At 65.6% G+C, this 56,274-nt stretch carries 52 protein-coding genes and 1 tRNA gene (1 of these 53 only partly in view); 26 read left to right on the top strand and 27 right to left on the bottom strand.

All coding sequences use genetic code 11. The features are described 5' to 3' along the window. From AC1RUR_RS32700 to AC1RUR_RS32690, 3 genes are all read left to right on the top strand, one after another. Window positions 1–237: the final stretch of a LemA family protein gene (locus tag AC1RUR_RS32700; protein ID WP_492851763.1), read on the top strand. Its footprint begins 372 nt before the window's first position; only the last 237 of its 609 coding nucleotides appear in the window; its start codon lies beyond the left edge, outside the window; its stop codon occupies window positions 235–237. A 138-nt stretch (window positions 238–375) separates the two neighbouring features. Continuing rightward, complete coding sequence (locus tag AC1RUR_RS32695) at window positions 376–1,296, top strand: TPM domain-containing protein (protein WP_492851761.1); 921 nt, start codon at window positions 376–378, stop codon at window positions 1,294–1,296. Window positions 1,297–1,301: 5 nt separating this feature from the next. Then, entirely contained in the window at window positions 1,302–1,799 is a 498-nt protein-coding gene (locus AC1RUR_RS32690; RefSeq protein ID WP_492851759.1) for a TPM domain-containing protein, read from the top strand. Window positions 1,800–1,833: 34 nt separating this feature from the next. Here AC1RUR_RS32690 and AC1RUR_RS32685 read toward each other — a convergent pair whose 3' ends face one another. Together AC1RUR_RS32685 and AC1RUR_RS32680 are read right to left on the bottom strand one after the other, a co-directional pair. Continuing rightward, entirely contained in the window at window positions 1,834–2,853 is a 1,020-nt protein-coding gene (locus AC1RUR_RS32685) for a LacI family DNA-binding transcriptional regulator (RefSeq protein ID WP_492851757.1), read from the bottom strand. A gap of 129 nt (window positions 2,854–2,982) precedes the next feature. Continuing rightward, on the bottom strand, window positions 2,983–4,371 hold the full coding sequence (locus AC1RUR_RS32680) for a M20/M25/M40 family metallo-hydrolase (RefSeq protein WP_492851755.1): 1,389 nt from the start codon (window positions 4,369–4,371) through the stop codon (window positions 2,983–2,985). Between the two features lie 23 nt (window positions 4,372–4,394). Between AC1RUR_RS32680 and AC1RUR_RS32675 the strand changes: the two genes are divergently transcribed. The 6 genes from AC1RUR_RS32675 to AC1RUR_RS32650 all read left to right on the top strand — a co-directional run bounded on the left by AC1RUR_RS32675 (window position 4,395) and on the right by AC1RUR_RS32650 (window position 9,960). Beyond that, complete coding sequence (locus tag AC1RUR_RS32675) at window positions 4,395–5,297, top strand: amino acid ABC transporter permease (protein ID WP_492851753.1); 903 nt, start codon at window positions 4,395–4,397, stop codon at window positions 5,295–5,297. After that, window positions 5,294–6,058, top strand: a complete 765-nt coding sequence (locus AC1RUR_RS32670; protein ID WP_492851751.1) for an amino acid ABC transporter ATP-binding protein — start codon at window positions 5,294–5,296, stop codon at window positions 6,056–6,058. Before AC1RUR_RS32675 ends, AC1RUR_RS32670 begins: the two co-directional genes overlap by 4 nt. 36 nt (window positions 6,059–6,094) lie before the next feature. Next, entirely contained in the window at window positions 6,095–6,922 is an 828-nt protein-coding gene (locus AC1RUR_RS32665; RefSeq protein WP_492851749.1) for an ABC transporter substrate-binding protein, read from the top strand. Between the two features lie 242 nt (window positions 6,923–7,164). Further along, window positions 7,165–8,148, top strand: a complete 984-nt coding sequence (locus tag AC1RUR_RS32660) for a hypothetical protein (RefSeq protein ID WP_492851748.1) — start codon at window positions 7,165–7,167, stop codon at window positions 8,146–8,148. A 93-nt stretch (window positions 8,149–8,241) separates the two neighbouring features. Continuing rightward, window positions 8,242–9,777 carry a hypothetical protein gene (locus AC1RUR_RS32655; protein ID WP_492851746.1) on the top strand — a complete coding sequence of 512 codons (1,536 nt, stop codon included), beginning with the start codon at window positions 8,242–8,244 and terminating at the stop codon, window positions 9,775–9,777. 18 nt (window positions 9,778–9,795) lie between these two features. Further along, entirely contained in the window at window positions 9,796–9,960 is a 165-nt protein-coding gene (locus AC1RUR_RS32650) for a hypothetical protein (protein WP_492851744.1), read from the top strand. A gap of 37 nt (window positions 9,961–9,997) precedes the next feature. Here the strand turns inward: AC1RUR_RS32650 and AC1RUR_RS32645 are convergent, their stop codons facing one another. Next, complete coding sequence (locus AC1RUR_RS32645; protein WP_492851742.1) at window positions 9,998–11,203, bottom strand: CaiB/BaiF CoA transferase family protein; 1,206 nt, start codon at window positions 11,201–11,203, stop codon at window positions 9,998–10,000. A gap of 305 nt (window positions 11,204–11,508) precedes the next feature. Further along, the gene (gene putA / locus AC1RUR_RS32640) at window positions 11,509–14,508 is read right to left on the bottom strand and encodes a bifunctional proline dehydrogenase/L-glutamate gamma-semialdehyde dehydrogenase PutA (protein WP_492851740.1); all 3,000 of its coding nucleotides are present in this window, start codon (window positions 14,506–14,508) and stop codon (window positions 11,509–11,511) included. A gap of 114 nt (window positions 14,509–14,622) precedes the next feature. Between putA and AC1RUR_RS32635 the strand changes: the two genes are divergently transcribed. Next, window positions 14,623–15,084, top strand: a complete 462-nt coding sequence (locus AC1RUR_RS32635; protein WP_018643717.1) for an Lrp/AsnC ligand binding domain-containing protein — start codon at window positions 14,623–14,625, stop codon at window positions 15,082–15,084. A 171-nt stretch (window positions 15,085–15,255) separates the two neighbouring features. On the opposite strand, the gene AC1RUR_RS32630 is transcribed toward AC1RUR_RS32635, so the two are convergent. The 4 genes from AC1RUR_RS32630 to AC1RUR_RS32615 all read right to left on the bottom strand — a co-directional run bounded on the left by AC1RUR_RS32630 (window position 15,256) and on the right by AC1RUR_RS32615 (window position 19,346). Then, window positions 15,256–15,456, bottom strand: a complete 201-nt coding sequence (locus AC1RUR_RS32630) for a cold-shock protein (protein ID WP_008563500.1) — start codon at window positions 15,454–15,456, stop codon at window positions 15,256–15,258. 197 nt (window positions 15,457–15,653) lie between these two features. Then, on the bottom strand, window positions 15,654–15,962 hold the full coding sequence (gene sorB, locus AC1RUR_RS32625; RefSeq protein ID WP_492851737.1) for a SorB family sulfite dehydrogenase c-type cytochrome subunit: 309 nt from the start codon (window positions 15,960–15,962) through the stop codon (window positions 15,654–15,656). Window positions 15,963–15,974: 12 nt separating this feature from the next. Further along, on the bottom strand, window positions 15,975–17,174 hold the full coding sequence (sorA, locus tag AC1RUR_RS32620) for a SorA family sulfite dehydrogenase catalytic subunit (protein WP_492851735.1): 1,200 nt from the start codon (window positions 17,172–17,174) through the stop codon (window positions 15,975–15,977). A 438-nt stretch (window positions 17,175–17,612) separates the two neighbouring features. Then, window positions 17,613–19,346: an adenylate/guanylate cyclase domain-containing protein gene (locus tag AC1RUR_RS32615; protein WP_492851733.1), complete on the bottom strand. Its 1,734-nt coding sequence runs from the start codon at window positions 19,344–19,346 to the stop codon at window positions 17,613–17,615. A 347-nt stretch (window positions 19,347–19,693) separates the two neighbouring features. Between AC1RUR_RS32615 and AC1RUR_RS32610 the strand changes: the two genes are divergently transcribed. Continuing rightward, window positions 19,694–21,424, top strand: a complete 1,731-nt coding sequence (locus AC1RUR_RS32610; RefSeq protein ID WP_492851898.1) for a glycosyltransferase family 39 protein — start codon at window positions 19,694–19,696, stop codon at window positions 21,422–21,424. A gap of 12 nt (window positions 21,425–21,436) precedes the next feature. Here AC1RUR_RS32610 and AC1RUR_RS32605 read toward each other — a convergent pair whose 3' ends face one another. Next, window positions 21,437–22,465 carry a YcjF family protein gene (locus AC1RUR_RS32605; protein ID WP_492851731.1) on the bottom strand — a complete coding sequence of 343 codons (1,029 nt, stop codon included), beginning with the start codon at window positions 22,463–22,465 and terminating at the stop codon, window positions 21,437–21,439. Beyond that, window positions 22,462–23,931 carry a YcjX family GTP-binding protein gene (locus AC1RUR_RS32600; RefSeq protein WP_492851730.1) on the bottom strand — a complete coding sequence of 490 codons (1,470 nt, stop codon included), beginning with the start codon at window positions 23,929–23,931 and terminating at the stop codon, window positions 22,462–22,464. Before AC1RUR_RS32600 ends, AC1RUR_RS32605 begins: the two co-directional genes overlap by 4 nt. A gap of 178 nt (window positions 23,932–24,109) precedes the next feature. On the opposite strand from AC1RUR_RS32600, the gene trhA reads away from it, so the two are divergent. Together trhA and AC1RUR_RS32590 are read left to right on the top strand one after the other, a co-directional pair. Beyond that, window positions 24,110–24,805, top strand: coding sequence for a PAQR family membrane homeostasis protein TrhA (gene trhA, locus AC1RUR_RS32595; protein ID WP_492851728.1), 696 nt, complete (start codon window positions 24,110–24,112; stop codon window positions 24,803–24,805). Between the two features lie 67 nt (window positions 24,806–24,872). Next, complete coding sequence (locus AC1RUR_RS32590) at window positions 24,873–25,667, top strand: SDR family oxidoreductase (protein ID WP_492851726.1); 795 nt, start codon at window positions 24,873–24,875, stop codon at window positions 25,665–25,667. 126 nt (window positions 25,668–25,793) lie between these two features. Here the strand turns inward: AC1RUR_RS32590 and AC1RUR_RS32585 are convergent, their stop codons facing one another. Further along, window positions 25,794–26,255, bottom strand: a complete 462-nt coding sequence (locus AC1RUR_RS32585; RefSeq protein ID WP_492851724.1) for a MarR family winged helix-turn-helix transcriptional regulator — start codon at window positions 26,253–26,255, stop codon at window positions 25,794–25,796. Window positions 26,256–26,331: 76 nt separating this feature from the next. Between AC1RUR_RS32585 and AC1RUR_RS32580 the strand changes: the two genes are divergently transcribed. Further along, entirely contained in the window at window positions 26,332–27,108 is a 777-nt protein-coding gene (locus AC1RUR_RS32580) for an SDR family NAD(P)-dependent oxidoreductase (RefSeq protein WP_492851722.1), read from the top strand. A 178-nt stretch (window positions 27,109–27,286) separates the two neighbouring features. On the opposite strand, the gene mdlC is transcribed toward AC1RUR_RS32580, so the two are convergent. The 4 genes from mdlC to AC1RUR_RS32560 form a co-directional block, all read right to left on the bottom strand. Next, entirely contained in the window at window positions 27,287–28,909 is a 1,623-nt protein-coding gene (gene mdlC / locus AC1RUR_RS32575) for a benzoylformate decarboxylase (RefSeq protein WP_492851720.1), read from the bottom strand. 172 nt (window positions 28,910–29,081) lie between these two features. Next, the gene (locus AC1RUR_RS32570) at window positions 29,082–29,933 is read right to left on the bottom strand and encodes an HTD2 family dehydratase (protein WP_492851718.1); all 852 of its coding nucleotides are present in this window, start codon (window positions 29,931–29,933) and stop codon (window positions 29,082–29,084) included. 15 nt (window positions 29,934–29,948) lie between these two features. Further along, window positions 29,949–31,049 (bottom strand): CaiB/BaiF CoA transferase family protein, encoded by a 1,101-nt coding sequence (locus tag AC1RUR_RS32565; RefSeq protein WP_492851716.1) that lies wholly within the window; start codon window positions 31,047–31,049, stop codon window positions 29,949–29,951. A 9-nt stretch (window positions 31,050–31,058) separates the two neighbouring features. Continuing rightward, window positions 31,059–32,228, bottom strand: coding sequence for an acyl-CoA dehydrogenase family protein (locus AC1RUR_RS32560; protein ID WP_492851714.1), 1,170 nt, complete (start codon window positions 32,226–32,228; stop codon window positions 31,059–31,061). Between the two features lie 126 nt (window positions 32,229–32,354). On the opposite strand from AC1RUR_RS32560, the gene AC1RUR_RS32555 reads away from it, so the two are divergent. After that, window positions 32,355–33,275, top strand: coding sequence for a LysR family transcriptional regulator (locus AC1RUR_RS32555; RefSeq protein ID WP_492851712.1), 921 nt, complete (start codon window positions 32,355–32,357; stop codon window positions 33,273–33,275). Between the two features lie 259 nt (window positions 33,276–33,534). Here the strand turns inward: AC1RUR_RS32555 and AC1RUR_RS32550 are convergent, their stop codons facing one another. Together AC1RUR_RS32550 and AC1RUR_RS32545 are read right to left on the bottom strand one after the other, a co-directional pair. Then, entirely contained in the window at window positions 33,535–34,809 is a 1,275-nt protein-coding gene (locus AC1RUR_RS32550) for a cytochrome P450 (protein WP_492851710.1), read from the bottom strand. 111 nt (window positions 34,810–34,920) lie between these two features. Continuing rightward, window positions 34,921–36,186 (bottom strand): cytochrome P450, encoded by a 1,266-nt coding sequence (locus AC1RUR_RS32545; RefSeq protein ID WP_492851708.1) that lies wholly within the window; start codon window positions 36,184–36,186, stop codon window positions 34,921–34,923. A gap of 303 nt (window positions 36,187–36,489) precedes the next feature. On the opposite strand from AC1RUR_RS32545, the gene AC1RUR_RS32540 reads away from it, so the two are divergent. Continuing rightward, window positions 36,490–37,644, top strand: a complete 1,155-nt coding sequence (locus AC1RUR_RS32540; protein WP_492851896.1) for a YjgN family protein — start codon at window positions 36,490–36,492, stop codon at window positions 37,642–37,644. Window positions 37,645–37,647: 3 nt separating this feature from the next. Beyond that, window positions 37,648–38,757 (top strand): M48 family metallopeptidase, encoded by a 1,110-nt coding sequence (locus AC1RUR_RS32535; RefSeq protein ID WP_492851706.1) that lies wholly within the window; start codon window positions 37,648–37,650, stop codon window positions 38,755–38,757. A gap of 223 nt (window positions 38,758–38,980) precedes the next feature. Here AC1RUR_RS32535 and upp read toward each other — a convergent pair whose 3' ends face one another. The 3 genes from upp to AC1RUR_RS32520 all read right to left on the bottom strand — a co-directional run bounded on the left by upp (window position 38,981) and on the right by AC1RUR_RS32520 (window position 42,269). Continuing rightward, entirely contained in the window at window positions 38,981–39,610 is a 630-nt protein-coding gene (gene upp, locus AC1RUR_RS32530) for a uracil phosphoribosyltransferase (protein WP_492851704.1), read from the bottom strand. 156 nt (window positions 39,611–39,766) lie between these two features. After that, window positions 39,767–41,005 (bottom strand): URC4/urg3 family protein, encoded by a 1,239-nt coding sequence (locus tag AC1RUR_RS32525; protein ID WP_492851702.1) that lies wholly within the window; start codon window positions 41,003–41,005, stop codon window positions 39,767–39,769. 7 nt (window positions 41,006–41,012) lie between these two features. Then, window positions 41,013–42,269, bottom strand: coding sequence for a GTP cyclohydrolase II (locus AC1RUR_RS32520; protein WP_492851700.1), 1,257 nt, complete (start codon window positions 42,267–42,269; stop codon window positions 41,013–41,015). 386 nt (window positions 42,270–42,655) lie between these two features. Here AC1RUR_RS32520 and AC1RUR_RS32515 point away from each other — a divergent pair, with 386 nt between their 5' ends. Beyond that, on the top strand, window positions 42,656–43,783 hold the full coding sequence (locus AC1RUR_RS32515; protein ID WP_492851698.1) for a threonine synthase: 1,128 nt from the start codon (window positions 42,656–42,658) through the stop codon (window positions 43,781–43,783). A 179-nt stretch (window positions 43,784–43,962) separates the two neighbouring features. On the opposite strand, the gene AC1RUR_RS32510 is transcribed toward AC1RUR_RS32515, so the two are convergent. Continuing rightward, window positions 43,963–44,778: a DUF2927 domain-containing protein gene (locus tag AC1RUR_RS32510; protein WP_492851696.1), complete on the bottom strand. Its 816-nt coding sequence runs from the start codon at window positions 44,776–44,778 to the stop codon at window positions 43,963–43,965. 261 nt (window positions 44,779–45,039) lie between these two features. Then, complete coding sequence (locus AC1RUR_RS32505) at window positions 45,040–45,618, bottom strand: L,D-transpeptidase (protein ID WP_492851694.1); 579 nt, start codon at window positions 45,616–45,618, stop codon at window positions 45,040–45,042. Between the two features lie 260 nt (window positions 45,619–45,878). Here AC1RUR_RS32505 and AC1RUR_RS32500 point away from each other — a divergent pair, with 260 nt between their 5' ends. Both AC1RUR_RS32500 and AC1RUR_RS32495 read left to right on the top strand, forming a co-directional pair. Continuing rightward, window positions 45,879–47,426, top strand: coding sequence for an acetolactate synthase large subunit (locus AC1RUR_RS32500; RefSeq protein WP_492851692.1), 1,548 nt, complete (start codon window positions 45,879–45,881; stop codon window positions 47,424–47,426). A gap of 184 nt (window positions 47,427–47,610) precedes the next feature. After that, window positions 47,611–48,129, top strand: coding sequence for a hypothetical protein (locus AC1RUR_RS32495; RefSeq protein ID WP_492851691.1), 519 nt, complete (start codon window positions 47,611–47,613; stop codon window positions 48,127–48,129). Between the two features lie 123 nt (window positions 48,130–48,252). Here AC1RUR_RS32495 and AC1RUR_RS32490 read toward each other — a convergent pair whose 3' ends face one another. Continuing rightward, a complete protein-coding gene (locus tag AC1RUR_RS32490) occupies window positions 48,253–48,486 on the bottom strand; it encodes a DUF3551 domain-containing protein (RefSeq protein ID WP_492851689.1) in 234 nt (77 codons plus the stop codon). Between the two features lie 294 nt (window positions 48,487–48,780). On the opposite strand from AC1RUR_RS32490, the gene AC1RUR_RS32485 reads away from it, so the two are divergent. From AC1RUR_RS32485 to AC1RUR_RS32470, 4 genes are all read left to right on the top strand, one after another. After that, the gene (locus tag AC1RUR_RS32485) at window positions 48,781–49,101 is read left to right on the top strand and encodes a hypothetical protein (RefSeq protein ID WP_492851687.1); all 321 of its coding nucleotides are present in this window, start codon (window positions 48,781–48,783) and stop codon (window positions 49,099–49,101) included. A gap of 145 nt (window positions 49,102–49,246) precedes the next feature. After that, window positions 49,247–49,732 (top strand): hypothetical protein, encoded by a 486-nt coding sequence (locus AC1RUR_RS32480; protein WP_492851894.1) that lies wholly within the window; start codon window positions 49,247–49,249, stop codon window positions 49,730–49,732. Between the two features lie 145 nt (window positions 49,733–49,877). Continuing rightward, window positions 49,878–50,360 carry a transcription elongation factor GreA gene (gene greA, locus AC1RUR_RS32475; RefSeq protein WP_492851685.1) on the top strand — a complete coding sequence of 161 codons (483 nt, stop codon included), beginning with the start codon at window positions 49,878–49,880 and terminating at the stop codon, window positions 50,358–50,360. Window positions 50,361–50,496: 136 nt separating this feature from the next. Continuing rightward, window positions 50,497–51,174: a hypothetical protein gene (locus AC1RUR_RS32470; protein ID WP_492851683.1), complete on the top strand. Its 678-nt coding sequence runs from the start codon at window positions 50,497–50,499 to the stop codon at window positions 51,172–51,174. A 267-nt stretch (window positions 51,175–51,441) separates the two neighbouring features. Here the strand turns inward: AC1RUR_RS32470 and AC1RUR_RS32465 are convergent. From AC1RUR_RS32465 to AC1RUR_RS32455, 3 genes are all read right to left on the bottom strand, one after another. Further along, window positions 51,442–51,516, bottom strand: a tRNA-Val gene (locus AC1RUR_RS32465). A gap of 159 nt (window positions 51,517–51,675) precedes the next feature. Then, on the bottom strand, window positions 51,676–52,974 hold the full coding sequence (locus AC1RUR_RS32460) for a hypothetical protein (protein ID WP_492851681.1): 1,299 nt from the start codon (window positions 52,972–52,974) through the stop codon (window positions 51,676–51,678). Between the two features lie 119 nt (window positions 52,975–53,093). After that, window positions 53,094–53,699 carry a DUF1134 domain-containing protein gene (locus tag AC1RUR_RS32455; protein WP_128923791.1) on the bottom strand — a complete coding sequence of 202 codons (606 nt, stop codon included), beginning with the start codon at window positions 53,697–53,699 and terminating at the stop codon, window positions 53,094–53,096. A 139-nt stretch (window positions 53,700–53,838) separates the two neighbouring features. Between AC1RUR_RS32455 and AC1RUR_RS32450 the strand changes: the two genes are divergently transcribed. Then, a complete protein-coding gene (locus AC1RUR_RS32450) occupies window positions 53,839–54,324 on the top strand; it encodes a YHS domain-containing (seleno)protein (RefSeq protein WP_492851679.1) in 486 nt (161 codons plus the stop codon). Here AC1RUR_RS32450 and AC1RUR_RS32445 read toward each other — a convergent pair. Then, the gene (locus AC1RUR_RS32445) at window positions 54,318–55,142 is read right to left on the bottom strand and encodes a 3'(2'),5'-bisphosphate nucleotidase CysQ family protein (protein ID WP_492851677.1); all 825 of its coding nucleotides are present in this window, start codon (window positions 55,140–55,142) and stop codon (window positions 54,318–54,320) included. The two genes, AC1RUR_RS32450 and AC1RUR_RS32445, sit on opposite strands and share 7 nt — an antisense overlap. A gap of 206 nt (window positions 55,143–55,348) precedes the next feature. Between AC1RUR_RS32445 and chpT the strand changes: the two genes are divergently transcribed. After that, window positions 55,349–56,002 (top strand): histidine phosphotransferase ChpT, encoded by a 654-nt coding sequence (gene chpT, locus AC1RUR_RS32440; RefSeq protein WP_492851675.1) that lies wholly within the window; start codon window positions 55,349–55,351, stop codon window positions 56,000–56,002. Window positions 56,003–56,274: the final 272 nt, after the last annotated feature.

Genomic DNA, 56,274 nt, shown 5'->3' with positions numbered 1-56,274 from the left:
CTGTTCAAGGACCTGATGTCCCAGCTCGAAGGTACCGAGAACCGCATCACGGTGGCGCGCAACCGCTACATCAAGGCGGTGCAGGAGTACAACGTCACCGTCCGCTCGTTCCCGAGCAACCTCACGGCGATGATGTTCGGCTACAAGGAGAAGCCGAACTTCACCGTCGAGAACGAGAAGGCGATCTCGACCGCACCGAAGGTCGATTTCAATCCGGCGCCAGCGCCGTCGAAGTAGGTGCACGCGATTTTGCGCATGCGTTTCGCCCCGCACACCGCTGTCATTCCCCGCGAAGGCGGGGAATCCAGTACGCCGGCGCTTCTCGGTTCAATAACTGCTGCCTCTGGAATACTGGATCGCCCGCCTTCGCGGGCGATGACAGCGAGGTTGTGGCGGGCCTGTTCGAATGCGTCGTCGCGCTTCGTTCTCGTATTCACACTCCTCCTCGCCCTCGCTCTCCCAGCCTTCGCCGACGTCGCCGTGCCGCAGCTCACCGGCCGCGTCGTCGACCAGACCGGCATGCTCTCCAGCAGCGACATCGCCGCGCTGACGCAAAAACTGCGCGACTTCGAGACGCGCAAGGGCAGCCAGATCGCGGTGCTGATCGTGCCCACCACGCAGCCGGAGACCATCGAGCAGTTCTCGATCCGGGTCGCGGAGGCCTGGAAGATCGGGCGCAAGAAGGTCGACGACGGCGCGATCCTCGTCATTGCCAAGAACGACCGGCATTTGCGCATCGAGGTCGGCTACGGCCTCGAAGGCGCGCTGACCGACGTCACCTCGCGGCGCATCATCGACGAGATCATCACACCGAAATTCAGAACGGGCGATTTCAGTGGCGGCGTCTCCGACGGCGTCGATCGCATGATCCGGGTGATCGACGGTGAACCGCTGCCGGTGCCTTCACCGACCGTGAATTTCGGCAATCTGGACGATATTGCGCCGCTGTTCATCGTGACACTGTTCGCCTCGATCGGGGTCGGTGGCTTCTTCCGGGCCATGTTGGGGCGGCTGCTCGGCTCCTTGGCAACCGGCGGCATCATCGCGGCGCTGACCTGGCTCATTCTCGGGTCTTTCGCACTTGCCATGGCGCTCGGAGCCCTCGGCTTCGTCATCGGGTTCATCGCCGATTTGTTTTCGGCGATGGCGCCCAGCTCAGGGAGGTCGCGTCGAGGCTCGTGGTCGAGCGGGTCCTCGTCCGGTGGCTGGAGCAGCGGCTCGTCGTCCAGCGATAGCGGCAGCTTCAGCGGCGGCGGTGGCAGTTTTGGCGGCGGCGGCGCCTCGGGGAGCTGGTAGCGGTCATGAGCATCAAGCGCATTGCCAGACATCTGGTGCAGCATCATTGGCGGGCAAGGCAGATCTTTCCGCCGGCGGTGCTCACCCGCATCGAGCAGGCGATCGAGCAGGGTGAGACGACGCATTCCGGCCAAATCCGCTTCGTCGTCGAGGGCGCGCTCGACGGCCGCCCTTTGTTTCGCAACCAGCCGGCGCGCGAGCGTGCGCTCGACGTGTTCTCGCACCTGCGGATCTGGGACACCGCGCACAACAACGGCGTCCTGATCTATCTCCTGCTCGCCGATCGCGACGTCGAGATCATCGCCGACCGCGGCATCGACGCGAAGGTGGGGGCTGCGGGCTGGGAAACCATCTGCCGCGCCATGGAGGCGGAGTTCAGAGCCGGCCGGTTCGAGCACGGCGTGATCGGCGGCATTGCGGCCGTGTCGGGCGAGCTGGCAAAGCATTTCCCGCCGCAAGGCCCGCATGCGAACGAGCTGCCGGATGCGCCGGTGGTGATGTAGCCCGGCCTCGTCCCGATCAGGGCGGGTCTTGCGTTTATCCTGATACGGCGCCGGTCGACTCTCTGACGACGAGGCCCGTCGGCTGAATGGTGATGCCGGTGGGCCCCGGCGCTTCACCTGTGATCAGGCGAACCAGCATCCGCACGGCCTCATAGCCGAGCTGATCGAGCGGGTAGGCGACCGACGTCACGGCCGGCGTCAGCAGATCGGCAACGGGCCCGTCATAGAAGCTTGCGACGGACAACGCACCGGGAACGTCCAGGCCGAGCTGTCGCGCCACGCGCAACGCACCCGCGGCCACCAGATGGTTGGTGGCGAAGATCGCGGTCGGACGGTCGGCGAGCGCAAGCACGGCATGCGCACCCGCTTCGCCGCCCTCACGGTCATAGCCGCAATTGACCACGAACCGCTTGTCGAAGCGCAGGCCGCGTTCGGCGAGCCCCTGCTTGAATCCCGCAAGTCGCCGTGTGCCGAGGAAGCGTCGCGTGCTGCCGAGAAATCCGATCCGCTCGTGGCCGAGGTCGGCCAGATGACGTATGGCGAGCGCCACGCCCGCTTCGTCGTTCAGCATCACATGCGGCAGCTCCTCGTTCAGGTAGCGATTGACGAGCACGGCCGGCGCCCCGAGCTGCTGCACGGCCGCCAATTGCCGCGCCTCCTGCTTGCCCGTGGAGATCAGAAATCCGTCGACCCGGTTGCTGGAGAGAATGCGCGCGGCAAGGTTCGGATCCTCGCCTTCCTCGCCGATGCCGCCGATTAGCATCGAATATCCGAGCTCGTAGGCCGCCCGCTGCGCGCCCTGGATGATGGCGACGAAGGCCGGGCTGTTGATCTCGGGCACGATCATCGCAAGACTGCCCGAGCGCGCAAGGCGCAGGCCCCGCGCTTGTGGATTGGGGATGTAGCCCAGTTCCGCAATCGCGCGGCGAACCGTCACCTTGGTCTCGTCCCGGACGTTGAGCGTCGGGTCGTTGTTCAGGATGCGTGATATCGCGCCGGGCGAAACGCCCGTCGCCTTCGCGACGTCGGCTATCGTCACTCTCTTGCCAGTCACCAAGCCTCGCCTCTGGATCATCCCGAGCCGGACGATCGACGTCGGTCCGGCGTCGCATCCTATAGCATCGGAAAGACCGGAGCGCCGCTGCCGGCGCAGCGCAATTTTCCTCGGCTGGGGATGGACGCGCTATTCGCTGCCGGTCAGGTAGTCCCACGCCGACAATGCATGGGTCTTGATGACGGTCATGAACTCCTCCACCGACACGCATTCGTCGGCTGCGGCCATACGCGTCGGCGCCGGCCCGTATATATAAGCGGGCACCTTGTGATAGCGCCAGAACTTGCAATCGGTGGCGCCGAGCGAGGGAACCGCGACCGGGCGCACACCCGAGACGGTCTCGGCATTGCGCGCGAGGATTCCGACCATCGGATGGTCGTGTGCGCATGAATTCGAAGGGTTGCTGGCGGCTTCCTGGATGGCGACCTCCGCCTGCGGATAGTCGGCGAGAATCGTATGGATTGTCTGCATGACCCGGGCGGCGTCCAGGCCGATCGGCATTCGAATGTCCGCCTCGAAGACGCAGGATGCGGGAATCATGTTGACCTTGAGCCCACCCTGGACGGTGCCGATATTCAGCGTGGGGCGGGTCAGGACGTCGGCGGCGCCGGCGCCCATCGCGCGGTCGGCTGCTGCCCGGACTTCGGGCCGCGCGAGATAAGCTCGTAGCGACGGCGCGAGGTCGGGGACGATCGCCTCGATCTGTCCAAGCCGGTTGATCAGGCTCGCGGCGATGCGCGTCGCGCTCTCCGATTTGTGCAGATATGCGCCGTGCGCGCCGGCGGTTCGTACCGTGAAGGTCAGCCGCAACGTGCCTTTCTCGGCGAACCGGACGGTTTGCAGACCGCTGGGCTCCGCGTTGATCATGCAGTCGCCATGCCATCGCGTGTCGTTTTCGAGCAGCCAGCGGCTGCCCCAGCGTCCACCGGTCTCCTCGTCCGACACGGCGGTGAGGCCGATGCTGCCCGCCAGCGCGGCCCGGCGGACGTGAAGGTAGCTGAACGCGATCACCGATGCGGCGGTGCCGGCCTTCATGTCGCAGGCTCCGCGGCCATGCACGCAGCCATCTTCCAGCGCGCCCGACCAGGGATCGCGCGACCAGCCGCTGCCGTCACCCACCGGAAACACGTCGATGTGGCCGTTCATCACCAGCCGCCTCCCACTGCGTCCTCCATCGAATTCGGCGACGACATTGGGCAGGTCCTCGCGCGGCGCCACGATCGACGCCTCGATGCCGCGGTTCGCGAGATAGCGCGACACGACCGCCGCGGCCCGCCGCGTATCGCCCGGCGGATTGGGCGACGGCTCGCGGATGAACGCCTGGAGAAAGGCGATGTGGGAGGCGCGATCGCGCTCGATCTCGGCGATCAGGTCGTCTTTCGTGACATGGTGCATTGACATTCTTCCCGGTCTTTGTAGTTTAGTAAAACGATTTACTAAGCCGAGAAGACGAAGGCAAGCCGGTTGACCCCAGACCAGCGGCGACGAGCCGGCGGCGCGGTGGCGGGAAGCGGGCATCGCAGGACGACGAAGACAGTTTCATGGCAAGCGTATTGAGTGAAAATCCCGTCATGAGCGGGCGAGGTGGCCTCACCGAGGACATTTCGGAGTTCGAGCATGTGCGACGGAAGCATGTCGGCCGCTATGTCAGCGCGGCGCTGATCGTCGCGCTGGTGTCCTGGGTCGTCATGGCGTTCGCCCACGGCCGGATCGAATGGGCCATCGTCGGACAATATTTCGCGGTGCGCAGCATCGTTGTGGGCCTCGGCAACACCGTGCTGATGACCGCCTTGGCGATGCTGCTTGGTGTCTCGATCGGCGTGACCGTTGCCATCATGCGGCTCTCGGCCAATCCGGTGATCAACTGGGCGGCGGCCGGCTATGTCTGGTTCTTCCGCGGCACGCCCGTGCTGCTGCAACTCTTGCTGTGGTTCAACCTGGCCCTGGTGTTCCCCAATCTCGGCATTCCCGGACTCGTCGAGGTGCCGACCGTCGAGGTGATGACGCCTTTCCTCGCTTCGCTGCTCGGGCTCGGCATCAATCAGGGGGCCTATACGTCGGAGGTGGTGCGCGCCGGCCTGTTGTCCGTCGACCAGGGGCAATACGAGGCAGCCAAGGCGATCGGAATGCCCCGCCTGCAAGCGCTGCGCCGGATCATCCTGCCCCAGGCCATGCGCGTGATCGTTCCGCCGATCGGCAACGAGCTCATCGGCATGGTCAAGCTGACCTCGCTTGCGAGCGTGATCCAGTTTCCGGAAATCGTCTATAGCGCGGAAAACATCTACTACGCGAACAACCGGGTCATTGAGCTGCTGATCGTCGCGGGCATCTGGTACGTGGTCGTCGTCACGGTGCTCTCCGCTCTCCAGGGGCGGATCGAGCGGTATTTCGCGCGCGGCGCAGGCGCATCCGGCGCAATGACACGAGCTGGGGCATCGACGTGACTCCCATCGTCAAATCCGTCGGCCTGCGCAAGTCCTTCGGCGGCTTCGAAGCCCTGAAGGGCATCGATCTCGAAATCGACCGCGGCGAGGTGCTGTGTGTTGTCGGCCCGTCGGGCTCGGGCAAGAGCACCTTCCTGCGCTGCATCAACCAGCTCGAAGCCATCGATGGCGGCGCCTTGTGGGTCAATGGCGAGCTCGTCGGTTACCGGCGGACAGGACGCAAGCTGTTTGAACTCTCCGAGCGCGAGATCGCGCGGCAGCGGCTCGCGACCGGCATGGTGTTTCAGCGCTTCAACCTGTTTCCGCACAAGACGGCCCTGGAGAACGTCATGGAAGGGCCGGTCCAGGTGCTGAAGACGGAGCGCAGGCAGGCCGAGTTGGAGGCCAACGAGCTGCTCGCACGCGTCGGACTTGCGAGCAAATGCGGCGCTTACCCGATCGAGCTGTCGGGCGGCCAGCAGCAGCGCGTCGCGATCGCGCGCGCGCTCGCGATGAAGCCGGCGTTGATGTTGTTCGACGAGCCGACCTCCGCGCTCGACCCGGAGCTGGTCGGCGAAGTGCTTTCCGTCATGCGTGATCTCGCACGGAGCGGAATGACCATGATCGTCGTGACGCACGAGCTCGGTTTCGCCCGCGAAGTTGCGAAACGGGTGCTGTTCATGGACCAGGGGCTGGTGGTCGAAGCCGGATCGCCCGAACAGGTTCTCGGCAGGCCAACCCAGGCCCGTACACGCGATTTCATCTCGGCGGTGCTGAGCTAGCCGTTCGGCGCCGTCGAGGCGCACAGGGGAGTATCAATGTTGTCACGATCCCGCCTTTATCTTGCAGCTGTCGCTTGCGTGGTCGCGTTCGGCCAAACCACCGGCATCGCCTGCGCGCAGGGGACGAAGACTGTCATCAACGCGGCGACGGTACCGAAATATCCTCCTTTCGAATTCAAGGACCCGGCGTCCGGCAAGCTGATCGGATTCGATGTCGACATCGTCGATGCGATCGCCGCCAGGATGGGCATCAAGGTCAACTGGATCGATTCGAGCTTCGACCAGCTGATCAGCTCGGTCGAGACCAGGCGCGCCGACGTCATTGTGGCCGGCATGGCCGATACGCCGGAGCGCCGCGCGACCGTGAGCTTTCTCGATTACCTGCACGCCAATACAGTGTTCTTCACACTGCGGGCCAACGCCGCACGCTATCCGGATCTGGACGCGCTGTGCGGCAAACGGGTCGCCACCGCGCGCCGGACGATCTGGCCCGCGGCGATCGAGAAATGGAGCGACGAGCATTGCACCGCCGCCGGCAAGCCTGCCGTGATCGTGGTGGGCACGGACGGGTCACCGGATACGCGGCTGCAACTGAACCAGGGGCGCGCCGATGCGGCGGTCCAGGGCGCCGAGACCATCCCGTATCAGAACTCGATCGAGGGCAACCGCTACGTCATTCTCGGCAAGCCATTCCTCGTCCAGGACATGGGCCTCGGATTTGCCAAGGACGATGTGCAATTTGGACAGAGGCTCAAGCAGGCGCTCGCGGGGCTCATGGCCGACGGCAGCTATCAGGAGCTGCTGCGCAAATGGGATCTGACCGGCAGCGCGATCGAGCAAGCCATGATCAACGGCCAGCCCTGAACGCACCGGCGCTCCCCTAGTCATCCAGCTTGTTCAGATCGGGACCGTTGCTCCGCCGTTCATCTTCCCCCGGTTACAAATTGTTTCATGCCCGCCACGCCGGTTCCACTTTCCCGGCCCAATTCGGCCCCGGATGACTTCCTAAAATTTCGGTAAGCGGGTCCGAAGGTAAGGATTTCGCAAGCAATGAAAGTTACCAAAAGGTCAATCCAGACTGGAGTATTTGAGCCGTGAGCGAACCAATGGTTGAGCAGGCCGCCCAGACGACCGGTGAACAGGCTGGCGCCGTCGAAGCCGCCGCGACCGGACCGCAGGCCGTCGAGGCTGCCGCCGGCATCGACGCCCCCTCGATCGCGCCCGACCACGAGGCGCCGCCCAAGCCCGACGCGCCGAAGGCGGAGCCGCCCCGGATCGAAGTGCCGAAGTTCGAGGCGGCCAAGGTTGAGCCGAAGGCCGAGAGCAAACCCGAGCCGAAGCCCGGCAAGCTCATCGTCATGCCCCCCTCGGACCGCGCCTGGGACCGCGAGGACTTCGCCCCGCATATGAAGGCCGACGAGCCGCGTGACACCGGCGGCAAGCGCCGTGTGTCGGCGATGGCCGCGGTGGTGGCGATTGCCGCCAGCGTCGGCGCGATCAGCGGCGCGCTGGCAACCGCCGGCATGATGCACTTTGCAGCTCCCGCGCCGGCGCAGGTCGCCGACACCAGTGCGCTGGATGCCTCCGTTGCGCGCATCGATGCCGACCTCGTCGCCCTCAAGGCGAATGTCGAGCACTCCTCGAAGACCGGCCTCAGCCAGTTCAACCGGGCGAACGACCGCCTCGACAAGCTCGAGAAGGCGCAGGCCGAGCCGATCGCCAGGATCGCAAAACTGTCCGAGACCGTGGACAAGCTCCGCGCCACGCCGCCGGCCGCTCCCCCGCAGGCCGCGGCAGCGCCAGCGAAGGAGACCACCGGCTCGATCGCGCCGACCCAGGTTGCGACCGCCGCCGCTGCACCGGCTCCCGCACCCGCCGCGCCCAAGACCGAAATCGGCCGTCTGCCGACGGTCGAGGGCTGGAGGCTGCGCGACGTCGCCAATGGCGGTGCACTGATCGAGGGCCGCGACGGCCTTTACGAGGTCTATGCCGGCGATCCCATTCCCGGCCTCGGCCGCGTCGATGCGATCCGTCGTCAGGACGGCCGCTGGGTGGTCGTCACCAGCAAAGGCCTGATCGTCGCGCGCTGAGCTGCTGGCATTCGACTTTCGAAGAGGCGCTTCACCACCATGTGAAGCGCCTTTTTGCTTGAATAGGGGTCCCGGCGCGGTGTTACCTCAGGCATGAGCCGCGTGTTGCGAATTCTTCTTGCTGTCGTCGTGCTTTTGGGTGGCGCCATGCCGCTACCGGCCGCGGAGAACGCGCAGCTCACGCGCGGTACCGCGATCACCGATCCCGATGTCCTGCGCAAGCTCGACCAGAACGATGCGCTCACGGTCTCGCGGCTGCTGTGGCCGGAGCGCAACGCGAACTTTCCGCTGACGAACGATCTGCTGTTCTCCTGGATGCCGCAGCTTGCACCGATTCCGCCGGCAATCGATGCGGAGCTCGATCGCTACATCGCAGGGCACAAGGCGGCATGGCCGAGCGAGACCATCGGCGTCGGCGAAGGCTTCGACGTGCAGCTGTTCGATCGAGCCACGCTGAAATCGCCGAACACGCGTTTCGTGCTCGCCGGCATCGTCAACCGCATGGACCGCGCCTATGTGGCGGAGGACTCCTGCGGCGAGATCCGCTTGATCTATCGGCTCACCCGTTTCGACGCTGGACCGGACGGCAGCAAGACCGCGATGCGCCTGCCGATGACGTTCAATCTGGTGATGAAGGCGCGCGATGCCCGCCAGACCGGTTCGAACGGCAAGCCGGTCACCTGCGCCGAGGTCGCGCGGCGCTGGCTCGACAATGGCGACTGGCAGGGATTGATCCGCGGCGGCTTCTCCCCTGACGACGCCATGCTCGACCGCATCGAGACCAACATCCAGGTCTCCGTCGCGCCGAAATCGGCGCTGCATGATTTTCGCTCGGACTATTTGCTGAAGGTGTTCAAGTACGACGCTGCAGCGAAACGGTTCGAGGAATCGACGCTGGAGAACCAGATCGACCGTAACAGGATTCTTGCCGACAACGATCTCCGGCGCGATTTCAAGGCGTGGCTGCTTGCGCCGGAAAATCTGCGCGCGTTCGATCGCGGCACGGTGCTGATCCCCGAGAAGTTTCTGGCCAGGGCCGCGGTCGTGCCGACGCCTGCCGGCCTCGATGCCTCCGCGCTGCAGCCGGAGTTCGGCATGATGCAGGGAGAGGGCAAGGACGATCCCGTCTTCACGGACAATGACGTGGTCGGTGCGCTGAAGCAGGCTGCCGCGCGCGGGGACATGCAGAACATCCGCTCGGTTGCGGGCTTCCAGCGCCGCCTCAATGACGTCACCTGCGCCGGCTGCCACCAGACCCGCGGCATCGGCGGTTTTCATTTTCCGGGCGTGGATTGGCTTGCGGACAAGCCGTCGAATTCCACCATCGTGCCGGCCTCGCCGCATTTCCTCGGCGACCAGCTTCGCCGCCGCGACATCCTGGCCGCGTTCGCCGCAGGCAAGCGGCCTGATTTCTCACGCGGATTTGCCAGCCGGCCGCAGACTCGCGGCAGCGCGGAACTGGCCGGCACCGAATATCAGGACGGCTGGGGGGCGCATTGTTCTTTGCAAAATGCGGGATCGAGAACGGGCGACAGGAGTTTTACGTCATGGAGCTGTGCTAAAGGCTTGACCTGTCAGGCCGCCGCGGCCTCGCGCCGCATCGGCATGTGCTTCATCGAGACGCGTTAAAACCGGTTCGGATGACCCATGACGGACACGAGCAACGCCAACAAGGCGCGCAATCGCGAGATCGCGCAGAACGAGGAAGCCAAGCAGGTCACCGGCAGCATCCGCGTCAGCACATGGGCGGTCGCAATGGTCGTGATCGTCGGCGGGATATTGTTCACGCTCGGCTGGCTGGCGCTGCGGTAGTTTCTCTACGGCGGAGTGTGTAGCGCCAGCGCGCGTCCTACCCCACCGCCCCCGAGCCCCGCAGCTGCTTGATCGCCGTCTCGTCGTATCCCGCCGCGCGCAAGATCTCGTCGCTGTGCTCGCCGACGCCGGGCGGCTTGCGCGGCTGCACCTTCCTGGTGCCGTCGATCCAGATCGGGCTGGAGATGGTGAGCATGGTGTCGTTCTCGAACGGCACCAGCACCTCGTTGTCCAGCATCTGCTTGTCGTTCGGGATGTCGTCGAGAATGCCGACGATGCCGAACACGAGTCCATTGCCGTCGAGGATCTTGCGCCATTCGGCGAGATCCCTGGTGGCGAAGGTCTCGTCGAAGATCTTGATCAGCTCCACCGAGCGGGCGTGGCGGTCGGGCTTGGTGGCGAAGCGCGGATCGGTGATGAGGTCTTCGCGTCCCAGGCACTTGGCCAGTGTCGGAAACTGCTTCTCCTCGCTCAGTAGCGACAGGATCAGCCAGCGGCCGTCCCTGCATTGATAGTGGTTGGCCACCGCGTTCAGCGCGCGCTCGCGCGGGCGCCGCTCGCCGAACTTGGCGCCGCAGAGTTTCGCCTGCGCCAGCACGCTCGCCGCCCAAACGCCATTCGCCATCAAATTGGAGGCGACATGCGAGCCCTTGCCGGTCTTCTCGCGCTGATAGAGCGCGGTGACGATCGCGCTGTACAACGCCATGGCACAGGGATGGTCGCCCATGCCGGCGACCGAACGCGCCGGCGTCGTGTCGGTGTCGGCGCGGACGAGGTCCATCAGGCCGGAGCGCGCCCAATAGGCATTGCTGTCGAAGCCGGGCTTGTTGGCCTCCTCGCCCTTCTCGCCATAGCCGGTGAAGGAGGCGTAGATCAGCCGGTCGTTGAGATGGGCGAGGTGGTCATAGGTGATGCCGAGCTTGGTGCGCACCGGCGGCGGCATGTTGGTGATGAAGACGTCGGCCTCTTCCACCAGCTTGTAGAGCACCGCCTGCGCCTCCGGCTTTGAGAGGTCGAGCGCGAGGCTCTTCTTGTTGCGGGCCTCCAGCAGCCAGGCGAAATTGTGCTCGCCGGTCGGATAGCCCGGCAGATTGGGCAGGTTGCGGTAGGGATCGCCAGCGCCGGGCGGCTCGATCTTGATGACGTCGGCGCCGAAATCCGACAGCACGGTCGCGGCCGCCGGCGCTGCGATGAAGCTCGCGCAGTCCAGAACCTTGAGCCCTGCAAAAATGCCCTTGTCCATCGCGGCGTCGCTCCCTCGCTCTTGTTGTTTCCCGTGCGCTGGAATTGGCGCCGGCCAGATCATGGGAGCATTAGACCGATGTTTTGCCGGGATGCAACGGCACCGGGCGCAGGGCATCGCTGCGGCGTGTCCCGTCACCCTGAGGTGGCCGCTTCTTCAGCGGCCCTCGAAGGGCGACGGCCCGGCTGCATCCGGGCCGTTCATCCTTCGAGGCTCCCGGCGCGATGCCTGGCATCGCGCCACTCGCACCTCAGGATGACGGAACTGATATTGTGCGTGTTGTGAAGGCCGCTCCAGGGGCGGCTTCACTCTTCGCCCGCGAGCAGAGCGGCATTGCCGCCCGCCGCCGCCGTGTTGATCGTCACGGTCTGCTCGGTGGCGAAGCGCGCGAGGTAATGCGGGCCGCCGGCCTTCGGGCCGGTTCCAGACAGGCCGTTGCCGCCGAACGGCTGCACGCCGACCACGGCGCCGATCATGTTGCGGTTGACGTAGATGTTGCCGACCTGAACGCGGTCGATGATCGCCTCGATGCTGTCGTCGATGCGGGAGTGGACGCCGAGCGTCAGCCCGTAGCCGGTGCGCTCGATCGCCTGCAACACGCGTTCGAGGTTCTCGGCCCGGTAGCGCACGACATGCAGGATCGGGCCGAACACCTCCTCGGTGAGCTCGCCGGCCTCCTTGAGTTCGAAGATGTGCGGCGCGACGAAGCATCCTTCCGGCGCGGTGCCGGCAAAGTGCAGCCGCGCCTCGCTCTTCATCCGTGCGATATGCGCATCGAGACGTTGCTTGGCCTCGGCGTCGATCACCGGACCGACATGGGTCGCGACGTCGCTGGGGTCGCCGATCTTCAATTCCCGTGCCGCGCCTGCGATCATCTCGATCATGCGGTCGGCAACGTCCTCCTGCACGAACAATAGCCGCAGTGCCGAGCAGCGCTGGCCGGCGGAACGGAATGCCGAGGTCACGACATCGTCGGCGACCTGCTCGGGCAGCGCGGTGGCGTCCGCAATCATGGCGTTGATGCCGCCGGTCTCCGCGATCAGCGGCACGATCGGCCCGTCCTTGGCGGCGAGCGTGCGGTTGATGCTGCGCGCGACCTCGGTCGAGCCGGTGAAGACCACACCGGCGATATCGTTATGCGCGGTCAACACGGCGCCGATGCGGCCATCGCCGGTGACGAGATGCAGCGCGCTTTTCGGGATGCCGGCCTCGTGCAGCAGGGCGACGGCCTCGCGCGCGATGCGCGGGGTCTGCTCGGCGGGCTTCGCGATCACGCTGTTGCCGGCCATCAGCGCCGCCGTGACCTGGCCGAGGAAGATCGCCAGCGGGAAATTCCACGGCGAGATCGCCACGAAGACGCCGCGGCCGCGCATCGCGAGTGCGTTGCTCTCGCCGGTCGGGCCGGGCATCGCCGTCGCGCCGCCGAACAGTTTTCGGCCCTGCGCGGCATAATAGCGGCAGAAGTCCGCGGCCTCACGCAGCTCCGACAAGGCATCGTCGAGCGTCTTGCCGCCCTCGGCTTGCAGAAGCGCGATGAAATGAGCGCTGCGGTTCTCCAGCAGATGCGCGGCCTGCTCCAGCGCTGCCGCGCGTGTGCCCGCTGGCGTCCGGCTCCAGGCCGCAAAGCCGGTGCGTGCCGCAGCGACTGCTGCATTGGCCTGATCCGGCTTTGCATCAGCGATCGGCTTGGGATCGGTTGCCGCGGCCTTGACGTCGGTCAGCAGCTGCTCGAGCGCGGCGCGTGCGCCGAATTCGACGCCGCGCGAATTGCGCCGCTCCGGCGCGAACAGATCGGCCGGCAGCGGAATTTTGGGATGGGCCGCCGCTTGCGGCCGGACGATGGCATCCGCCGGACGCTGCAACAGCGCCGGGACGGGGACGCGATAGTCGGCCGCCTGCGCCACGAACGAGGAATTGGCGCCGTTCTCCAGCAGACGCCGCACCAGATAGGCGAGCAGGTCGCGATGGCTGCCGACCGGTGCATAGGTGCGGTAGGCGATATCGGCGTGATCCCTGGCAAGCTGCTCGTAGAGCGCTTCGCCCATGCCGTGCAGACGCTGGAATTCGAAGCCGCCGCTGTCCCCGGCCATCTCCAGCACGGTCGCGACCGTCAGCGCGTTGTGGGTGGCGAATTGCGGGAAGATGCGCGGCCGCAAGGCCAGCAGCTTCGCGGCGCAGGCGACGTAGTTCAGATCCGTCATCGCCTTGCGGGTGAACACGGGGTAGCCGTCGAGCCCGCGCTCCTGCGCGCGCTTGATCTCGGTGTCCCAATAGGCGCCCTTGACCAGCCGCACCATCAGCTTGCGGTCATGCGCGCGCGCCAGCGCGTCGACATAGTCGATCACCGCGCTCGCACGCTTCTGATAGGCCTGGATGGCGAGCCCAAAACCGTCCCAGCCTTTGAGCGAGACATGGGAGAGCGTCGCGGCGATCACGTCGAGCGACAGCTCCAGCCGGTCGGCCTCCTCGGCATCGACGGTGAAGTTGAGATCATGCGCCTGGGCACGCTGCGCCAGATCGAGCAGCTGCGGCACCAGCTCGGCCATGACGCGGTCGCGGCTGATCGCCTCGAAACGCGGATGCAGCGCCGAGAGCTTCACGGAGATGCCGGGCCGGTCGGGCAGGGGATGGTTGCCGGCGGCCTTGCCGATCGTCAGAATCGCGCTCGCATAGGCGTCGAAATAGCGCTTGGCGTCCGCCGCCGTGCGCGCGCCTTCGCCGAGCATGTCGAAGGAGTAGCGCGTCTTCTGGCCGGAGCGCGGCTTGCCCCGCTCCAGCGCCTGCTCGATGGTCTCACCCAGCACGAAATGATTGCCCATCAGCCGCATCGCCTGCCGCGTGGCGGTGCGCACGGCGGGCGCGCCGAGCCGCTTCACCAGACGGCCGATGGTGCCGTCGGGCGTCTCGCCGGGCTGGATCACCCGGGCCGACAGGCCGAGCGCCCAGGCCGAGGCGTTGACCAGGAAGGCCGTGGACTTGGTCTCGTGGTGGATGAAGTCGCCCTCGCCGAGCTTGTCCTCGATGAACTGGTCGGCGGTGCGGGCATCAGGCACGCGCAGCAGCGCCTCGGCCAGCACCATCAGCGCGAGGCCCTCCTTGGTCGAGAGCGCGAACTCCCGCAGCATGTCCTCGACCCCGCCGAGCCGGTCGTCGCGCTTGCGGACCGCCTCGATCAGCCGCGTCGCGGTCCGGTCGATCCGCGCCTCCTGCGGCGGAGCCAGATGCGACGTGGGCAAGAGGCGCGCGGCGATCTCGGCATCATCGGGTGCGTAGGGGGCGGCGAAGGCAGGCGGAATGTTCGGCATGGCGTGTCCTGTGGCTCAATTCCAGGATAAGGGCCGCGTTACCGTAGTTCGATAGACAAATTAGCTTCTTTGCCTTAGAAAATTAAGATAGATGCCACAGTAGCCGTATAAAATATGGAACTCGATCGAATCGACCGCAAAATCCTCTCGATTTTACAGGAGGATGGGCGAATCGCCAATGTCGAGCTCGCCGAACGCATCGGTCTGTCGCCGACGTCGATTGGCGAGCGGCTGAAGCGCTTGCAGCGCGAGGGCTTTGTCGAAGGCTACGGTGCCCGGCTCAATCCGCATCGGCTTGGCCTCGGGCTTCTGGTGTTCGTCGAGGTGCTCCTCGACAAGACCACGCCCGACAATTTCGAGCGCTTTGCGCGCGCGGTGAAACTCGCGCCTGAAGTGCTGGAGTGTCACATGGTTGCCGGCGGCTTCGACTATCTTGTGAAGGCACGCCTTGCGGACATGACGGCGTATCGGCGCTTCCTCGGCGAGACCCTGCTGTCGATGCCGGGCGTGCGCGAGACGCGGACCTACGCGGTGATGGAGGAGATCAAGCGCGACGCACCATTGCCGGTGGGCTAGGGAGTACCGTCGCGATTGTCATTGCTGTGGCGTTGAATGAGCCCCTTCGCGGGAAAAATAGGTATCCGTGTGCAGTCGCAACGCCTGTCGTCGAATGCACTGGCCGTCTTCTAAAATTTTTTTGGCCTCGCTCCCGGATCTGATCCGGGAGGCAGCGAAACGCTGGCGGGCTTATACTTTGAGGTTTTCTGCGGAGGTCTTGCCCCGGTTTGCGATCTCTTCGTATTCAACCGTCTGTCCCTCGTTGAGGGTGGACAGACCGGCCTTCTGCACTGCCGAGATATGCACGAACACATCCTTGCCACCCGACGCAGGCTGGATAAATCCATAACCCTTCGTCGGGTTGAACCACTTGACCGTACCTTTAGCCATCACGACTTCTCCGCGGGTCTTCCTCCGAGATCTCGAACCGCCAGTCCCCGCCAACCGGCCGGTTCGGTCCTAACAGGATACGCGGATTGTGGCAGGCTTGGTAGCTCAAACCACATCAGCCTTTCGCCGAATTCCGCTCAACTTCGCGGCGTTTTTGCCGGTTTTGCCCGTTTCGCGGTCAATTGGCCCGCGCGCCCTCAATACGTCGTGGCCAGATAATCGACGATCTTGCCGACATCGGCATCGTCGATCGGTGCGCCATAGACCTTGATCATCTTGGTCACCTCGGCTTGCCAGAAGCCCTTCTTGTCCTTCATCGGCGGCTGCGTGGCGATGTAGTCGGACGAGTGGCAGGCCGTGCAATTGCCCTGCACCACCTCGAGATTGGGGCCGGGCTTGAACGCCGCGACCTCGTCGGGGGTCTTGTAGTTGACCGGCGCGGCAAGTGCCGAACCCACCATTGCGGCGAGCGCGAGTGTGATGGTGAGGAGAACGGTGCGCTGCATGATCATTCTCCCTCAGGCCACGCTGACGCGGACGGTTTCGACGACGTTGCGCAAGTAACCCGCCGGGTTCCAGCGCGGCGTATCCGGCTGGGTCTCGCCACCATTGCCGGTGGCGCGGACCTTGAGCTCGTGATTGCCTGCCGCGAGCTTCACCGGCAGCTTCCATTCGCGGAACGCGTATTTGCCGAGATCCTTGCCGAGCGTCGCGCTCGTCCAGGTCTTGCCGCCGTCGGCGGAGACCTGGACCTCCTTGATACCTTTGCCGCCGTCGAAGGCGATGCCGCGCAATGTCGTGCGCCCCGCCTTCAGCTTGGCGCCGTCAGGCACGCTGGTGATGAAGGAGCGGATGGTGAAGCGGTTGATCGGGATCGTCGCCTTCGGCGCGGTGCCCGGCTCGACCGCATTGTTGGGCGTATCGGGGATGCGATAGGCCGACTTCATCCAGAAGCCGTCATAGACGCTGTCGATGACGGTGATCTCGTTGAGATGCTTGAGCCAGTAGGTGCCGTAATAGCCTGGTACGACCAGGCGCAGCGGAAAGCCGTTGAGGAACGGCAAATCCTCGCCGTTCATGCCATAGGCCAGCATCACCTCGCCGTCGGTAGCATGATCGATGTCGAGCGCCTTGACGAAGTCGGGCGTCTTGTCGTTGACCGGGCCGTCCATGCCGCCGAATGTCACCTGCTTCGCACCGGCCTGCACGCCCGCCATCTCCAGCACGGTCTTCAGCGGCACGCCGCGCCAGCGCGCACAGCCCATCGCGCCATTGGCGAGCTGGCCGCCGGCGACGCGCGGCTCGACGAGGCCGCGGCTGTTGCCCGAGCACTGGTTGACGGCGACGATCTCGGTCGCCTTCATCTTCCTGATGTCTTTCAGCGACAGTTTCAGCGGCTTGTCGACCTTGCCCTTGACTTGAAGCGTGAACGTGTCGGGGTCGAGATTGTAGGGCAGGTCGGAGAGGTGATAGCGCACGAAGAACGCATTGTTCGGCGTGATCGGGCCGTCGTTGAAGATCGCAAACGGCGTCTCGAGCTGCGGCGGCCGGCTGGTCAGCCCGATCATCGGCCGCTTCTGCGGATATTTCACCAGCGGCCGTTCGCCATTGGCGAACGGAAGCGTGACGGTGTCGAGCGCCAGCGCCTTGGTCGAATTCAGTGTGGCCGCAAGTGCGGCAAGGCCCGCTCCTTTGAGCAGGTCGCGTCGATCGAACATGTGGTCTCCTCCCGGAGCTTTTCGTTGGATCGCGGTCATCACCGCAATCCTGCGTCCATGTGTCTCAACCATTTGGATGAAGTCAATTCGTGCTTTCGCAGCAGGCCCATGCCGCTGCGTTGCAGCAGGCCGGTGTTACGTTTGTCACGAGATTGTCGACTGTAGCCGCGACGGTGGTCTGCTCCCTCACCCCGCTTGCGGCAGGGCAATCGCATATGGGAGAGATTCCCTTGTGGCCATCCTTCGAGACGCCCGCCGTTGGCGGGCCCTCAGGATGAGGACCGAGTGCGCGGCAGTCGTTTCAACGAGCACCGGTGCCGCTTAGCCTCATCCTGAGGAGACCGCAAAGCGGTCGTCTCGAAGGACGAGGCGCGCGCTCGGGTCGCGCAAAGACCATATGCGATTGCCCTGCCGCAAGCGGGGTGAGGTGAAGAAGAATCACGCCGCGACGCGCTCGCTGCGATCAACGAGCGCCGACAGCTGCTTCGTATCTGCAACTACACGCACCGCCATCGGCTCGTCGCGGCCGCGGATCGCGACCTCCTGCTGCGGTAGTGCGTCATCGGCAAGGCCCGCGCTGCGGCGGACTTCCTCGGAGACGACCGCCTCACAGGCAAACGTCTTCGTCATGTCCTGGAGGCGGGCGGCGACATTGACGGCATCGCCGAGCGCGGTGAAGACGATGTGATCGCGATAGCCGATGTCGCCGATGATGACCTCGCCGCCATGGATACCGATGCCGAAGCGGATCGGCTGGCGCAGATCGTGGCTCAGGAGCTCATTGAGTTCGTCGACATGCGTGGCGATGCCCGCGGCCGCTTTCAGCGCCTGCCGGCAGGCCTCTTGCGGATCGACCGACAAGCCGAACAGCGCCAGCATGCCGTCGCCGACGAACTGGTTCGGCTGGCCGCCATTCTCGATCACCGCCTGCGAGACCGCGCCGAGGAAGCGGTTGACGATGAAGACGGTGTCGAACGGCAGCCGCTTCTCCGCGAGCTGCGTCGAGCCGCGCATGTCCACGAACAGGCTGACGAGGTAGCGCTCCTGGCCGATCCGGGCCGGCGTCGAGCCTTGCGCATTCGCCGACACGGTGTGCGCGGTGAAGAGCTGGAAGAAGGAGAGATCCGACGTTGGTCGCAGCTGGCAGGCGAGGCGGATCGAGGGGTCGGTGGTGCCGACACGGGTGAGCACGAAGGCCTCGCGCTGCGACGGCTCGGGCAGGACGCCATGATCGCCGATGATGCGGATGCGGCAGGTCGAGCAGCGGGCGCGGCCGCCGCAGACGCTGGCATGCGGGACGTTGTGGCGCAGGCTCGCCTCCAGCACGGAGAGACCCTTTGGCACGCGCACCGTCTTGCCGTTGCCATAGGACAGCGCGATCATGCCACCGCGCCGCTCACGCAGGGCGCGCACGCCTCTTGCGAGCAGCACCACGCCGAGCAGGCCGAAATAGCCCATGACGAGGCCGCCGCTGATGCGGTCGAGCACTTTGTTTTCCGCGACCGTGCCGACCTGTTGCCTCGTATAGTTCGTCTTGCGCCAGTCCGCGTCGTCGCTGTCGGCAGCAACGCTGCGCCCGCCCTGGTAGATGCCGAGCATCGCCAGCGTCGGGATCAGGACGGCGGCTGCGAGGAGATAGGGCGCCGCGCGCGTGAAGAAGGTCTTCATGCGCAGCCAGAAATAGATGCCGACGCAGCCATGGATCCAGGCGACCACGAGCAGGATCGTCATCTGCCAGAGCCGGGCGGGCGCCAGGACGAAGAACAGATAGAGCTCCTGCGGGTAAAGCTTCTCGTGCCCGTAGAGCGTCAGGCCGAGCCGGATCCCGATCACATGTGCCATGACGAGCAGGGGGATGCTCAGGCCCAGCACGAGCTGAAGCGGCTCGACGGTCTTCCAGCGAAACTCGCGGCGCTGGTACAGCGCGAACACACCGAGCCCGGCGTGGATCAGCGCCGCCGCGTAGAACACGATCGTCACGGGCAGGAACTGCCAGAACAGCACGTGGTAGTAGACCCCGGCCTCCATGGTGTCGACCGAGATGTTGCCGAGCGCATGGTTCAGGAAATGGCTGACCACATAAGAGAACAGGATGATGCCGCAGATGAGCCGCACCTGCCGTACGCCGGTTGCGCGGATGAGTTCGGGCATATGGACGGGAGCGGTGGCCATGATTCGGTTGTATCAGTTCATCAAGGAGAACAGCCAGCCTAGCGTTTAATTCCAGGGGTGGACAGGTTCGGCGATCACTTGCCCGACAAGGTTACAAAACCGTAGGGTGGGCAAAGGCGCGCCCTTGCGCGCCGTGCCCACGACCTGTCGATGTTACGATCGGTTTGGTGGGCACGCTTCCGCCTTCGCTCTTCGAGCGACGTCGGACAAGTCGCTTTGCCCACCCTGCGGCCGCATCGCTGGGGCGGGATCGTCGCTTCGCTCGCCCGGAACGATGGTGGCCTACATTGACTCCCCCTCCCAGGTTGGCGAAAAGCGCGGCCGTGACGACAGCTCCCGACACCACCATGCCCCTCCACGGCGCCGCGCGCCGGCCCCTCGTCATGGCCGTGCTCGTCATCGCCGCGATGACGCTGCTGCGCATCGTCTACGCCTCCGCGATCGAGCTGCGCACCGACGAGGCCTATTACTGGACGTGGTCGAAGGAGGCGGCGCTGAGCTTCCTCGATCATCCCCCGGGCATCGCCTGGCTGATTCGTTTCGGCACCGCGATCTTCGGCGACACCCCGCTCGGCGTCCGCTTCGGTGGTATCGTCGCGATGCTGGTGACCCAGCTGCTGCTCGCCGACATCGTCCGCCGCCTCACCCGCGATGCGCGCGCTGTGATGATCGCGGTGCTGATGCCGGAGGCGGCGCTCTATTACGGCCTGTTGATGGCCAAGGTCGCGCCCGACGTCGCCATGATCCCGTTCGCGGTCGCGATGATGTGGTCCCTGGTGCGATTGGCGCAGAGCGGCGACGGGCGCTGGTGGCTGGCGGCCGGCCTGTTCGCCGGGCTGGCGATGCTGTCGAAATTCACCGTGATCATGTTCGCGCCGGCGGTTGCGGCGTTTCTTCTCGTGCCGGATTGGCGCTGGCGCTGGCTGCGCAGTCCTTATCCCTATCTCGCTGTGCTGGTCGCGATCGCAATGTTCTCGCCGGTGCTGATCTGGAACGTGCAGCACGATTGGGCCTCGATCCGCTTCCAGGGCGTGCGCGCCACCACCAATTACGGCATCTCACTGCGGACGGTCGGCGACTACATCGGCCTGCAGTTCGGTCTCGTCGGCTTCGTCATGCTGCCGGTGGTGCTGACGGGCCTCGTGATCACGGCATGGCGCGGCTATCGCAGGCGCGAGCCGGTCGCGATCCTGCTGTCCACGGCCGTGCTGATGCCGTTCCTCTATTTTCTGGTGAAATCGCTGACGCTCAGGGTCGGCGATACCTGGCCGATGTTCATGTGGCCGGTCGGTTTTGCGGCTGCAGCGGTGAACCTTGCGATGCTGCCGAAGGAAGGGTGGTCGGCGCGGCTGATCCGCTCAAGCCTGTTCTGGGCGAAGACGGCGGTCGTCTCGGGCATTGCCTTCGTCGTCATCGTGTTTCTCTACTACGTCGCCGCGCCCTGGAATCTCCTCGGCAAGATCGATCCGATCGGCGCCGAGGCCGGTTACGAGCAGGTCGCAGCGCGCGCGCAGGCTGCGCTGGATGAGACCGGCGCGACCTGGATCGCAACCACGGATTACCGCACCTATGCCATGATGCGCTGGCTGTTCAGGGGCCGGGTGCCCGTCATCGAGATCAACGAGCGCGGCCGCTTCCAGGACTTCCGCGACCCCGGCATCGACCGAATCAAGGGACACGCCGGCATCTATGTCGGCCGCGAGCCCGACAATCGCGCGCCGGTGTGGGATTCGATCCCCGCGAAGCGCGAGCAATTGGGCCAAGTCGAGCGCCGCTGGCGCGGCGTTCTGACGGACACCTATGTGATTGAAAAACTCACCGGCTGGACCCCGGAGCTGAACCCGCCGAAGGACTCGCCGCTGTTTTGGTGGCGGGTGCTGGCGGGGGAATTTAGCATGAGAGTGGCACGCTCCTCTTACCCTCCCCTGGAGGGGGAGGGTCGATCGCGCGCAGCGCGAGCGGGGTGGGGTGATCTCTCCACGCGGGTACTGTTGGATGGGGAGAGACCGTCACCCCACCCCGCTGTGCATTCCGCTTTGCTTCATGCACAGCGACCCTCCCCCTCCAGGGGAGGGTAAGCGCGAGCGCCGCTACGCCTCGTCCTCTTTCTTCCGCAGCAGATCCGTCGCGAGGTCCGACAGCTTCGGCGGCGGCAGCGCGGCGAACGGCAGCGGCCTTGTCACGTCGATTGCGGCAAGGCCCAGCCGCGCGGTCAACAGCCCGTTGAGGATTCCCTCACCGAGCCGCTGCGACAGCTTTGCCGCGATCCCGTGGCCGAGCATCTGCTGCACCAGGCTGTCGCTCGCGGCCATGCCGCCGGTGATGGCGAGATGGGCGATGACGTGGCGGAGCAGGCGGATCATGCCGAGCGCGCCGGGCCGGCCGCCATAGAGATACGCAAGCTGGCGGATCAGGCGCAGCGCGGCCACGAACACGAACATCACGTCGATCGCCGCGCGGGGCGACACAGCTGTGACGATCGAGACTTTTTGCGCGGCTGACGACACCAGCCGACGCGCCTCCGCATCCAGCGGCGACATCAATTCGCGCTCGGCGAGCCGGATCATGTCGGCGCCGTCGATGATCTCGCCGGTGTGGCTCTCCAGCGCAGCACGGGCGCGCGCGAGCTGGGGGTTCTGATGGGCGATCTTGAGCAGGTCCTGCACGATGACGCGGCTCTCCTTGCGGTCGTCGCTGGCCAGCACGGCGGCGGCGCGCGCATGCAGCTTCTCGATCGTCGCAAGGCGCGCCAGCCCATACGCTTCCCGCCCGATCACCACGGCAAGCGCGAGCGCGGTGACGAACGCGAAGGCAACGCCGACGAAGCCGAGCGTTTCGCTGCGCGCAAACAGATCCTCGATCAGATGCACGACGCCGAGCCCGACGCCGAGCAGCGTCAGCCCGGCGAGGCCGGACCAGAACAACGCGCCCCAGGGAAAGCCGCGCCGTGCCGGCAGTGCGGCCTCAATCGGTACCGGCAGCGCCTGCGGATCGTGCTCCGGCGTGATCTGGATCGTGCCGCGACCGAGCCGGCTGGTCTCGTCGGCTTCGGTGACGACGACGCCGGGATCGTCGAGCCGGAACGTCGCCGGCCGCCGCGGCTGGGATCGGTCGTTCATGACAGCTTGTCTCCGATCAGGAACTGCAAGGCACGGTCGAGGCGGATGTGAGGCAGCGCCGGCTCGTCCGCGCCCTCGCGTTCGAGCTTGGGCGGGCGGAAGCGCAGGAAACGGAAATCGCTTGTCTCGGCGGCCTCGGTCGAGAGGCCGCGGAACGCATCCGTGCCGTTGAACAGCGGCTCGGGATCCACAGGCAGATCGCCCGGAAAGGTCGCAACTTCCGTGTTGCCGTCGAAGAACTCGCCACCGGCGCTTTCGCCCGCGGCCGGCGTTCCCAGGATCGACGGCAATTTGTCGCGGCCATGCGCGACCTGGGCCTCGCGCGTGGCACGCACTGCGGCGAGCGCGACCACGTCGATCTCGGCGCCTGTCGTTTCCGCGCGCGCGACCGCCCGCGTCACCGCGCGGCGCAGCACGGCCTCGAGCCGGTCGTGGCTGGAATGATGCAGATGGTCCGCCTTGGTCGCCGCGAACAGGATGCGGTCGATGCGCGGGCGGAACAGGCTGGAGAGGATCGTGCTGCGGCCGATGTTGAAGCAGTCGAGAATGCCGGTGAGGGCTGCTTCGAGATCGTGCAGCGCCTCGGGTCCGGAGTTGAACGCGGCGAGTGCATCGGCCAGCACGATCTGGCGATCGAGCCGGGCGAAATGATCGCGGAAGAACGGCCGCACCACGACGTCCTTGTAGGCCTCGTAGCGGCGCACCATCATCGCCCACAGCGATCCCTCCGGCGCCTGCCCGCCGACGGGCATGTCGAGCGGCGCAAAGGTCAGCGCCGGCGAGCCTGCGAGATTGCCGGGCATCAGGAAGCGGCCGGGTGGCAGCAGGCTCATCGCAAAGCGCTCGTTGCGGCAGGCGCGCAAATATTCGGTGAACAGCTTTGCGGCGGTGAGCGTTGCCTGCTCGTCCTCGCGTGCCTCTGGCTTGAGCGTCGCAAGATGCGCGTGCCATTCGGTTGCAAGATGCGCGCGTGGCGCTTCGCGCGACAGCGCCAGGCTCTCCGCCGACCATTGCTCAAAGCTCTTTTGCAGCAGCGGCAGGTCGAGCAGCCATTCGCCGGGATAGTCGACGATGTCGAGCGTCAGGGTGCGATCGGCGCCGTTGTGGCGCTGGTAGTCGATGACGAGGCGCAGCTCGCTGATGTCGACGGTCGAACTCGGCCAGTGCCGTTCCTCGACCAGCGCGCGCAGATGGGTCTCATAGGCGAAGCGCGGCACGGCATCGTCGGGCTGCGGCGCAAGATTTGCGCGCGCAATCCGGCCCGAGGCATAGGCTTCGAACACCGGAAAGCGGCCGCCGCGCGTCAGCCCGTGGATCAGCGCGGTGATGAACACCGTCTTGCCGGCCCGCGACAGGCCGGTGACCCCGAGCCGCACCGTTGGGTTGAAGAAGTGCTCGCCATAGTCGAGCAGCGCCCGGGCCGACAGGCGCGCCTCTTCGACCATATCCTGGAAACTGAATGCCATATGAACGTTAGGGGATCTCGGGCGGACGGAATGTGCGGCTGTTCACAAAGGTGGCAATTGCGTGAGGAAAATCAAGCTTCATACTTCCACCGCCTTTGTCGTTAAATCAGCCGTTTGAACGACGCGCCGATCCCGAAAGACCCATAGAAAAGGGCATTGACTCATCTTGCGGATTGCCATGACCGTCTTCCAACTGAAACAACTTGCATCCACCTCCGTCCACGCCGCAGCCGACGTGATCGGCTGGAACTACGACCGCGCCGAACTGATCGCCGACGCGATCATCCATGCGGTCGGTGTGTTTTCCGGGACCGTCGCCGCGACCGTGCTGGTGGTGCTTGCGGTGCTTTACGCCAACGCGATCGACATCGTCGGGGTCTCGATCTATGTCGCCGGCCTGCTCTCGATGCTGGTGCTGTCGGCGACCTATAATCTCTGGCCGGTCTCGCCGGTCAAATGGCTGCTGCGGCGCTTCGACCATTCGGCGATCTATCTCCTGATCGCCGCGACCTACACGCCGTTCATCCTGGAAGTGAAAGACAGCGTCTTCGCGCTGGTGCTGCTCATCTGCGTCTGGTGCGTGGCGATATCGGGCATCGTGCTGAAGCTTCGCTATCCCGGCCGGTTCGACCGCGTCGCGGTCGGCATCTACCTCGCGATGGGCTGGAGCGGGGTCATGCTCTATGATTCCGTGGTCAAGGCGCTGCCCGCGCTGGTGCTGGGCTTCATCCTCGCGGGCGGGCTGCTCTACAGCTTCGGCGTGATCTTCCATGCCTGGCGCCGGCTGCGTTTCCAGAATGCGATCTGGCACGGCTTTGTCTTGGCCGGTGCGGCGTGCCATTATACCGCGGTGCTCGACCTCGTGTTGAGCTGAGCAGGAACCGCGAAGCGGAATAAGCCGAGCGGTATAAGAGCGGTCTGAGAGCAAGAGGAGACGTCGCATGCAGGTGACCGGCAAGGTCGTGGTCGTCACGGGCGGCGCCAACGGCATCGGCAAGGCGCTGTGCGAGGCGTTTCACAAGGCGGGCGCCGCCAAGGTCGTCGTTGCCGACATGGACGCCGCCAACGCCAGGGCGGTCGCCGCGATGGTCGATGGCGCGGCGTTCAAATGCGATGTCGCGCAGGAAAAGGACATCTCCCACGTCATCGAGGAGACCGAGCGGCAGTTCGGCCCGATCGCATTGTTCTGCTCCAATGCCGGCATCGGCGGCGGCTTCGATCCGATGTCGGTCAATGCCGGCGGCGCGTCCGACGAGCCGTGGCAGCGCAGTTGGGCGATCCACGTCATGGCCCATGTCTATGCGGCCCGGCATCTGGTCCCCCGCATGAAGGCGCGCGGCGGCGGCTATTTCCTCAACACGATCTCGGCCGCGGGCCTGTTGTCGCAGGTCGGCAGTCCCGCATACTCCACCACCAAGCACGCCGCGGTCGGCTTTGCCGAGAACCTCGCGATCTCGCACAAGGCCGACAACATCAAGGTCTCGATCCTCTGCCCGCAGGGCGTCGACACCAACATGCTGCGCTCGATCCCCAAGGGTCCGCAATCCGGCGACGGCGATCTTGCACCCGAGCAGGTCGCCAGTGACGTGCTCGCCGGCCTCGATCAGGAAACGTTCCTGATCCTGCCGCACCCCCAGGTGCTCGGATACATGCGCAGGAAGACCGAGAACTACGACCGCTGGATCGGCGGCATGGCCAAGATCCAGGCGAAGATGCGGGAGGAGTTCGGGAAGTAGGTGCCACACCCACCGCCGTCATTCCCCGCGAAAGCGGGGAATCCAGTACGCCGCGGCTTCTCGATTGAACCATAGCCCTCTCGGAGTACTGGATCGCCCGGTCAAGCCGGGCGATGACACCTTCGGCTACGCCGCCGACTGCGCCTCGTCCTCACCTCGGCTCTGCCGCAACGCCCGCGCATAGAGCATCATTCCCTCGCGCACGGTGCGCTGCTCGGCCTCCGTCAACGCCGCCAGCGCGCCGCGTACTTGCTGGCGGCCGAACGCGTGTAGCGCCTCCAGCGTGCGCCGGCCCTTTGAAGTCAGCGACAGCCGCTTGCTGCGGGCGTCCAGCTCGTCGGGCGTCTCCCTGAGCTCGCCGCAGTCGATCAGCTTGCGCACCAGGCGGCTGACGCTGGATTTTTCCAGCCGCAGGAAATCGCCGAGCTCGCCTGAATTCATCGGCCCCCGGATGCCGATCTCCAGGATGGTGTGCACGGCCGACGGCGGGTAGTCCGATGCCGCCACCGTGGCGTCCATGAAGCCGAGCTCCCGCACCATCAGGCGCGAGGCGGCGCGGATGTCGTCGATCAGCGAAAGCTCCGCCACAGCTTGACTCCCGGCCTATAGTTGTACCATACAACTATAGGCGCAGAGCGGCGCGCGCAAGTGTTTGGAGCGGCCCATGAGCGGAATTCTGCCAACCGGCGAGCGGATGAAGGGCAAGGTCTGCCTGGTCACCGGCGGCGGCAGCGGCATCGGCCGCGCCACGGCCGTGCGGATGGCGTCCGAGGGCGCGGAAGCCATCATCATTGCCGGCCGGCGCGAGGCCGAGCTTGCGGCGACGGCCTCAGCGTGCCGCGAACTCGGCGCGGTTGCGATCGCGCTCACGACCGACATCACGCGCGAGGACGACGTCGCGCGCCTCGTCCGCACCGCGATCGAGCGCTGCGGCCGGCTCGACGTCGCCTTCAACAATGCCGGCTTCCAGGAGCGCCGCGCGCCGCTCGAAGAGCAGGGCACCGACATCTACGACAGCGTGTTCGATACCAATGTCCGGGCGCTGTTCCTGTGCCTGCGCCATCAATTGCCTGTCATGCAGGCGCAGGGGCGCGGCAATATCGTCGTCAACACCTCCGTCAGCGGCGTGCGCAATCCCAATCCCGGCTTCTCGCTCTATTCGGCGTCCAAGGCGGCCGCGATCTCGCTGACGCGCTCGGCGGCGATGGAGAACGCCCCGCGCGGCATCCGCATCAACGCCATCGCGCCCGGCCGCGTCGTCACCGACATGATGCTGCGCGCCGGCGTCGGCGATGTCGCAACCGTCAGCGCCGGCCTGCCGCTGCGGCGAATGGGGAGCCCGGAGGAGGTGGCGGAAGCCGTGGTGTGGCTGTCGTCGGATGCGTCATCCTACGTCGTCGGGCACGTGCTGGCGGCGGACGGGGGATTCTTGGCGTCGTAGTTAGGCAGCGCTCGCGCCAAACATTGAGTGTCGTCCCGGCGAAGGCCGGGACCCATAACCCCAGGGGGGAGTTGGGCGAAGATTGGTTGTTCGGGATTAGCACTGCGCACAATCGACAGATCACGCGGTATAGGTCCCGGCCTTCGCCAGGACGACGTTGTGGATGCGCTATGCGCCCCTAATGCTTCTGTCCGTACAGCACCGGCACCGCCGAATCCACGATCACCTCCACGAGGCTCGTCCCCTCGTACGTCATCCCGCGCTTCAGCGCCTCGCCCAATTCCGCCGCCTTGCTGACCCGCACCGCATGGCAGCCCATGCCTTCGGCGAGCCGGACGAAATCGATGCCCGGCAATTCCAGCCCCGGCACGTTCCGCACCTGCATCACCTGGCTGAACGAGCGCATCGCGCCGTAGCCGGAATTGTTGATGACGACGACGGTCAGCGGCAGCTTGCGCTGCGCGGCGGTCCACAGCGCCTGGATCGAATACATCGCCGAGCCGTCGCCGATCAGGCACACGGTGCGGCTGGTCGGCTTGCCCAGCGCCATGCCGACCGCGGCGGGTAAGCTATAGCCGAGGCCGCCGCTCGACATCGTGTAAAAACTGTCCTTGCCGCGCATCGGCATGAACTTCTGCATCGCCGGCCGGTGCGAAGGCACCTCCTCGACCAGCGAGGTGCCGTCCGGCATGGCCTGAGACAGCGAATGCAGCAGGAATTCGACCGGCAGCGGATCGGCGGCCTGCGGCGCCGGCGGCAGCGTGCGGCCCTTGGGCATGGCGCGCTTGCTCTCGGGCAGGAGGTCGAGCAGCAGGCTCAGTGCCGGCTTCATGGTGGCGATGATGCTGGTGCCGACCGGCGTCACCGTGGCCGCATCCGGATCATCGGTGATCTGAAAAATCGTCGCGCCGCCGTCGAAGATCGCGGCATGGCCTTCGACATGGAAGGTGAACACCGGCGCGCCGATCACGACGACGAGATCGTGCTCGCGCAGCGCGTCGGACAGCTGCGCCGGCGAAGCATGCAGGAAGCCCGCAAATTGCGGATGCCGCTCGGGGAACGAGCAGCGCGCCGAGAACGGGCTGACCCAGACGCTAGCCTTGGCCTTCTCGGCGACGCGCACCATCAGGTCCACCGCGCCGGCGCGATCCACGCCGGGGCCGACGACGAGGGCTGGGTGCTTTGCGCTGGCGAGCGCGGCTACCAGCGCCTTCATCGCTTCAGGCTCGGGCCCGATCTCGCGGCTGACCTTGCGCGCCTCGATTGGCGTAGTCGCATGCGTCCAGTCGTCGATCGGGATCGACACGAAGGTCGGCCCGCACGGCGGCTGCAGCGCGGTGTAATAGGCGCGCGCGATTGCGGCCGGCACGTCCTCGGGCCGCGCCGGCTCGACGCTGTACTTCACATAAGGCCGCGGAAATTCCGACGCACGTTCGGCATAGAGGAACGCCTGCAGCGGCAGGATCGAGCGCGCCTGCTGGCCCGCGGTGATGACGAGCGGGGTCTGGTTGCGATGCGCGGTGTAGATATTGCCGAGCGCGTTGCCGACGCCGGCCGCCGAATGCAGATTGACGAAGCCGGCATTGCGCGTCGCCTGCGCGTAGCCGTCGGCCATGCCGACGGCGGAAGCCTCCTGCAGCGCCAGCACATAGTCGATGTCGTCGGGCCAGTCGCTCAGGAACGGCAGCTCGGTCGAGCCGGGATTGCCGAATACGCGTCTGATGCCGAACGAGCGCAGCAGGTCGAGTGTGGCCTGCTTGACGGTGACGGATTTGCTGCCGCTCTTGCCGTTCTTTGCCATGGTTTCCGTCCCTGTTTATTCCTCATCCTGAGGAGCGCGTCTTCGCGCGTCTCGAAGGATGAAGGCCCGGCTGGTGGCCTCGCCCTTCGAGACGCGCGCGAAGGGCGCGCTCCTCAGGGTGAGGGTCTAATTTCCTACATCGCCGTTACATTCGCAATGAGAGGAGAGAGCGTCACCACACCGCCGTGCCCTTCATCGTTGGCTGTCCCTCCGCATTCGCGGTCCACAGCTCCATGCGCTCGCCGCTGTCATTGGCGTTGACGGAAAACTCCGTACCCTCGAACAGCGGCTGCAGCCCGCGATAGGTGAACTTCTTCGGCGCCTTGCCGCCGTGCAGCTTTGCCGCCATCTCGATGATCAGCGCCGCCTGCAAGGGCCCGTGGAAGATCAGGCCCGGATAGCCTTCGACCCTGGTGACGTAGTCGCGGTCGTAATGGATGCGGTGGCCGTTGAAGGTCAGCGCGGAATAGCGGAACAGCAGCACCGGATCGGAGACATGGCTCTCGCGGTGCTGCGCCTTGGGCGGCGGAGGCGGGGCCTTGCCGCCGGCGGGTGCGCCGCTCGTCATCTCGCGATACACGATGTCCTGCCGCTCGCGGATGGCGACGCCGCGCGGTGAGGAGATGCTGTGCTCGACCGAGACGAAGCACAGCGTGCCGGTCGAGCCGGTCTTCACCGTGACATCGGCGATGCGTGACGTGCGTGTCGATTCATCGCCGACGCGCAGCGGCTGCAAAAACTCGATCTCGCCGCCGGCCCACATCCGGCGTGGCAGCGGCACCGGCGGCAGGAAGCCGCCGCGCGTGGGATGGCCGTCGGGTCCCAGCATCGACATCGGAAACACCGGCTGCGCCAGGCACCAGTGCACCGTGAACGGCGCGGCGTCGCCGTTTTTTGGCTCGCCGACCTCCTGGAACAGCGTCGCGCGCAGGCCCATGACGAGCTGCGCCGTGACGATATCGGTGGCCTCCGTGCTGCGGCCGATCCATTGCCGCAAGTGATCGATGTCGAGCTTCTCGGTCATGACGCCTCGCTCTTGTTATGTCTTGGATGGACGCTCGCCGATCGCGGGCACCGCGCCATAGCTGCGCGTCTCGCCGACGATGATCGGGGCCGGTGCGGGATAGCTGACGCGGCCGTTCGGCGTATCGACCTCGATACGGCGCAGATGCGGATGATTGGTGAGGTCGGCCATGGTGTTGACCTCGGCAAAGGCGATGTCGGCGTCGGACAGCCGCTTCAGCAGGTCGTCGCGCGTCATCTTGCCGAAGGCGTCTGCCACCGTCGTATCGGTGAAATCCCGGTTGCGCACGCGTTCGACCATGTTGGCGACGCGGGGATCGGCGGGCAGGTCCGGCTGGTCCAGCACTTTTGCGCAGAGCGTCTTCCACTCGCGCTCGCTCTGGATCGAGATCAGGATGTCCTTGCCGTCCTTCGAGGTGAACACGCCGTAAGGCGCGATCGAGGGATGGCGCAGGCCCATGCGCTTGGGCGGATTGCCGGCCTCGGAGTTGAGCAGCGGCACGGTGCACCAGTCCGCCATCACGTCGAACATGGAGATGCGGATATCGGCGCCCTTGCCGGTACGCCCGCGCCCGATCAGCGCTTCCAGAATCGCCGCATGCGCGGTGGCGCCGGTCGCAACGTCGACGATCGACATGCCGACGCGCGAGGCGCCATCAGGATTGCCGGTGATCGAGGCAAGGCCGCTCTCGGCCTGGATCAGGAGGTCATAAGCCTTGCGGTGCGCGTAGGGGCCCTCGTCGCCATAGCCGGTGATCGTGCAGGAGATCAGCCTTGGATAATCCTTCAGCAGCCGCTCGCGCGAAAAGCCGAGCTTGTCCATCGAGCCCGGCTTGAGGTTCTGGATGAGCACGTCGGCGCTGGCGATCAGCTTCTCGAGCTCGGCGCAGCCTTCCTTGGTGGCGAGATCGACCACCGCCGATTGCTTGCCGCGGTTGAGCCAGACGAAATAGCTGCTCTGGCCCTTGGCGGCCGCGTCATAGCCGCGGGCGAAATCGCCTTCGGGCCGCTCGATCTTGATCACCTCCGCGCCGGCATCCGCCAGCCGCGACGAACAGAACGGCGCCGCGACCGCCTGCTCGACCGCAATCACCCTGATCCCGTCCAATGCTCCCATGGCGCGACCTCAGTACGAGCGGGGCATGCCAAGCACATGCTCGGCGACGAAGGACAGCACGAGGTTGGTCGAGATCGGCGCCACCTGGTAGAGCCGCGTCTCGCGGAATTTGCGCTCGACGTCGTATTCCTCGGCGAAGCCGAAGCCGCCATGGGTCTGGATGCAGGCGTTGGCCGCTTCCCAGGACGCATCGGCCGCCAGCATCTTGGCCATGTTGGCCTCGGCGCCGCAGTCGAGCCCGGCCTCGTATTTGCGCGTCGCTTCCTTCACCATCAGTTCGGCTGCGCGCATCGAGGCGTAGGCCTTCGCGATCGGAAACTGGATGCCCTGGTTCTGGCCGATCGGCCGGCCGAAAACGCTGCGCTCCTTGGCGTAGTTCGTGGCCTTCGCGATGAACCATTTGGCGTCGCCGACGCATTCGGCGGCGATCAGGATGCGCTCGGCATTCATGCCGGAAAGGATGTAGCGGAAGCCCTTGCCTTCCTCGCCGATCAGATTCTCCGCCGGCACCTTCATGTCGGTAAAGAACACCTCGGTGGTGGCGTGGTTCATCATGGTGCGGATCGGGCGGATCTCGAGGCCGTTGTTCTTCGCCTCGCGCATGTCGACGATGAACACCGAAAGGCCATCCGTGCGTTTCTTGGCCTGCTCCTTCGGCGTGGTGCGTGCCAGCAGCACCATCAAATCGGAATGCTCGGCGCGGCTGGTCCAGATCTTCTGGCCGTTGACGATGTAGCTGTCGTTGCCGTCCTTGCGCGCAAAGGTCTTCAGCGAGGAGGTGTCGGTGCCGCTGGTCGGCTCGGTGACGCCGAAGGCCTGCAGGCGCAACTCGCCGCTGGCGATCTTCGGCAGGTATTTGGCCTTCTGCTCGGCATTGCCGTGCCGCAGCACCGTGCCCATCGTGTACATCTGGGCGTGGCAGCCGCCGCCGTTGCAGCCGGCGCGCTGGATCTCTTCCAGGATCGCCGCCGCGGCCGAAAGCTTCAGGCCCGCGCCGCCATATTCCTCGGGGATCAGCACCGAGAGATAGCCGGCCTCGGTCAGCGCATCGACGAAGGCTTTCGGATAGGCCATCTCGCGATCGAGCTTGCGCCAGTATTCGCCGGGAAACTGCGCGCAGAGCTTTGCGACGGCGTCGCGGATGTCGGCGTAGTCTTCGGTGTGGTGGTCTTCACTCATGGCGTTTTCCCGTATCTAGCGGCAGTTAAGATAACGCCGGCCGATCCCCCGGCGTTGTGAAAACAACGCCAGCCCCCTATGCTCATTTGCTATAGCGTATGAAGTAGCCTTCCAGGATTGGCAAGCATGGATTTCCGGCAGCTCAGGACCTTCAGTTGCGTGGCGGAGCTCGGCAGTCTGAGCAAGGCCTCCGACACGCTGCGCGTGGCGCAGCCCGCGCTGAGCCGCCAGATCAAGCTGCTGGAACACGAACTGCGCGTCGAGCTGTTCACGCGCAACGGTCGCGGCATGGTGCTGACGGAAGCCGGCCGGCTGCTGCTCGCGCGCACCTCCGGCATCGTGCGGCAGATCGACCAGATCCGCGACGACATCCAGTCGGCCAAGGGGCCGCCGTCGGGCCAGGTCGTGCTTGGCCTCGTCCCCACCGTGAGCTGCGTGCTGTCGGCGCGGTTCGCGCGACGCTGCGTCGAGAAATTTCCCGGCATCTCGCTGCGCATCGTCGAGAGCTACAGCGGCCATCTCGTCGAATGGCTGCATCGCGGCGAGATGGATCTGGCCATCCTCTACGGCCGCTCGGCCGACCTGCATCTCAACGTGCAAAGCCTCGGCCGCGACAACATCGTCGCGGTCGGCCCGCGCGGCTGCGGCCTTGCGCGCAAGAAGAGCGTCGAGATCGGCTGGCTGCTGCGACAACGGCTGGTGCTGCCCAGTCATTCGCACGGCCTCCGCGCGCTGATCGAGCACGCCGCCGCCCAGCGCAAGATCAAGCTCAACGTCCAGCTCGAGGCGGATTCTTTCCGCGTGCTGACGAGCCTCGTCGAGGAGGGCCTCGGCTTCGCGCTCTTGCCGCCCTCGTCGGTCCACGGCGAGGTCGCGGACGGGCGGCTGGAAACCGCGGTCGTGTCCAAGCCGATGACGCGCGAGCTCATTTTCGCCTCTCCGATCGACCGCCCGGCCTCGACGGCCTCGCTCGCCATTACGGCGCTGCTGCGCGAGGAGGTCGCCGCCTGCCGCAAGGAAGGCGTGTGGGACATCAAGTTGAGTTAAGATGCCGTGTGGTAGAACAGATGCGGGCCGCGTTGCCTTCGCATCTGGCGCGAGCTGTCATGCCGGAATTTTATAGCTGGGATGGAGGCGCCCGCTCTCGACCCCACCCTCGGTGTCATCGCCCGCGAAGGCGGGCGATCCAGTATTCCAGAGGCCGCAGTGCTTGAGCCGAGAGGCCGCGGCGTACTGGATGCCCCGCTTTCGCGGGGCATGACAGCGGAGGTTGAGGCGGCTCGCCTTAAGGGCGAGCGTCCGCGGGCTACCCCGGAATCCTGACCGGCAGCGACTCATATCCCTTGATGAAGCTGGAATAGATCCGCTTGGGCTCGCCGACCACCTCGATGCGGTCGAAGCGCTTCAGCATCTCCTCCCAGACGATCTTGAGCTGGAGCTCGGCGAGCCGCATGCCGACGCAGCGGTGGATGCCGAAGCCGAAGGAGAGGTGGGTGCGCGGCCGCGGGCGGTCGATGATGAACTCGTTCGGCTTCTCGAACATCTCCTCGTCGCGGTTGCCGGAGACGTACCACATCACGACGCGGTCGCCCTTCTTGATCGGCTTGCCGCCGAGCTCGGTATCCTGGAGAGCGGTGCGGCGCATATGCGCGAGCGGGGTCTGCCAGCGGATCACCTCCGGCACCATGGAATCGATCAGCGCCGGATTCTTCCGCAGCATCTCGTACTGCTCGGGGTTCTCGTTCAGTGCCAGCACCGAGCCGGTCATGGTGTTGCGCGTGGTGTCGTTGCCGCCGACGATGAGCAGGATGATGTTGCCCATGAGGTTGTCGGGGTCCATGAAGCGCGTGGCGTCGTTATGGGCCATCAGCGACAACAGGTCGTTGCGCGGCGCGGAGTTGACGCGCTCGTTCCACAGCTTGGACATGTAGGCGTAGCACTCGTCCATCTCGCGGCGGCGCTCTTCGGCCGAGGCGACGATGCCGCTCTTGGGCAGCGCGGTCGAGACGTCGGACCAGCGCGTCAGCTTGCGCCGTTCCTCCCAGGGGAAGTCGAACAGGGTCGCCAGCATCTGCGTCGTCAGCTCGATCGAGACGCGCTCGACGAAGTTGAAGGTCTCGTTGCGCGGCAGATTGTCGAGCACGGTCTGCGAGCGCTGGCGGATCAGCTTGGCCAGCTCGTCCAGATGCGTGGGCGTGAACATCGGCGACACCGTCTTGCGCTGCGCCGAATGCCGCGGCTGGTCCATGGCGATGAAGCTCGGATAGTCGTAGCCGGGCGGCACGTCGCGGATCGAGATGCCGCCGAGCGTCGAGTCGGAGGAGAAAAGGCCGTGATTGGTGTCGACATGCATGATGTCGTTGTATTTCACCACCGACCAGTACGGCTCGATCGGCGCGTTGGTGCAGTAGTGCACCGGCTCTTCCTTGCGCAGCCGTTCGAACCACGGCCACAGCGTGTCGTCCTGGAACAGCCGGGGCGCTCCGGGATGGAACTGCGCCAGCGGCGTCGCATAGGCCTCCTCGCGCGCCCTGCGCATGCGTTCGGCCTTGTCCACTTTCACCGGCGTCTGGATGTTCATGGTCGTGGCTCCAGTTAGTTCATCATCTCTCCCCGCCTTGTCCGCCGAAGCCTTGGCGAAGGCGGAAAGCGGGAGAGGGGGCGCAGTATCCTCGTGGGTTATAGCTCGAACTCACGCCGCAATCTTGACCGGCAAAGTTTCAAGACCCTTTACGAAACTCGAATAGACCCGCTTGGGTTCGCCGACCACGTCGATATGGTCGAAACGCCTAAGGATCTCTTCCCAGATAATCTTGAGCTGGAGTTCGGCAAGCCGCAAGCCGACGCAGCGGTGGATGCCGAAGCCGAAGGAGAGATGCGTGCGCGGGCGGGCGCGGTCAATGATGAAATCGTAGGGCTTCTCGATCGCCTCCTCGTCGCGGTTGCCCGAGACGTACCACATCACGACCTTGTCACCTTTCTTGATTTGCTTGCCGCGGAACTCGAGGTCCGACAGCGCCGTGCGGCGCATATGTGCCAGCGGCGTCTGCCAGCGGATCACCTCCGGCACGAAGCTGTCGAGCAGCGCCGGGTTCTCGCGCAGCTTGCGATATTGCTCCGGATGCTGGCTCAGCGCGTAGATCGATCCCGACATGGTGTTGCGGGTGGTGTCGTTGCCGCCGACGATCAAAAGAATGAGATTGCCGAGGAAGTTCTTCGCGTCCATGTCGCGCGTTGCGGCGCCATGCGCCATCATCGAGAGCAGATCGCTCTTCGGCGGCTGCTCGATCCGCTCCTTCCAGAGGCGCGCGAAATAGCCGGCGCATTCCGTCAGCTCGGCCTGCCGCTCGTCCTCGGTGGCGACGAGCCCGTCGGGGCCGGGAATGGTGGTGGCGATATCCGACCAGCGCGTCAGCTTGCGGCGGTCCTCCCAGGGGAAGTCGAACAGCACGGCGAGCATCTGCGTGGTGAGCTCGATCGAGACGCGGTCGACCCAGTCGAACACTTCGCCGCGCGGCAGATTGTCGAGGCACTCGGCCGAACGCTGGCGGATGTTGAGCGCGAGATTGTCCAGATGCGTTGGCGTGAACATCGGCGCCACGGTCTTGCGCTGCGCCGCGTGGCGCGGCGGATCCATCGAGATGAAGCTCTCGCGGCGCAGGTCGGGATCGATGTCGCGGATGGTGATGCCGCCGAGCGCGGAGGCCGAGGAGAACACCGAATGGTTGGTCTCGATCTCCATGATGTCGTTGTAGCGCGTCACCGACCAGTACGGTCCGAACATCGAGTCCTTGCAATAGTGCACGGGATCTTCACGGCGCAGGCGATCGAAATAGGGCCAGAACGTATCGGTCCTGAACAGTTCAGGATCGCCCGGATCGAATTGCTCGAGCGGCAACGACGACGCGCGCTCGCGCAACGCGTCGAGCTTGACCGCGCTCTCGATGGTCCCATGCATGACCGCTCTCCCTGACATGAACCGCGCGTTCTCGTTCAATTCTGCGCTGCGGTATTTGGGTTGCAATTACAGCCGGTTGTCTGCGTCGGGGCAAGGGCGAGTTTTGCCACATCCAGGCTTTGCGTGGGGGTTGGGCGGACCGTCACGCAGATGTGTCAACGTGATCTCCCGCACGCCGTTCGACGCGGAAGGGTGCCAGAAATCGACTGGAATCGAGGTAAATCGAACCCGCCCGTCTTGGGGATCGACCAATCTCTGATCTATAGTTTGACTGCAACAGGCCAGCATCCCGAGGTTGCCGCCGTGAACGACATGCAATGGGCCCCGGTCGGGTCCGAACCCTTACCCCCGCCGCTGCCACCCACGCGGGTCGACTTCACCGGCGACCGTTCCGAGTTCCGCAAAATGGTCACCAAGGGTGCCATGCTGGAGCTGGTCACTTTCGGCTTCTACCGGTTCTGGCTCGTCACCGACGTCCGCCGGCATCTGTGGTCGAACACGTCGGTCGACGGCGATGCCGCCGAATATACCGGCCGGGGCAAGGAGCTGTTGATCGGCTTCCTGTTCGCGCTGGCGATCCTGGTGCCGATCTATCTCGCCTATTTCCTTGTCGGCATCGAGTTCGAGCGCTGGCAGGGCTTTGCCTCGACGCCGCTGTTCATCAGCTTCTACGCGTTCGGCCAGTTCGCGATTTTTCGCGCGCGGCGCTATCGCCTGACCCGCACGGTCTGGCGCGGTGTGCGGTTCTGGATGGACGGCTCGGGCTGGGCCTATTCGTTCCGCGCGATGGCGTGGGGCCTGCTGGTGTTCCTCACCCTCGGCCTGGCGCTGCCGTGGCGCGAGGCCTCGCTCGAACGCTACAAGATGCAGCACACCCATTACGGCGATCTGCGTGGTGATTTCGAAGGCGATGGCTGGACGTTCTTCAAGCGCGGCTGGTGGCTGTGGCTCTTGAGTCCGATCGCACTGCTCATCTTCCCGCTGGCCCCGTTCTTCTATGCCGAGTTCAAGGCGCGCGAATGGCGCTGGTGGCTCGACGGCATCCGCATCGGCGGCGTCAGCCTGTCCTCGCGATTGCCGCACGATGCGTTCTACGGCCTGTACTGGAAGGTGATCGGCTGGTGGATGCTGCTCTCGACCATTTTCGCCGCCTATCTCGGCGGCGCCACGATGCTCGTCGTCGCGCTGAGCGGCCTGCCGGTCGAGCAGGTGTTCGGCCCCGACAATACCGCCAAGAGCATTCCGATGCTGGTGGCGATGGTCATCGGCTATTTCGCCCTGGCGCTTGCGATCAACATCATCATGCGGGTCTATCTTCAGCGCGATCTCTGGGCCAAGGTGCTGGAGACCGTCGAGGTGCATGACATCGGAGCCGCGGCGGATGTGCGCGGCAGCGGCGAACTCGCCAGCGCGCTCGGCGAAGGTTTTGCCGACGGGCTCGATGTCGCGGGATTCTGATCTGTGAGCGAGTTGTCCACCGAGGCTCCGGCGCAGTCGGCAAAGCCGACCATCTTCTTCGACGGCGTGTCGAGCCGCAGGCGGCAGGTGACGCTGAGGTTCGGTGATGCGCTCGAGATCGCCGAGGAGGGCGCGCCGCCCGTTCGCTGGGCCTATGCCGACATTCGCCGTGCCGACAGTCCGGCCGGTCTCCTGCGTCTGGCCTCGACGTCGGCGCCCCCGCTGGCACGGCTGGAGATTCGTGATGCCGCGCTCGCGGCCGACGTGACCGTCCGATGCATGCGTCTCGACGAGCACCAGACCTCGCGCCGCGGTGTCGCAAAGATCGTCGGCTGGTCGGTGGCCGCCGCTGTCTCGATCGTCTGTGTCGTGCTGTTCGGCGTGCCGCTCGCCGCCGATCGTCTCGCGCCGCTGGTGCCGAAGCCGGTCGAGCGACGCATCGGCGATGCCGCCGAAGTGCAGATGAAGACCATCTTCGGCCGCAGCGTGTGCCAGGACCCCGCGGGCAAGGCCGCGTTCACAAAGCTGGTCAACCGCCTGCGCGATGCCGCCGGCCTCGACGACGATTCCATGACCGCGGGCGTGCTGCCGACCCCGGTGCCGAATGCGTTTGCGCTGCCGGGCGGCAAGGTGTTCGTGTTGCAGGGCCTGCTCGACAAGGCCGAAAGCCCCGACGAGCTTGCCGGCATCCTCGCCCACGAGCTCGGCCATCTCAAGCATCACGACAACATGCGCGGGCTGATCTACAACGGCGGCACCTCGTTCCTGATCGGCCTGCTGTTCGGCGACGTCACCGGCTCGTCCGCCGTGATCTTCGCCTCGCGCAGCGTGGTCGAGGCGTCCTATTCGCGCGAGGCCGAGACCGCCGCCGATACGTTCTCGATCGAGATCATGCGTGCGCTCGGCCGCTCGCCGAAGCCTGCGGCCGAGCTGATGTTCCGCATCACCGGCAAGGAGGGCGGCGGCCTCACATCGATCCTGGCGAGCCATCCGCTCACGGAGGACCGCCTCGCGCGCATGACGAAAGAAGATCGCCCCGCCAGCGGCCCGCCGCTGCTGACGGACAAGGAGTGGCAGGCGCTGAAGGGGATTTGCGGCAGCGGGAAGATCTGATCGCCATGCAGCTCAGGCCCGGCAATCTCGTCAAACACAGGAGCGGCGGCCCGATCATGGTCGTTGACCGCGAGGTGTCTCATTCGTCCAACGAACCGCTCGTCAGTTGCTCTTGGGTTGAAGCTGGTCAACGGCACTCTGCGTCCTTCAAGGAGGACTCGCTCCAAGCGGTCAACGGCGACGGCTCGCCTCGGGACTACGAGGCGGAGACGTAACCCGTCTCTTACCGCGTCCCGTAAGCGCGATCACCGGCATCGCCGAGGCCCGGGAGGATAAAGCCGTTCTCGTCGAGACCTTCGTCCACCGCGGCGGTCCAGATCGGGACGTCCGGGTGCAAGCCGCGCAGCCGCTCAAGACCTTCCGGCGCCGCGATCAGGCAGGCGAGGCGGATGTCCTTGGCGCCGCGTTCCTTCAGCCGGTCGATGGCGGCGACGGCGGTGTTGGCCGTGGCGACCACCGGCGTCACGACGATGGCGAGGCGCTCGCCGAGATCGGACGGCGATTTGAAGAAATATTCGACCGCCGCAAAGCTTTCCGGCTCGCGGTAGAGCCCGATATGCGCGACGCGCGCGGTCGGCACCAGGTCCATCATGCCGTCGACGAAGGTGGTGCCTGCGCGCAGCATCGGCACGAACACCAATTTCTTGCCGGCGATCTTGGCCGAGTGCATCGTCGCCAGTGGCGTCTCGATGACGGTGTCAGTGAGCGGCAGGTCGCGCGTCACCTCGTAGCACAGCAGCATGCCGATCTCCTTGATCAGCTCGCGGAACGACTTGGTCGAGATGGATTTGTCCCGCACCAGCGTCAGCTTGTGCTGGACCAGCGGATGATCGACGATCGTGACGCCTTCCATGATCGGATGCCTTTCTTCCTTCTCCCCTTGTGGGAGAAGGTGGCGCGAAGCGCCGGATGAGGGGTTCTTTCCACTTGCAAGACCGTTGATGAGGATAGAGACCCCTCACCCGGCTTCGCGTTCGCGAAGCCACCCTCTCCCACAGGGGGAGAGGGTTTAGAAAACCGTGCCGTCGCTGATCACCTTGAGCGGCGGCGAGCCGTCGGGGCGGCGCGCAAACGCAATGGCGCGGCCCGCGGCCCAGCTGCCGCCTTCCAGGATGCTGGCGAGCGGCAACGTCTCGGGCGTGCGGCCGAGCTTGGCGCGGACGCGTTCCGCCAGCCGGTCGAGCAACGCGACAGTCAGTGCGCGCCACTCCACGACGAGCAGCGAATCCACCGCATGCGCGCGGTCTGCATCAGCAGCGTCGCGCAAGCGCAGCACCGCGTGATCGACGAACAGGCCGCCATTGCGATATTCGGCGAGCCCGGTCAGGCCGTCGATGTCGGTGATCGCGAAGCCGGCGCGCTGGAGCGGCTCGATCAGCGAATAGCTCAGCCATTGCGACAGCTTGTGCAGCGGCACGAGGCCCGCGGTCGCATCATCCGCCTTGATCGCCGGATGGCGCCAGCAATCGCCGAGCGGAACGCCGGCAAGCTCCAGCCGCGACGGCCAGATCGGTCCGAGCTGGTTCAGCACCGCAGACAGGATCGCGGGCGCGGCGATGGCGCGGCCCACAGCCTGCGCCGCGATGTGATCGAACAATCCGCCGGGCCGCGGCGTGTCGTGCAATCCAAAAATCTCCGGACGGTCCGCGACCTGCTTGCCGAGGCGCCGCAGCAGATCGGTGCGTCCCTCGAGGCCGAGCAGCGGATTGGCATCGCTCACCTGAAACGCAGAGGTGAGGGAGGCCAGGGGCAATTGCGCGAGCACGTCCGCATCGGCCCTGAAAGGGGCGCGGGTATCGCGGGAGAAGAGCCCGCCTGCGAACATGTCGAGGCTCGCGATGGCGAGCCCCTCGGATCGGCCGATGCTTTCGCCCGTCGCCGCGTCACGATAGCGCCATGTCGCACCCGCGCCGGCATCGAGCAGCACGCTGACGATGGCGAGGTCGAACTCCGCGCGCGCCCGCGCGGCGCGGTCCGGCCACGATGTCGCATCCGCAAGCCGCGCCCAGCGATCGACGCCGCCAAGCACAAAATGCCGCCACCGCGCGTGGAAGGGCACCTCCAGCGTCGGATACGCCTTTCGCGTCACCGCGAGCACGGCATCGGCAACGCCGTCCATGCGATCGAGATCAACAGTGAAATGGTTGAGCGCGCCGGCAAGTCCGATTTGAAGCATCTCACCGGCACGCGCGCGAACCGCTCCTGCGCTGAGCAGGGAGCGGGCCTGTTGTTCCAAAGCCTCAGCCATCGCGCGATCAGTATTTTTCCAGCGAGCGTCCGACCACACCGTCCACGTCCTTCTCGGGCGCGATGTCGGTCGTGTAATAGCCGGCCGCCTTCTTCGCAGCGATCTCGACATGGGCGTCGGCCGGGATCAGCTCCAGCGGGATCGGCACGCGCTCGACGATGTCGATGCCCTGCGAGGTCAGCGCGTCGTATTTCATGTCGCTCATCGACAGGAAGCGGTCGATGCGCTTCAGGCCGAGCCAGTGGATGGTATCGGGCATGAGCTGCTGGAAGCGCGCGTCCTGCACGCCGGCGACGCATTCGGTGCGCTCGAAGTAAGCGGCGGCCGCGTCGCCATCCTCCTGGCGCTTGCGCGCATTGTAGACCAGGAACTTTGTCACCTCGCCGAGCGCGCGGCCCTCTTTCCGGTTATAGACGACGAGCCCGAGCCCGCCCTCCTGCGCGCCGCGCGCGGATTCCTCGATGCCGTGAATGAGATAGGGCCGGCAGGTGCAGATGTCGGAGCCGAACACGTCGGAGCCGTTGCACTCGTCATGCACGCGGCAGGTGATCTTGGTGCGATGATCAGGCAGTTTTGTCACGTCGCCGAACATGTAGACCGTGGTGCCGCCGATCGGCGGCAAGAACACCTTCATGTCCGGCCGGGTCACGAGCTCCGGGAACATGCCGGCGGTCTGCTCGAACAGCGTGCGCCGCAGCTCGGTCTCGCCGGTCTTGAAGCGCTCCGCAAGGCCGGGCAGATACCAGACCGGATCGATCGCGATCTTCACCACCGAGACGCTGCCATTGGCGTGCACGACCTCGCCGTCGGCGCGCAAGCGCCTGGCGGCCAGCGCCTCGCGGATCTCCGGCAGGTCGAGCCGTGCCCGCGTCACCGCGATGCTCGGGCGGATGTCGGCACCCTCGGCGATCTCCTTGCCGAAATTCTCGGCGACCAGATGCCCCCACGGATCGAGCGCGACGATCTTGGCGGGATCGCGCCATTGCTCGAACGGGCCGATGGTCGCGGCCGGAAACGTGTTGGTGAGATCGGGCCGCCGAATCGGATCGAGCGCGCCGGCGGACACCGCGAGCGCGCGATACATCGCATAGGAGCCGCCATGGCTGCCGATCACGTTGCGGTCGCCTGCGCGCGACACCGTGCCGATGATCGGCCCGCGGGCGCGCGCGTCGGCGGCGCCCCAATGGATCGGAAAAGCGGCCTTCCGGCCCGGCTCCGGATGGGAGGTCAGGCGGATGTGATCGGTACGGTTCGCGCGGCTCATGTCCAGGCTCCCAAAAAGCCAACGGCCCGCCGCTCGGACGGGCCTGGCTCACTTGCGTTACCGATGCCGAACACCGGCGGCGCAAGCTCAATCCAACATATTGTAGCGGCCCGCGACGACAGACAAGTTAATCGTGCCGCGCCGGGTGGGCGATCATGGCCAAATTCCCGTCATCGACGGGCAGGTCTGGCTCGCCCGCATACCGCGTCTTCGCTCCGGTCGAACCCAGCCATTCGATCCGTGCGACAGGTCTAAGCATTTGAAATTGTGTTATTTTTCATGATTTCAAGAGGGGCCCGCCAGTTGCGCCATTGCGGTGCCGTGGGCTGGACCAGACCTGCATAATCAGACACATCGTATGGACCGCCTCTCGTCCGGAGACCGCCATGCTTGCCGCCAGCTACATCAACCCCCGCAACGGACAGCTCTATCCGCTCGACCAGCCGCGCTGGTGCTCGGACGAGCGCACGCCGCTGCTGGTGACGCCGGGGGCAGGCATCTCGCGCGATGACGTCGATGGCCGGACGCGATCGCTCTGGCGCTACCGGGCGGCGCTGCCGGTCGAGATCGCAAAGCCGATCACGCTCGGCGAAGGCTGCACGCCGCTGGTGCAGCAGGATTGGGGCGAGCTGCGTCCCTTCTTCAAGCTCGAATGGTTCAATCCGACCGGCAGCTTCAAGGACCGCGGCTCGGCGGTGATGCTGTCGTTCCTGCGGCAGATCGGCGTCGACGCCATTCTCGAGGACTCCTCGGGCAATGGCGGCTCGTCCATGGCGGGGTTGGGCGCCGCCGGCGGCATGCGCGTGAAGATTCTGGCGCCCGCCTCGACGTCGCCGGCCAAGATCGCGCAGGTGCGCGCTTACGGCGCCACCGTGCAGCTCGTCGAGGGCCCGCGCGAGGAGTCGGAAGCCGAGGCGATCCGCCAGTCGAGCCAGACGTTTTACGCCAGCCACAATTGGCAGCCGTTCTTCCTCGAAGGCACCAAATCGCTCGCCTATGAAATCTGGGAGGACCTCGGCTTTCGCGCGCCCGACAACGTCATCGTTCCCGTCGGTGCCGGCAGCAGCCTGCTCGGCTGCGCCTTCGGCTTCCGCGAGCTGTTGAAGGCGGGCCAGATTGCAAAACTGCCGCGCCTGTTCGCGGCGCAGCCGCTCAATTGCTCGCCGATCGATGCGAGCTTCAAGGCCGGCGTCGATACGCCTGTAACCCGCGAGGTGAGCAAGACCATCGCCGAGGGCACCGCGATCAAGCATCCGCTGCGCCTGCGCGAGATCATCGCTGCGTTGCGCGAAAACGGCGGCGGCACCGTGGCGCTCACCGAGGACGAAATCGTCGCTGCCCTGCGGCGGCTTGCACGGCAAGGCCTGTTCGCCGAGCCGACCAGCGCCAGCGCGGCCGCCGCCCTGGAGAAACTCTCCGCGGTCGGCGCGATCAAGGCAAGCGAGACCACGATCGCGGTGCTCACCGGCACGGGTCTCAAGGCCGCCACCACCGTCGCCGATCTCGCGCAGTAGAGGCGGAGTGGATGCTTACCCTCCCCTGGAGGGGGAGGGTCGATCGCGCGCAGCGCGAGCGGGGTGGGGTGATCTCTCCGCACGGGCAGCGTCGGTGGAGAGACTGTCACCCCACCCCGTCTCACATTTCGCTGCGCTCCATGTGAGCCGACCCTCCCCCTCCAGGGGAGGGTAAGAGCTCAATCCTTCAGATCATTCACCCGCTTCACCCACGTCCTGACATCCGCGAGCACTTGCGGCATCACCGCCTTGACCTCCAGCACGGTCATGCCGGGCTTGATGCGGGGGTCGTAGAGCAGATTGAGGATGTACTGGTCGTAGACGTCGAAATAGCCCATCGAGACGTTGTCGTTGAACATGGTCCAGGGCACGCTGGTGGTGTCGTTGATGGGCCCGAGCGATTGGAGCAGCTCCTCATAGGCGCAGTCGAGGAAGGTGAAGTCGCCGTTGTCGACGGTGAGGATGACGTCGGAATGCTCGATCTCGAAATTGTCGTTCTTGCGGAAGCCGGACAGGCATTGCGGATCGAGCGAGGTGCGGATCTCGCGCGCCTTCTCCGCCCCGTAGAAGTTCGAGATGGTGCGGAAGAGATCGCGGTCGCGCACCAGCTTCACCCGCACGTTCGCCGCCTCGCTGCTGTCGATCATGGCGATGTCGAGATGTTGCACGCGCTTGCCGATGTCGGCCACGACCTTTGCCAGCTGCGCCTTGCGATCGGCGCGGTCGCTGTCGGCGAACACGCGCACCGGCCCGTCGAACTTGCGGATGCGGTCGACGCGGCCGGCGAGATGGTATTCGGCGCCGAAAGCGGTCTTGAGAAAACCTTCGATGATCTCGCTGTCGGTAAAGCTCTTCTTCTCGGAGCGCTGGCGCGCGGCGACCGCGGGCAGTTCGCCCGCGGCGGCCATGGTAGCGGTGTCAGGTACACAGGTGAGCGCTGCGAGCGCCAGGAGGGCGATGCGAAGGCCACGCGCGGGCGGGTTCAATGCGCTCATCGTCGTCAGACGCTGCCGTATTCGCGCCGCGCGCACAAGACCGCAAATTCACGCGCCCTGCGGGTTCCCGCTGTACGTCGTTAGTGGATTTGGTCGGGTTGGCGCCGCGGGCTCCCATCGACCTCTCCCGCTTGCGGGAGAGGTCGCCCCGTAGCGGCGGGTGAGGGTTCTCTCCTCTGGGGGATTTGTCCCGTTGCGGTGAGACCCTCTCCCCAACCCTCTCCCGCAAGCGGGAGAGGGAGCGCACCGCCCGCGCAGGCTCTAGTTGTTCAGCACGACCACGGTGGTGCCGACGGAGACGCGGCCGTAGAGGTCGCTGACGTCGTCATTGGTCATGCGGAAGCAGCCCGAGGAGACCGCCTGGCCGATCGTCTCCGGCTCGTTGGAGCCGTGGATGCGGTACAGCGTCGAGCCGAGATACATCGCGCGCGCGCCGAGCGGGTTTTCGACACCGCCCTTCATGTGGCGCGGCAGGTCGGGCCGGCGGGCCAGCATCTGCGACGGCGGCGTCCAGTCCGGCCACTCCTTCTTGGCGGTGATCCTGTGCACCCCGCCCCAGCGGAAGCCATCGCGGCCGACGCCGATGCCGTAGCGCAGCGCCTGGCCGTTCTGGAGCACCAGATAGAGCCGCCGCTCGCTGGTGTTCACCACGATCGTGCCGGGGGCGTAGTTGCCGTTGTACATGACGGTGGTGCGGGGGATCGGGCTGGAGCCGCCGCGGAAGAAGTTCGGGCCGCCGCCCATGATGTCGCGCGAGTCGAACTCTTCGGCGAGCCCGCCGCCGGCGGTGGCCGTCAGCAGTGCGATGGCGGCAATCGGCGCGGCAAAAAACCGGATCATTGTTTCCCCCAGCAAAAAATCGATTCAACGAACGCCACAGGCCATATTTGCGGGCGTTTCGCAAGCCACGGCCCCGTGAGGGCGCTCATCGTTAATGAATGCCGTTACCAAATCGGCAACCGTGCCAAGGGGGCATTAGCCAAGCCGGCGCATCATCGCGCGGGGCAGGGCCGCGATGCCGCCTATTGCTTTGACGGAGGCCGCGAACAATGATTGATCGAACGGATCGCTGGAAATAACCGGTTGCGGGAGCAAGACGAATGAACGGTGCGGAAAGCCTGGTGCGGACGATGGTCAAGGGTGGGGTGGATGTCTGCTTCACCAACCCGGGCACCTCCGAGATGCATTTTGTCGCAGCGCTCGACCGCGTCCCGGGCATGCGCTGCGTGCTCGGCCTGTTCGAGGGCGTGGTGACGGGGGCTGCCGACGGCTATTACCGCATGAAGGGCACGCCGGCCTCGACCCTGCTGCATCTCGGCCCCGGCCTCGCCAACGGCCTTGCCAATCTGCACAACGCCAAGAAGGCGAATTCCGGCATCGTCAACATCGTCGGCCAGCATGCCGTCTACCACATCGACTACAACGCGCCGCTGACCTCCGACATCGAGGGCCTGGCACGGCCGATGTCGTCCTGGGTCCGGACCTCGCCGAACTCCAAATCGGTTGCCGCTGACGGCGCCGCGGCGATCGCCGCCGCCAAGAGCGCGCCGGGGCAGATCGCGACGTTGATCCTGCCCGCCGACACCGCCTGGAACGAGGCCGACGGCATCGCCGAGGTGCCGGCCGAGCAGCAGCGCGCCAGCTATTCGCCGCAGGCGGTCGAGCAGGCCGCAAAAATCCTGCACGGCGACGGCGAGGGCACGCTCTTGCTGATGACCGGCAGCGCGCTCTCCGAGCAGGGCCTGGCGCTGGCCGAGCGCATCGCGAGCAAGACCGGCTGCACCGTGATGGGCCCGACCTTCCGCCCGAAGATGGCGCGTGGCCGCGGCCGCTACTCGATCGACCGCATCCATTACGTGATCGAGAACGCGCTGCCGATGCTGGCAAAATTCCGTCACATCGTGTTGGTCGAGTCCGACGATCCCGTGGCGTTCTTCGCCTATCCGAACAAGCCGAGCATGCTCAAGCCCGAGGGCTGCGACGTCCATCGCATGACCTCCTGGGGCGAGAATTCGGTCGCCGCGCTCGAAGCACTCGCCGGCGCCGTCAAGGCGAGCGCGAAGGATGTGAAACCGCAGGCCATGCAGGAGCTGGTCAAGCCGATCGGCGCGCTGACCCACGCCTCGATCGCGCAGGCGATTGCCTATGCGATTCCCGAGAACGCGATCATGGTGGACGAGTCGCTGACCACCGGCCGCGCCTTCTTCCCGCCGACCGCGGCGGCCGCCCCGCACGACTGGCTCCAGAACATGGGCGGCTCGATCGGCTTCTCGACCCCGCTGTCGATCGGGGCTGCGATCGCCTGTCCGGACCGCAAGGTGATCACCATGGTCGGCGACGGCAGCGCGATGTACACGATCCAGTCGCTGTGGACCCAGGCCCGCGAGAATCTCAACATCGTCACCATCGTGTTCGCCAACCGCATCTACCAGATCCTGCGCGGCGAGTTCGACAATGTCGGTGCCGGCGAGCCCGGCCAGCGCGCCAACGACATGCTCCGGCTCGACCGTCCGACGCTCGATTTCGTCGCGCTGGCCAAGGGCATGGGCGTGCCCGGCCGCGCCGTCACCAACGCCGACGAGTTCAACAAGGCGCTGGCCGAAGCCGTCGCCGAGCCGGGTCCGCGGCTGATCGAAGTCCAGATGTAGGGTTTGCTAAATTCTCTCCCCACGTCGTCCCGGCGAAGGCCGGGACCCATAACCCCAGGGAGAGGTTTGGCGAAGACTCGGCGTCCGGTACGTGCACTGCGCGCACTCGATAGACCTCGCGGTATGGGTCCCGGCCTTCGCCGGGACGACATCGAACTAAGGTCGAAATGAGCCCGGAGGCACGATGCAGACCGAGCTGAACAAGGTGATTGCGGCGCTCCGGGACTTCTACGCCCACGAAGGCTTCCTGTTCGAAAAGGACATCGGCGAGCGCGCGATCACGCATCGCTTCGCCGTGCATCTGGAGAAGCAGTTCTCCGGCTGGTCGGTCGACTGCAACTACGACCGGCTCGGCGAGCGCACGCTGCACCTGCCGCACGGCACCATCATCTCGACCGACGATCATCTGGACAAGTCGATCTACCCTGATGTCGTCGTGCATCAGCGCGAGATCCCGAACAATCTGCTTTGCGTCGAGATCCGCAAGACGAGCAATCATACGCCGGTGGCGCACGACCAGCACAAGCTGAGAGCGCTGACCGATCCGCATGTCTGGTTCGCCTGCTGGATCGGCGTGCTGCTGGTGCTGGACAAGCAGCATGCGACGACGTCGGAGGTCTATGTCGGCGGCCTCCTCGATGAGCCGCTGTCACGCTGGTTCACAACGCGGCTGGGGGAGCTCGGCCTTCGCGCCGCGCATTGAATTGAAACTGCGACGTGACGGGTTGAGTGCGAATCAAGTTCGGCCAACAGCCGCGCGACGGCGGATCGCCGTCACGCAAGGATTTTGGCGGCGCGCGCGAGGTGCGCGCACGCCGCGAATTGGTCAGTAGTAACGCTGCTGCGAGAACGCGTAGCGCGGATTGATGCCGCAATGGGCCGACGTGCCGGAGGCGGTGGCCTGGCACTGCTGATAGCTCGCGAACTGGCAGTTGCCGGGATAGCCCCACATGCGGCCTTGCAGGCAATATCTGTCGTTGGCGGCGTGGGCCTGGGTCGCCGGGACCAGCGCGGCAATCAAGGCCGCGAACGATGCGAGAGTGAGGATGGTGCGACGCATTTCGGTTCTCCTTGTCAGGAACGGTTGCAGGAATAGTTGCAGGAATAGTTGAACGTGGAACACCAGCTCGAACTGCGTGTTCCCGGACTTGGCCGACACTTTGTCGTGCTCATCTTGGTGTCCGCGGTGGGCGCTGCGTTCGACATGCGTCTATGATGAGGCAAGCCGCGGCGAGTAATGTGATCTCCGCCACAGTTGGCGGCCGGGTTCCGGCCTATCGTGGGCGGACTTGCACATGGTGCTCCCGGGGGCCTACGCTTCGCCTCATTCGGGTCAGTTATTTTGGAGGTTCTGATGCAAAGATCATATTTGCTGGCTGCGACGGCAGCGCTGGCGCTTCTCCTCCAAACACCGCTTGCGCTGGCGCAGAGCACTCCGGCCGCCGGCGGGACCGCCGCGCCGGCCGCGACGACGCCGGCCGCGACCCCCGACGCACCCAGCCCCTCGACCGACTCCAAGAAGAGCGCCGAGAAGAAGACGGCGAAGAAGACGCCGATGAAGAAGATGACGCGGCAGGAGCTCGAACATTCGATCGATACCGGCACCGTTCCGGAGCGCTATCGCAACTCCGTGCCCAAGGAGTATCAGCAATATGTTCCGTTCGAGAAGCAGTGACGGATCGCACGGCGGCGTGGCGCGATGAGGCGTCGTCCCGCCGGTGCCGTGGAGGGACGGCTCTGGCCAGGCGAAATCCGACCGCACATCCCCTGTGGCGGTCCATGTGAGCGGTGCTAGAGTACGACAATGCGCTGGGGGAGTCATGAGTGACGACGTGAAGGATGCTGGCCTTGTGGCCATGATCAGCAGCATCCTGGGAGGCAACAAGCGCGCGGACAGTGTCATGCCGCCGCCGCTCACCGAAGGTCCGCCAACGGCACCGACGAATGGATTTGAGCCGGTCGAGGCGTTCACCCCCGAGGCGGCGCCGGTCGAACCCGACGATGTGTCCAATGCGGCGCCAGCGGTCACCAAGCCGGTCGAATCGCCCGCGAAAATCGCCACGACACCGGATGGCAAGCAATTGCTGCCCGCCGAAGCGATTGCCGATCTCGTGCTCGGCGAGTTGCGCAAGCTGGACGATTTTCCGGAATCCGGCGTTTCGGTCACGGTCTACGGCTACCGGCATTGGAACGCGATGATCACCTTTGCGCCGTTCTCGACCAGTTTCCAGAACGCCACGCGGTTCCGTCAGACGATGCCGGACCTCGTCTTCAAGCTCCGTCGTTTCGTCGAACTCGAGATCTGAAGCGCGATGAGATTTGGTTGATTCGCCGCGAGCCGAGAACTCCGAACACCTTTCCCCGCTGGGGAGAGGTGCACTTGGGCAGCCGATCGAAATCATGCCCCAAGTCTGATACGATCGCGCAAGACAGTTTGACAGGATTTACGACTTGAGCGTCGCCTTTACCAAGGAAGAAAGCGCCGAAACCGCGTCCGAGACGCTGTTGCCGGATCGCCCGATCTCCCCCCATGCGAACCTCGTGACGGAAGCGGGCCTGCAGGCCTTGCAGACGCAGCTACAACAAGCGCGCGAGGCCTATGAAGCCGCGCAAGCCATCGAGGACGTCAACGAGAAGCGTCGGCAATCGGCGGTCCCCTTGCGCGACGCCCGCTATCTGACGGAACGGCTGCGCACTGCGCAGGTCGTTCCCACCCCGGCATCGACCGACATCGTCGCCTTCGGCAGCACGGTGACCTTCAGCCGCGCCGATGGCCGTGTGCAGACCTATCGCATCGTCGGCGAGGACGAGGCGGATCCGAAGGCCGGGTCGATCTCGTTCGTGGCGCCGGTGGCGAGGTCGTTGATCGGGAAGGCGGTCGGTGACGTCGTGGGTTCGGGGACGCAGGAGATCGAGATCTTGTCGATCGGGTAGGGGTGCGCGGGTAGGGCGAGGATTGCTATCGACAGGAGCAATCTCATTCGCCTAAAGCATGGGCTATGCATCTCGATTGTCTTGTCCTGATATCGATGGTCCTCGCCGTGTCCGCGAAACAAGGCGCGCTGGCTGGATGAGACGTTTTCTGTCGGGAGCGTTGCCGTTTTACGCGCTGGCCGGATTGGCCATCTGCATGTACCTCGTCCTGTACAAGACTGATCTCTTCGACTTGAACGCCATCGTCCATGGCGCGACCGGCTCGTCGTGGTTTCTGGTCTTCATGTTCGTCTGCGTGCTCCTGGAGTCGATCTTCCCGTATTTTGGCTATTTTCCAGGGACCGCTCTCATCCTGATGTCCGTGGCGCTCAATCCGAAGCCTGCGGATGTCTCCGTTTTCATCGTGGCGTGGCTGGCCATCATTACGGGCGCCGTCATGAGTTACGGACAGGCTCGTTTTTTCAGGCCGATCCTGCAGCGGGTTGCCTCGAGGGCGGCACTGAACCGGTGTGAGTCCCTCCTCGACGCCTACGGCCCCTACGCGCGCGTTGCCCTGTTCGTTCATCCCAACGCTTGCGCGATGTATTTCACGGCGCTCGGCCTTCTCGGCCGCAACCTGGCGCGAGAGCTCGCCTATCTCTGCGTGGGCGCGGCGGCCTCCGTGGGCGTGCTGTTCGTCGTCGTGACCAGACTTGTGTCGTCCGTAGGCACCACCGATGACGGGGAATTGCAGCTGCTGCTCGCGGCCGCGCTGGTCGCCATCGGGACCCTCGTCGGTCTCTACGCGGCCTTGCGGCCGGCGCGGGCGGCTTGAGGCTCGATCCGTTGTTGCAAGCGGCTTGTCCGCCATAGCTCGAAGAGCGAACGGCGGACGCGACGCCATCCAATCAGCCACTCCCCGGATGCTGCCATCATGCCCCTGTTTTGCCCGACGGAGCAAGAAAAATTCGGAAAAATCGCAACCCATTGATCCGGCTGACGCCGGCTACTGTGCATGGGGTTGTTTTCGACATTTTGAATCGGACGGTCCCGAATGGGCGTCGACGATCGTTCGCAACCGGCAAGGATTCAGGTGGATGGATGGTGGGCGCACAAGGGATCGAACCTTGGACCTCTCCCGTGTGAAGGGAACGCTCTCCCGCTGAGCTATGCGCCCGGGACCATCATGCAGGCGGCCGGACTTGTGGGCCGGCCGGCAGATCGGAGCCCGCGATTTAGAAGTGCGGGCTTAAGGTGTCAAGTTTCGAGGCGTCCTCCGGCCCGAAAACCTTCCGCAGGTCGTGCAACCCGGCTGCGAGGCCGCGTTTCGGCCGGCTTACGCGCCCTGCTGGCGGGCGCGGGAGGCGTGGGCCTGGAGCGCGCGGATGCGTTCGGCCAGCGTTCCGCCGCCCTCGGGCAGGGTGACCGCAGCCGCGCCACGGGTCGCGGCGTCGTTGGCCGGGCGCGGCGCCGGCTTCGGCGGCTGGCCGGCCTCGGCCGCCAGCAGCGCCTCGATCGGCGAGTTCGGGCCTTCGAGCTGCATCGCGAGCTTGGCGACCTCGGCGGCGATGTCGTTGATGCGCTCGCGCAGCAGCGCGTTCTCCATGCGCTCGGTCGCCCAGGAGCTTTCCGCCTGCTGCTGGATCGCGTTGATGTCGCGCTGGAGCTTGGCGCGCTCGTCGCGCGCGATGCGGAGCTGCTCCTCCAGCGCGGTCTTTTCCGCGCGCAGCTGCTCCATGGCGGCCGACGACTTGCCGCCGCTCAAGGCGGCGATCTCGACGCGCAATTCCTTGATGGTGCGCTCGGAGCCCTCGCTGGCCTGGCGGAGCTGGTTGTTCTCGTAGTCGCGCTCGGCGAGCAGCTTGCCCTGGGTCGCGAGGCGCCCCTCGAGGTCGGCGACGCGGCCCGAGAGCATCTCGGCCTCCTTCACCTGCACGATGAGCTGGCGATCGAGCTCGGTGACGCGCTGGCTCAGATTTTCGACGCGGCCCCGCGCATCCGAAAGCTCGCGTGAGGCGGTCTCGGATTCGGTCCGCTCCTGGGTCAGCCGCGCCTGCGTCGCGGCAAACTCCTTCTCGGCATCGCCGACGCGGTTCTTCAATTCCTCGATCTGCGCGCGCACCGCGACCAGCTCGACCTGGCGGCTCTCGGCCATCATCGAGCGGTCGGAGAGCTCCGAGTTGATCTTGGCGAGTTCGCCCTGCTTGTTGCTCAGCGCAATCTCGGCCTCGCGCAACGCTTCGGTCTTGGCGTTGAATTCCTCTTCGGTGGCGCGGAGCTGCTCCTTCACCGCCTTCTCGCGCGCCTCCAGCGCGAAGATCGTGGCGTTCTTCTCGCCGAGCTCGATCTTCATGCGGTTGATGGCGTCGCTCTTCTTGCCGAGCTCGGCGAGCTGGCTCGTGGTCTTGTTCTTGAGCTGGTCGACGCTCATCTCCAGCCGTCGTGCCGACATGGCGAATTCGGCGCGGAGCTGGTCCTTGTCGGCCTGGATCTCGGCCATCGACAGCGGGGTGGCGGCCTCGAGCCGGCGCGTGGTCAGGCGCACCGCGCGGTTATGCACCAGCGGCACGATGGCAAGCCCGCACAGTATCGCGAGCAGGAAACCGATCCCCAGGTACATGATCGGTTCGACCATGGGCCAGAACTCCCGAAGCTAAGGAAATATTTACCAACGACAATGCATGCCGGGCCGGCAAAAAGCCAGCCCCGCCCTGTTGTTAACGTGAATCCGGAACTGGACCGGAGCGGCAAACCCTAGAACGGGTTCCAGGTCGCGCGCGGCGTGTATTTGAGGTAGCCGATATTGGCTCCCAGCCGCAGGCCGAGCCCGGAGCGGATCGGCACCAGCACGATGTTGTTGGCGGTGAGCGCCGTCATGCCGAAGCCGCCGATGATATAGGCCGAGCCGTCGAGGCCGGCGAAGCGCTGGTAGATCGCGTTGGTGGCGGGCAGGTTGTAGACCAGCGTCATGGTGCGCGCGCCATCGCCGCCCCAGTCGAAGCCGAGCGAGGGACCCTGCCAGTAGACGCGCAGGTCACCGGCGTTCTTGGTGTAGAGCGTGCCTTCGCCATAGCGCAAGCCGGCGACGAACGCGCCGGAGCCTTCCTCACCCAGGATATAGCCGTTCGGCAGGCCCCATTGGCTGACCGCCTTCTCGATGATCGAGGCGAGCCCGCGCGAGACGTTGCCGAAGAAGCGGTGGCCGGCCGTCACGAGCTCGTCCGGCCCATAGGTGTTGGGCGTCGGGGTCCGCTGCGGCGGCGGCAGGTTGGGCGGCGGCGCCTGCTGGGCGGAGGCCGGCACGATCCAGCCGACCATCGCGGCAAGCGCGAGCGCAGCGAGGCGTGATGCGAAAGTCATAAAAGAACCCCTGGTATCGAATCCGTTCGCTTCCTTAACCTGACGCCAACAGGCACGGCTCTAGGTTGCGCCGGATGTCCCCTCGACTCGGATGTTATCCGCAGCAACTATGACGGCACAACGGCAGGAAGATAGCCCTTTGCGCCCCGGAATTGCCTTGATCCGCCGCCTCGTCTGCCTGCTGGCGGGCATTTGGATGGCCTGCTCATGGTTGCCGGCACAGGCTGCCACCACCGAGCGGATCGTCGTCAACCGCTTCTCGGGCGTCGCCATCGAGGGCTTCGACCCCGTGGCCTATTTCGTCGATGGCCGAGCCGTGCAGGGGACGGCCGAGTTCGAAGCCAACCTCTGGGGCGCGGTCTGGCGCTTCCGGAACGAGGGCAACCGCGCCTCCTTCCTGGCCCATCCCGAGATCTACGGACCGCAGTTCGGCGGCTATGACCCCGCCGACATCGCCCGCGGCGTCACCATCGCCGGTAACCCCCGCTTCTTCGTCATCGTGGCGCAGCGGCTTTATCTGTTCAGCCGGGAAGCCAATCGCGACGCCTTCGCCGCCAACCCGGACCGCTTCCTCTATGAAGTCGGCAAGCGCTGGCCGGCGCTTCAGGAGCAGCTCAGTCAGTAGCGACCTGCCGCCTGCGGGTCGCCCCAGGCGATGAACTCCGGGATGATGAAGCCGGTGTCCTGCCGCTGGCCGAAGATGAGCTCGCCGCCTTTGCCGTCGGTGACCTTGCCGCCGGCCGCGGTCACGACCGCGCAGCCGGCCCCGACGTCCCATTCCGACGTGGGCCCGAAGCGGGGATAGATGTCGGCGCTGCCTTCGGCGATCCGGCCGAATTTCACGGCCGAGCCGACCGTCCGTCTGACGGCATTGGGCCTGTCGTCGATGAACGCTTCGCTTTTGGGATCGCCGTGCGAGCGGCTGACAGCCGCGACCCAGGGCTCGCCCGGCGCCGGCAGCTTGCGGGTGTGGACCGGTTCGGCGGCACCGATGGTAGCGCCGTCAAATCTGACGCGCTCGGCGCCGCGGCCGACGATGCCGCGCCAGAGCAGCCCGAGAGCGGGTGCGCTGACGATGCCGAGCAGGGGGACGCCCCGAGTGACGAGGGCGAGGTTGACGGTGAACTCGTCGCGGCCGGCGACGAACTCCTTGGTGCCGTCGAGCGGATCGATCAGGAAGAAGCTGTCGCGAAATGGCGGCGCGGCGAGCTGGGTCCGCTCTTCCGAGAGCGTCGGAATGTCGCCCGCAAGCTGCGCCAGGCCGTCCGCGATGATGCGGTCGGCGGCAAGGTCGGCCTCCGTCACGGGCGAGCCGTCCTGCTTGCCGTCGACCCGCATCGCCGCGCGGTTGACCGCGAGGATCGCTTCGCCCGCCTTCACCACCAGCGCGGTGAGCGGCTCCATCAGGCCGGATGCGGCGTCCCCGTCGATGATCCGCTTCACCTGCGTGCCTCATTCATCGGCAATTCCGTTCCTCCTCGACTGATTCGCCCCGATTGATCCGATTGGGGCTTTATGGCCGCCCCGGACCGATCGCAAGCTAGCTGCCGCAGGCTCGCGAATGTTAGAACCTGCGGCATCCGTCAAGCATGCGTGATTCGCGGCGTCCAGCGCCGCGCAATTCCAGGAACCCTCCAGGACCCCATTATATGTCTGACGCCTCGTCGCCCGCGACCACTACTGCTCCCGATATGCTCGAACTCGCCGCGCTGCTGTGCTCGCGGGTCTGCCACGATCTCATCAGCCCCGTCGGCGCCATCGTCAACGGGCTCGAAGTCCTCGACGACGATCCCAAGCCTGAGGACCGCGAGTTCGCGCTCGACCTGATTCGCAAGAGCGCCAAGACGGCCTCGGCCCGCCTCCAGTTCTGCCGTCTTGCCTTCGGCGCGGCCGGCTCCTCCGGCGCCCAGATCGACCTCGGCGATGCCCAGACCATGGCGCGCGGCCACATCGAAGACGGCAAGTGCGTGATCACGTGGAATCTGCCGCGGCTGCTGCTGCCGAAGAATCGCGTCAAGCTGCTGCTCAACATGCTTGTCGTGGCCCAGCACACGATCCCGCGCGGCGGCACGCTGACGATCGATCCGATCGGCGAGGGCGAGACGATGAGCTTTCGCATCACCGCGAGCGGACATAATGCGCGCCTGCCGCAGAACATCGCCGAGCTCCTGAGCGGCGAGCGCGGGCCCGCGGCGGATGCGCACGCGATCCAGCCTTATTATACGCGGCTGCTCGCGCAGGCCTGCGGGCTCACCGTGACGCTCGCACCGGAAGGCGCAGCCATCATCATTACCGCTTCGTAAACGCGCGCGTCGCGCTCCAGACGTTAATCCAATCTTTACGAGGCGCTTCGGCTTGTCCGGAGCGCCTTATCTCTTTGTTGGTTCCGTTCTTTTGCACATACTCAACCAATATTAAACGCTTTGCGGTGAAGCTGGCCCCATTCCGAATTGGCGCATCACGCCTCGTGCGCGCCCTCCCTGTATGAAGGCCTGTTTTCATGGATGATCTGTTGCGGGAGTTCTTGACGGAGACCAGCGAGAGCCTGGACACCGTCGACAATCAGCTGGTGAAG

Source organism: Bradyrhizobium sp. GW821-FHT12B03 (assembly GCF_058807535.1).
The sequence above is the reverse complement of the archived record's forward strand: the minus strand, read 5'-3'. Positions and strand labels throughout refer to the sequence as shown.

Coding starts and splice junctions, on each gene's coding strand:
- AC1RUR_RS32695 (WP_492851761.1), top strand. CDS start 376: ATGACAGCGAGGTTGTGGCGGGCCTGTTCGAATGCGTCGTCGCGCTTC.
- AC1RUR_RS32690 (WP_492851759.1), top strand. CDS start 1,302: ATGAGCATCAAGCGCATTGCCAGACATCTGGTGCAGCATCATTGGCGG.
- AC1RUR_RS32680 (WP_492851755.1), bottom strand. CDS start 4,371: ATGCCCGCTTCCCGCCACCGCGCCGCCGGCTCGTCGCCGCTGGTCTGG.
- AC1RUR_RS32675 (WP_492851753.1), top strand. CDS start 4,395: ATGGCAAGCGTATTGAGTGAAAATCCCGTCATGAGCGGGCGAGGTGGC.
- AC1RUR_RS32665 (WP_492851749.1), top strand. CDS start 6,095: ATGTTGTCACGATCCCGCCTTTATCTTGCAGCTGTCGCTTGCGTGGTC.
- AC1RUR_RS32660 (WP_492851748.1), top strand. CDS start 7,165: ATGGTTGAGCAGGCCGCCCAGACGACCGGTGAACAGGCTGGCGCCGTC.
- AC1RUR_RS32655 (WP_492851746.1), top strand. CDS start 8,242: ATGAGCCGCGTGTTGCGAATTCTTCTTGCTGTCGTCGTGCTTTTGGGT.
- AC1RUR_RS32650 (WP_492851744.1), top strand. CDS start 9,796: ATGACGGACACGAGCAACGCCAACAAGGCGCGCAATCGCGAGATCGCG.
- AC1RUR_RS32645 (WP_492851742.1), bottom strand. CDS start 11,203: ATGGACAAGGGCATTTTTGCAGGGCTCAAGGTTCTGGACTGCGCGAGC.
- putA (WP_492851740.1), bottom strand. CDS start 14,508: ATGCCGAACATTCCGCCTGCCTTCGCCGCCCCCTACGCACCCGATGAT.
- AC1RUR_RS32635 (WP_018643717.1), top strand. CDS start 14,623: ATGGAACTCGATCGAATCGACCGCAAAATCCTCTCGATTTTACAGGAG.
- AC1RUR_RS32630 (WP_008563500.1), bottom strand. CDS start 15,456: ATGGCTAAAGGTACGGTCAAGTGGTTCAACCCGACGAAGGGTTATGGA.
- sorB (WP_492851737.1), bottom strand. CDS start 15,962: ATGCAGCGCACCGTTCTCCTCACCATCACACTCGCGCTCGCCGCAATG.
- sorA (WP_492851735.1), bottom strand. CDS start 17,174: ATGTTCGATCGACGCGACCTGCTCAAAGGAGCGGGCCTTGCCGCACTT.
- AC1RUR_RS32615 (WP_492851733.1), bottom strand. CDS start 19,346: ATGGCCACCGCTCCCGTCCATATGCCCGAACTCATCCGCGCAACCGGC.
- AC1RUR_RS32610 (WP_492851898.1), top strand. CDS start 19,694: ATGCCCCTCCACGGCGCCGCGCGCCGGCCCCTCGTCATGGCCGTGCTC.
- AC1RUR_RS32605 (WP_492851731.1), bottom strand. CDS start 22,465: ATGAACGACCGATCCCAGCCGCGGCGGCCGGCGACGTTCCGGCTCGAC.
- AC1RUR_RS32600 (WP_492851730.1), bottom strand. CDS start 23,931: ATGGCATTCAGTTTCCAGGATATGGTCGAAGAGGCGCGCCTGTCGGCC.
- trhA (WP_492851728.1), top strand. CDS start 24,110: ATGACCGTCTTCCAACTGAAACAACTTGCATCCACCTCCGTCCACGCC.
- AC1RUR_RS32590 (WP_492851726.1), top strand. CDS start 24,873: ATGCAGGTGACCGGCAAGGTCGTGGTCGTCACGGGCGGCGCCAACGGC.
- AC1RUR_RS32580 (WP_492851722.1), top strand. CDS start 26,332: ATGAGCGGAATTCTGCCAACCGGCGAGCGGATGAAGGGCAAGGTCTGC.
- mdlC (WP_492851720.1), bottom strand. CDS start 28,909: ATGGCAAAGAACGGCAAGAGCGGCAGCAAATCCGTCACCGTCAAGCAG.
- AC1RUR_RS32570 (WP_492851718.1), bottom strand. CDS start 29,933: ATGACCGAGAAGCTCGACATCGATCACTTGCGGCAATGGATCGGCCGC.
- AC1RUR_RS32565 (WP_492851716.1), bottom strand. CDS start 31,049: ATGGGAGCATTGGACGGGATCAGGGTGATTGCGGTCGAGCAGGCGGTC.
- AC1RUR_RS32560 (WP_492851714.1), bottom strand. CDS start 32,228: ATGAGTGAAGACCACCACACCGAAGACTACGCCGACATCCGCGACGCC.
- AC1RUR_RS32555 (WP_492851712.1), top strand. CDS start 32,355: ATGGATTTCCGGCAGCTCAGGACCTTCAGTTGCGTGGCGGAGCTCGGC.
- AC1RUR_RS32550 (WP_492851710.1), bottom strand. CDS start 34,809: ATGAACATCCAGACGCCGGTGAAAGTGGACAAGGCCGAACGCATGCGC.
- AC1RUR_RS32545 (WP_492851708.1), bottom strand. CDS start 36,186: ATGCATGGGACCATCGAGAGCGCGGTCAAGCTCGACGCGTTGCGCGAG.
- upp (WP_492851704.1), bottom strand. CDS start 39,610: ATGGAAGGCGTCACGATCGTCGATCATCCGCTGGTCCAGCACAAGCTG.
- AC1RUR_RS32525 (WP_492851702.1), bottom strand. CDS start 41,005: ATGGCTGAGGCTTTGGAACAACAGGCCCGCTCCCTGCTCAGCGCAGGA.
- AC1RUR_RS32520 (WP_492851700.1), bottom strand. CDS start 42,269: ATGAGCCGCGCGAACCGTACCGATCACATCCGCCTGACCTCCCATCCG.
- AC1RUR_RS32515 (WP_492851698.1), top strand. CDS start 42,656: ATGCTTGCCGCCAGCTACATCAACCCCCGCAACGGACAGCTCTATCCG.
- AC1RUR_RS32510 (WP_492851696.1), bottom strand. CDS start 44,778: ATGAGCGCATTGAACCCGCCCGCGCGTGGCCTTCGCATCGCCCTCCTG.
- AC1RUR_RS32505 (WP_492851694.1), bottom strand. CDS start 45,618: ATGATCCGGTTTTTTGCCGCGCCGATTGCCGCCATCGCACTGCTGACG.
- AC1RUR_RS32500 (WP_492851692.1), top strand. CDS start 45,879: ATGAACGGTGCGGAAAGCCTGGTGCGGACGATGGTCAAGGGTGGGGTG.
- AC1RUR_RS32495 (WP_492851691.1), top strand. CDS start 47,611: ATGCAGACCGAGCTGAACAAGGTGATTGCGGCGCTCCGGGACTTCTAC.
- AC1RUR_RS32490 (WP_492851689.1), bottom strand. CDS start 48,486: ATGCGTCGCACCATCCTCACTCTCGCATCGTTCGCGGCCTTGATTGCC.
- AC1RUR_RS32485 (WP_492851687.1), top strand. CDS start 48,781: ATGCAAAGATCATATTTGCTGGCTGCGACGGCAGCGCTGGCGCTTCTC.
- AC1RUR_RS32480 (WP_492851894.1), top strand. CDS start 49,247: ATGAGTGACGACGTGAAGGATGCTGGCCTTGTGGCCATGATCAGCAGC.
- AC1RUR_RS32470 (WP_492851683.1), top strand. CDS start 50,497: ATGAGACGTTTTCTGTCGGGAGCGTTGCCGTTTTACGCGCTGGCCGGA.
- AC1RUR_RS32460 (WP_492851681.1), bottom strand. CDS start 52,974: ATGGTCGAACCGATCATGTACCTGGGGATCGGTTTCCTGCTCGCGATA.
- AC1RUR_RS32455 (WP_128923791.1), bottom strand. CDS start 53,699: ATGACTTTCGCATCACGCCTCGCTGCGCTCGCGCTTGCCGCGATGGTC.
- chpT (WP_492851675.1), top strand. CDS start 55,349: ATGTCTGACGCCTCGTCGCCCGCGACCACTACTGCTCCCGATATGCTC.